Annotated in this window: 50 protein-coding genes and 1 tRNA gene (2 of these 51 cut by a window edge); 23 read left to right on the top strand and 28 right to left on the bottom strand. The window is 36.7% G+C overall.

Going from position 1 to position 57,671, the window contains the following annotated elements; translation table 11 throughout:
* From BXY58_RS14920 to BXY58_RS14895, 6 genes are all read right to left on the bottom strand, one after another.
* Positions 1 to 773, bottom strand: the 5' portion of a protein-coding gene (locus BXY58_RS14920; RefSeq protein ID WP_120214667.1) for a bile acid:sodium symporter. Its footprint begins 214 nt before the window's first position; 773 of the gene's 987 nt are visible here — the first part of the coding sequence; its start codon is at positions 771 to 773; its stop codon lies off the left edge, out of view.
* 230 nt (positions 774 to 1,003) lie between these two features.
* Positions 1,004 to 3,160 carry a glycoside hydrolase family 97 protein gene (locus BXY58_RS14915; protein ID WP_120214666.1) on the bottom strand — a complete coding sequence of 719 codons (2,157 nt, stop codon included), beginning with the start codon at positions 3,158 to 3,160 and terminating at the stop codon, positions 1,004 to 1,006.
* Positions 3,161 to 3,344: 184 nt separating this feature from the next.
* Positions 3,345 to 4,748, bottom strand: a complete 1,404-nt coding sequence (locus BXY58_RS14910; protein WP_120214665.1) for a SusE domain-containing protein — start codon at positions 4,746 to 4,748, stop codon at positions 3,345 to 3,347.
* Positions 4,749 to 4,773: 25 nt separating this feature from the next.
* Positions 4,774 to 5,871: a SusE domain-containing protein gene (locus BXY58_RS14905; RefSeq protein WP_120214664.1), complete on the bottom strand. Its 1,098-nt coding sequence runs from the start codon at positions 5,869 to 5,871 to the stop codon at positions 4,774 to 4,776.
* 17 nt (positions 5,872 to 5,888) lie between these two features.
* Complete coding sequence (locus BXY58_RS14900; RefSeq protein WP_120214663.1) at positions 5,889 to 7,448, bottom strand: RagB/SusD family nutrient uptake outer membrane protein; 1,560 nt, start codon at positions 7,446 to 7,448, stop codon at positions 5,889 to 5,891.
* Positions 7,449 to 7,452: 4 nt separating this feature from the next.
* Positions 7,453 to 10,368, bottom strand: a complete 2,916-nt coding sequence (locus BXY58_RS14895; RefSeq protein WP_147366856.1) for a SusC/RagA family TonB-linked outer membrane protein — start codon at positions 10,366 to 10,368, stop codon at positions 7,453 to 7,455.
* A gap of 668 nt (positions 10,369 to 11,036) precedes the next feature.
* On the opposite strand from BXY58_RS14895, the gene metG reads away from it, so the two are divergent.
* Together metG and BXY58_RS14885 are read left to right on the top strand one after the other, a co-directional pair.
* Positions 11,037 to 13,073, top strand: coding sequence for a methionine--tRNA ligase (gene metG, locus BXY58_RS14890; protein ID WP_120214661.1), 2,037 nt, complete (start codon positions 11,037 to 11,039; stop codon positions 13,071 to 13,073).
* A gap of 102 nt (positions 13,074 to 13,175) precedes the next feature.
* A complete protein-coding gene (locus BXY58_RS14885) occupies positions 13,176 to 14,039 on the top strand; it encodes a DUF4349 domain-containing protein (protein WP_120214660.1) in 864 nt (287 codons plus the stop codon).
* Positions 14,040 to 14,276: 237 nt separating this feature from the next.
* Here the strand turns inward: BXY58_RS14885 and BXY58_RS14880 are convergent, their stop codons facing one another.
* The 8 genes from BXY58_RS14880 to BXY58_RS14845 form a co-directional block, all read right to left on the bottom strand.
* The gene (locus BXY58_RS14880) at positions 14,277 to 15,866 is read right to left on the bottom strand and encodes an MFS transporter (protein ID WP_120214659.1); all 1,590 of its coding nucleotides are present in this window, start codon (positions 15,864 to 15,866) and stop codon (positions 14,277 to 14,279) included.
* A 72-nt stretch (positions 15,867 to 15,938) separates the two neighbouring features.
* Positions 15,939 to 17,045 carry an HlyD family secretion protein gene (locus tag BXY58_RS14875; protein WP_120214658.1) on the bottom strand — a complete coding sequence of 369 codons (1,107 nt, stop codon included), beginning with the start codon at positions 17,043 to 17,045 and terminating at the stop codon, positions 15,939 to 15,941.
* A 146-nt stretch (positions 17,046 to 17,191) separates the two neighbouring features.
* The gene (locus tag BXY58_RS14870) at positions 17,192 to 18,502 is read right to left on the bottom strand and encodes a TolC family protein (RefSeq protein ID WP_120214657.1); all 1,311 of its coding nucleotides are present in this window, start codon (positions 18,500 to 18,502) and stop codon (positions 17,192 to 17,194) included.
* Positions 18,503 to 18,594: 92 nt separating this feature from the next.
* The gene (locus BXY58_RS14865) at positions 18,595 to 19,437 is read right to left on the bottom strand and encodes a helix-turn-helix domain-containing protein (protein WP_120214656.1); all 843 of its coding nucleotides are present in this window, start codon (positions 19,435 to 19,437) and stop codon (positions 18,595 to 18,597) included.
* A gap of 154 nt (positions 19,438 to 19,591) precedes the next feature.
* Positions 19,592 to 20,284: an AIM24 family protein gene (locus BXY58_RS14860; RefSeq protein ID WP_120214725.1), complete on the bottom strand. Its 693-nt coding sequence runs from the start codon at positions 20,282 to 20,284 to the stop codon at positions 19,592 to 19,594.
* Positions 20,285 to 20,412: 128 nt separating this feature from the next.
* Entirely contained in the window at positions 20,413 to 21,816 is a 1,404-nt protein-coding gene (locus BXY58_RS14855; protein WP_120214655.1) for an efflux transporter outer membrane subunit, read from the bottom strand.
* A gap of 20 nt (positions 21,817 to 21,836) precedes the next feature.
* Positions 21,837 to 24,983: an efflux RND transporter permease subunit gene (locus BXY58_RS14850; RefSeq protein WP_120214654.1), complete on the bottom strand. Its 3,147-nt coding sequence runs from the start codon at positions 24,981 to 24,983 to the stop codon at positions 21,837 to 21,839.
* A 97-nt stretch (positions 24,984 to 25,080) separates the two neighbouring features.
* Positions 25,081 to 26,229 (bottom strand): efflux RND transporter periplasmic adaptor subunit, encoded by a 1,149-nt coding sequence (locus BXY58_RS14845; RefSeq protein WP_120214653.1) that lies wholly within the window; start codon positions 26,227 to 26,229, stop codon positions 25,081 to 25,083.
* 366 nt (positions 26,230 to 26,595) lie between these two features.
* Between BXY58_RS14845 and BXY58_RS14840 the strand changes: the two genes are divergently transcribed.
* Positions 26,596 to 27,147 carry a hypothetical protein gene (locus BXY58_RS14840; RefSeq protein WP_120214652.1) on the top strand — a complete coding sequence of 184 codons (552 nt, stop codon included), beginning with the start codon at positions 26,596 to 26,598 and terminating at the stop codon, positions 27,145 to 27,147.
* A 3-nt stretch (positions 27,148 to 27,150) separates the two neighbouring features.
* Here BXY58_RS14840 and BXY58_RS14835 read toward each other — a convergent pair whose 3' ends face one another.
* The 8 genes from BXY58_RS14835 to gpmI all read right to left on the bottom strand — a co-directional run bounded on the left by BXY58_RS14835 (position 27,151) and on the right by gpmI (position 35,745).
* A complete protein-coding gene (locus tag BXY58_RS14835) occupies positions 27,151 to 27,915 on the bottom strand; it encodes a class I SAM-dependent methyltransferase (RefSeq protein WP_120214651.1) in 765 nt (254 codons plus the stop codon).
* A gap of 13 nt (positions 27,916 to 27,928) precedes the next feature.
* Positions 27,929 to 28,555, bottom strand: coding sequence for a hypothetical protein (locus tag BXY58_RS14830; protein WP_147366855.1), 627 nt, complete (start codon positions 28,553 to 28,555; stop codon positions 27,929 to 27,931).
* A gap of 10 nt (positions 28,556 to 28,565) precedes the next feature.
* Complete coding sequence (map, locus tag BXY58_RS14825) at positions 28,566 to 29,375, bottom strand: type I methionyl aminopeptidase (RefSeq protein WP_120214649.1); 810 nt, start codon at positions 29,373 to 29,375, stop codon at positions 28,566 to 28,568.
* Between the two features lie 89 nt (positions 29,376 to 29,464).
* On the bottom strand, positions 29,465 to 29,896 hold the full coding sequence (locus BXY58_RS14820) for a BT0820 family HAD-type phosphatase (RefSeq protein WP_120214724.1): 432 nt from the start codon (positions 29,894 to 29,896) through the stop codon (positions 29,465 to 29,467).
* A 105-nt stretch (positions 29,897 to 30,001) separates the two neighbouring features.
* The gene (locus BXY58_RS14815; RefSeq protein ID WP_120214648.1) at positions 30,002 to 30,979 is read right to left on the bottom strand and encodes an acyl-ACP desaturase; all 978 of its coding nucleotides are present in this window, start codon (positions 30,977 to 30,979) and stop codon (positions 30,002 to 30,004) included.
* 159 nt (positions 30,980 to 31,138) lie between these two features.
* A complete protein-coding gene (locus BXY58_RS14810) occupies positions 31,139 to 32,518 on the bottom strand; it encodes a T9SS type A sorting domain-containing protein (protein ID WP_120214647.1) in 1,380 nt (459 codons plus the stop codon).
* Positions 32,519 to 32,664: 146 nt separating this feature from the next.
* Entirely contained in the window at positions 32,665 to 34,131 is a 1,467-nt protein-coding gene (locus tag BXY58_RS14805; RefSeq protein ID WP_120214646.1) for a helix-turn-helix domain-containing protein, read from the bottom strand.
* Between the two features lie 87 nt (positions 34,132 to 34,218).
* Entirely contained in the window at positions 34,219 to 35,745 is a 1,527-nt protein-coding gene (gene gpmI, locus BXY58_RS14800) for a 2,3-bisphosphoglycerate-independent phosphoglycerate mutase (protein ID WP_120214645.1), read from the bottom strand.
* A 122-nt stretch (positions 35,746 to 35,867) separates the two neighbouring features.
* On the opposite strand from gpmI, the gene BXY58_RS14795 reads away from it, so the two are divergent.
* Together BXY58_RS14795 and BXY58_RS14790 are read left to right on the top strand one after the other, a co-directional pair.
* Positions 35,868 to 36,191 carry a translation initiation factor gene (locus BXY58_RS14795; protein ID WP_120214644.1) on the top strand — a complete coding sequence of 108 codons (324 nt, stop codon included), beginning with the start codon at positions 35,868 to 35,870 and terminating at the stop codon, positions 36,189 to 36,191.
* 119 nt (positions 36,192 to 36,310) lie between these two features.
* Entirely contained in the window at positions 36,311 to 37,165 is an 855-nt protein-coding gene (locus tag BXY58_RS14790) for a nucleoside phosphorylase (RefSeq protein ID WP_120214643.1), read from the top strand.
* Positions 37,166 to 37,257: 92 nt separating this feature from the next.
* Here the strand turns inward: BXY58_RS14790 and BXY58_RS14785 are convergent, their stop codons facing one another.
* On the bottom strand, positions 37,258 to 37,815 hold the full coding sequence (locus tag BXY58_RS14785) for a DNA-3-methyladenine glycosylase I (RefSeq protein ID WP_120214723.1): 558 nt from the start codon (positions 37,813 to 37,815) through the stop codon (positions 37,258 to 37,260).
* Between the two features lie 144 nt (positions 37,816 to 37,959).
* On the opposite strand from BXY58_RS14785, the gene BXY58_RS14780 reads away from it, so the two are divergent.
* From BXY58_RS14780 to argS, 5 genes are all read left to right on the top strand, one after another.
* On the top strand, positions 37,960 to 38,298 hold the full coding sequence (locus BXY58_RS14780) for a hypothetical protein (RefSeq protein ID WP_120214642.1): 339 nt from the start codon (positions 37,960 to 37,962) through the stop codon (positions 38,296 to 38,298).
* A gap of 93 nt (positions 38,299 to 38,391) precedes the next feature.
* Positions 38,392 to 39,555: a M28 family peptidase gene (locus BXY58_RS14775; RefSeq protein ID WP_120214641.1), complete on the top strand. Its 1,164-nt coding sequence runs from the start codon at positions 38,392 to 38,394 to the stop codon at positions 39,553 to 39,555.
* A 263-nt stretch (positions 39,556 to 39,818) separates the two neighbouring features.
* Positions 39,819 to 41,003 carry a sigma-54-dependent transcriptional regulator gene (locus BXY58_RS14770; protein WP_120214640.1) on the top strand — a complete coding sequence of 395 codons (1,185 nt, stop codon included), beginning with the start codon at positions 39,819 to 39,821 and terminating at the stop codon, positions 41,001 to 41,003.
* A 118-nt stretch (positions 41,004 to 41,121) separates the two neighbouring features.
* Positions 41,122 to 42,501 (top strand): MATE family efflux transporter, encoded by a 1,380-nt coding sequence (locus BXY58_RS14765; RefSeq protein ID WP_120214639.1) that lies wholly within the window; start codon positions 41,122 to 41,124, stop codon positions 42,499 to 42,501.
* A gap of 181 nt (positions 42,502 to 42,682) precedes the next feature.
* The gene (gene argS / locus BXY58_RS14760; RefSeq protein WP_120214638.1) at positions 42,683 to 44,446 is read left to right on the top strand and encodes an arginine--tRNA ligase; all 1,764 of its coding nucleotides are present in this window, start codon (positions 42,683 to 42,685) and stop codon (positions 44,444 to 44,446) included.
* Between the two features lie 55 nt (positions 44,447 to 44,501).
* Here the strand turns inward: argS and BXY58_RS14755 are convergent, their stop codons facing one another.
* Positions 44,502 to 45,317, bottom strand: a complete 816-nt coding sequence (locus tag BXY58_RS14755) for a hypothetical protein (protein ID WP_120214637.1) — start codon at positions 45,315 to 45,317, stop codon at positions 44,502 to 44,504.
* A gap of 387 nt (positions 45,318 to 45,704) precedes the next feature.
* Between BXY58_RS14755 and BXY58_RS16985 the strand changes: the two genes are divergently transcribed.
* From BXY58_RS16985 to BXY58_RS14710, 10 genes are all read left to right on the top strand, one after another.
* Positions 45,705 to 45,875: a hypothetical protein gene (locus BXY58_RS16985; protein ID WP_170144251.1), complete on the top strand. Its 171-nt coding sequence runs from the start codon at positions 45,705 to 45,707 to the stop codon at positions 45,873 to 45,875.
* A gap of 62 nt (positions 45,876 to 45,937) precedes the next feature.
* Positions 45,938 to 47,599, top strand: a complete 1,662-nt coding sequence (locus tag BXY58_RS14750; RefSeq protein WP_170144250.1) for a tetratricopeptide repeat-containing sensor histidine kinase — start codon at positions 45,938 to 45,940, stop codon at positions 47,597 to 47,599.
* Between the two features lie 10 nt (positions 47,600 to 47,609).
* Positions 47,610 to 48,275 (top strand): response regulator, encoded by a 666-nt coding sequence (locus BXY58_RS14745; RefSeq protein WP_120214635.1) that lies wholly within the window; start codon positions 47,610 to 47,612, stop codon positions 48,273 to 48,275.
* A gap of 134 nt (positions 48,276 to 48,409) precedes the next feature.
* Positions 48,410 to 48,742 carry a YegP family protein gene (locus tag BXY58_RS14740; RefSeq protein WP_120214634.1) on the top strand — a complete coding sequence of 111 codons (333 nt, stop codon included), beginning with the start codon at positions 48,410 to 48,412 and terminating at the stop codon, positions 48,740 to 48,742.
* 5 nt (positions 48,743 to 48,747) lie between these two features.
* The gene (locus BXY58_RS14735) at positions 48,748 to 49,818 is read left to right on the top strand and encodes a type I restriction endonuclease (protein WP_120214633.1); all 1,071 of its coding nucleotides are present in this window, start codon (positions 48,748 to 48,750) and stop codon (positions 49,816 to 49,818) included.
* A gap of 6 nt (positions 49,819 to 49,824) precedes the next feature.
* Positions 49,825 to 50,103: a hypothetical protein gene (locus BXY58_RS14730; RefSeq protein ID WP_120214632.1), complete on the top strand. Its 279-nt coding sequence runs from the start codon at positions 49,825 to 49,827 to the stop codon at positions 50,101 to 50,103.
* A 231-nt stretch (positions 50,104 to 50,334) separates the two neighbouring features.
* The gene (locus tag BXY58_RS14725; protein WP_120214631.1) at positions 50,335 to 50,775 is read left to right on the top strand and encodes a DUF6804 family protein; all 441 of its coding nucleotides are present in this window, start codon (positions 50,335 to 50,337) and stop codon (positions 50,773 to 50,775) included.
* Positions 50,768 to 51,178, top strand: a complete 411-nt coding sequence (locus tag BXY58_RS14720) for a tellurite resistance TerB family protein (protein ID WP_120214630.1) — start codon at positions 50,768 to 50,770, stop codon at positions 51,176 to 51,178. The genes BXY58_RS14725 and BXY58_RS14720 overlap by 8 nt, the downstream gene beginning before the upstream one ends.
* A gap of 3 nt (positions 51,179 to 51,181) precedes the next feature.
* On the top strand, positions 51,182 to 52,519 hold the full coding sequence (locus BXY58_RS14715; protein WP_120214629.1) for a coiled-coil domain-containing protein: 1,338 nt from the start codon (positions 51,182 to 51,184) through the stop codon (positions 52,517 to 52,519).
* A gap of 11 nt (positions 52,520 to 52,530) precedes the next feature.
* A complete protein-coding gene (locus BXY58_RS14710; RefSeq protein WP_120214628.1) occupies positions 52,531 to 53,418 on the top strand; it encodes a hypothetical protein in 888 nt (295 codons plus the stop codon).
* 124 nt (positions 53,419 to 53,542) lie between these two features.
* On the opposite strand, the gene BXY58_RS14705 is transcribed toward BXY58_RS14710, so the two are convergent.
* Positions 53,543 to 53,613, bottom strand: a tRNA-Gln gene (locus BXY58_RS14705).
* A 100-nt stretch (positions 53,614 to 53,713) separates the two neighbouring features.
* Between BXY58_RS14705 and BXY58_RS14700 the strand changes: the two genes are divergently transcribed.
* Both BXY58_RS14700 and arfB read left to right on the top strand, forming a co-directional pair.
* Positions 53,714 to 54,742: an acyl-CoA synthetase family protein gene (locus BXY58_RS14700; RefSeq protein WP_120214627.1), complete on the top strand. Its 1,029-nt coding sequence runs from the start codon at positions 53,714 to 53,716 to the stop codon at positions 54,740 to 54,742.
* The gene (gene arfB / locus BXY58_RS14695) at positions 54,742 to 55,134 is read left to right on the top strand and encodes an alternative ribosome rescue aminoacyl-tRNA hydrolase ArfB (protein ID WP_120214626.1); all 393 of its coding nucleotides are present in this window, start codon (positions 54,742 to 54,744) and stop codon (positions 55,132 to 55,134) included. Before BXY58_RS14700 ends, arfB begins: the two co-directional genes overlap by 1 nt.
* Here the strand turns inward: arfB and BXY58_RS14690 are convergent.
* Entirely contained in the window at positions 55,124 to 55,651 is a 528-nt protein-coding gene (locus tag BXY58_RS14690; RefSeq protein ID WP_120214625.1) for a DUF922 domain-containing protein, read from the bottom strand. The genes arfB and BXY58_RS14690 overlap by 11 nt on opposite strands.
* A gap of 78 nt (positions 55,652 to 55,729) precedes the next feature.
* Here BXY58_RS14690 and cdd point away from each other — a divergent pair, with 78 nt between their 5' ends.
* Complete coding sequence (gene cdd / locus BXY58_RS14685) at positions 55,730 to 56,209, top strand: cytidine deaminase (protein WP_120214624.1); 480 nt, start codon at positions 55,730 to 55,732, stop codon at positions 56,207 to 56,209.
* A gap of 221 nt (positions 56,210 to 56,430) precedes the next feature.
* Here the strand turns inward: cdd and recF are convergent, their stop codons facing one another.
* Together recF and BXY58_RS14675 are read right to left on the bottom strand one after the other, a co-directional pair.
* The gene (recF, locus tag BXY58_RS14680; RefSeq protein WP_120214623.1) at positions 56,431 to 57,513 is read right to left on the bottom strand and encodes a DNA replication/repair protein RecF; all 1,083 of its coding nucleotides are present in this window, start codon (positions 57,511 to 57,513) and stop codon (positions 56,431 to 56,433) included.
* Positions 57,510 to 57,671: the 3' portion of a type II toxin-antitoxin system RelE/ParE family toxin gene (locus tag BXY58_RS14675; RefSeq protein ID WP_120214622.1), read on the bottom strand. 147 nt of this gene lie beyond the right edge of the window; 162 of the gene's 309 nt are visible here — the last part of the coding sequence; its start codon lies off the right edge, out of view; the stop codon is at positions 57,510 to 57,512. Before BXY58_RS14675 ends, recF begins: the two co-directional genes overlap by 4 nt.

Raw genomic sequence — 57,671 nt, 5'->3', positions numbered from 1 at the left:
GCGATGAATTTCAGGATGTAATAAGTTGCAAAAAACAAAAATATTACACTGAAAGCTAAAGCAACAAATACTAAAGCTGGAACAGCAACGAAAATATTTTCTATAAATGCGTGTGAGAAACTTTCGTAAACAATCAACAAAATAATCAGTCGGTCAAATTCTGAAATAATATTGGAGTATTTGATCACCCATTTTTTGAAGATTGGATTGAGTAAAATTCCTAAAATAATTGGCAATAAAACTTTTAACAAAAGTTGCTGAATGATTTCGGATTGATTACTAGATTCTCCATTTGCTGTCAGGAAAAAACTCATCCATAATGGCGTCATTACAATCCCGATAATTCCGGAAATCGATGCATTGAAAATGGCTGATGTGACATTTCCTTTTGCAATGGAAACCATTACAACAGATGATGAAACCGTAGAAGGCAAACTCGCTAAAAAGAAAATCGAAAGCCAAATATTGTAATACGGTGTGTCTTTCAAGAATGGATAAAACATCAACGCCAACAAAGGAAAAATAATAAATGTTCCCGACTGAATCAGCAAATGCAGTTTCCAGTTGGAGACATCTTTTATGACTTCCTTGAGATTGAGTTTCAGTCCATACAACAGAAAAATTCCCGCAATGCCCCAATCTATAAAGCCGGTGAGATTGAAATACTGATTATAGGAATCCTGAAACGGGAAAACTTTAGCTAAAATAACCATCCCGACCAACAGGAAGAGAAATGTATTTTGCTTGTTGAAAAGTCTGGAAATCCAATTCATTTAGTAGGATTTTTGAGAAAAAAAATTAAGAAAAACTTTGTCAAAGGTTGAACTTTGACAAAGTTTATTTGGAGTTGAAAGCCATAGCCCCGATAGTAGCGGTTACCCCACAGCAAGCCTTGGGAAAAGCTTTGGCACGAGGAGTAATAGCGGATAGCGGGATTAAGCTCCTGAAAAACTCCCGATTTCCGAACAGGTTCGAAAATCTCTCCTTCAGTGAAGGGAATTTTTTATTTGATTGGTTTCAGGGAAATGGCGTAACCACCACTTCTTACAAGGTGCATCGGCAATTTCGTTTTGCTGTCTACGGTTTTTTTGTAGATTTTGTAACTCTGCGGATTGTTGATGTAATCGGCGTCTTTTCCGTCTTCGTAGATTGTCGCTTCATACTTGCGGCCTTTGTCCAGGAAGGAGAAATCTACGGTGTAGTCTCTGGCATTCTCATCGGTAATTCCGCCCACAAACCAGTTATCCGTTCCTTTCGCTTTTCTGGCGGTGTGGATGTAATCGCCTGGTTCTGCGGAAAGAATCTTGGTATCATCCCAATCAGCAGCGACGTCCTTGATGAACTGGAAAGCGTCCATATGTCTGGCATAGTTTTCCGGTAAATCTGCGGCCATCTGAAGTGGCTGGTACATCACGACATAAAGCGCCAACTGCTTGGCCAGCGTGGTTTTCACAAAACGTTTGTCACCCGGGAAATAGTAATCCAGTTTGGTCTGGAAAATCCCCGGCGTGTAATCCATCGGGCCGCCCATCCATCTGGTAAATGGCAAAATCGTCTGATGGTCCGGATTGTTTCCTGCAAAGGCTTCGAACTCGGTTCCTCTGGCAGCTTCCGCGGCAATCCAGTTAGGATAAGTTCTGCTTTCGCCGCTTGGACGCACCGACTCGTGCGAGTTGACCATAATTTTATATTCTGCTGCTTTCTCGATAATTCTTCGGTAATGGTTGATGGTCCACTGGCTGTAATGGTGTTCCCCTCGTGGAATGATATTCCCGACATAACCAGTCTTCACAGCATCATAACCATATTTATTCATCAATTGAAATGCTTTATCAGCCCATCTTTCGTAGTTGGATGCTGAGCCGGAAGTCTCGTGGTGCATAATCAGTTTGATACCTTTGGAATGCGCGTAATCGTTCAGCATTTTGATATCGAAATCCGGATACGGCGTGATGAAATCAAAAACAAATTCCTTGGAATGACCGAACCAGTCTTCCCAACCAATGTTCCAGCCTTCAATCAAAAGTCCCTGGAAACCGTTGGCTGCTGCGAAGTCGATATATTCTTTAACTTTAGTATTGTTAGCAGCGTGTTTTCCGTTCGGTGTCAACTTCGAAAAGTCTGTTTTACCGATATGAACATTGTCTGCTGTAGAATAAGCCCACTGGGATTTTCCGATAATCATTTCCCACCAAACGCCCATATATTTTGTAGGATGAATCCACGATGTGTCGGTATATTTCGTAGGTTCGTTCAGGTTGAACAACATTTTGGAATCCAAAACTTCCTCGGCTTTTGGAGATACGATGATGGTTCTCCAAGGCGTGACCTGAGGTGTCTGCATATAACCTTTGGCGCCCTGAGCGTCCGGTGTAAGGTGAGTTTTGAATTTGAAATTCGTGGCATCGAGTTCCAGATTCGCAGCAGGATAATCGATGACGGCAGCTTCTGCGATGTTGATGTAAAGTGGATTAGCGCCTTCTTTTTTCATCATCAGTGGCATCTGAACACCATTTTTCACCAAATTTTGAGATGCGTTTCCTTCGTAAGATGTTGGCCATTTAGCAGGAATCTCGGATAATTTCGAGGTCTGTGTTACATACTCTTCCGTATCATAATCTCCTGCTAACCACCACGCTTTCATATCGGTTGGAAGGTCGATTTCCGAATCTTCTTCTTTAATGATAAAGTAATTCAGGTTTTTCTGTTGAGGAAACTCATATCTGAAACCCAAACCGTCATTGAACAATCTGAATTTTACAATGATGCTTCTGTCGTTATCCTTTTGATTCAGGGTAACGGCGAGTTCGTTATAATTGTTGATGTAATTTTTCTTTTCGCCAAGAACCGGCTGCCAGGTCTCGTTTTTTGAATCTCTCTTCTCAGCAGTTTTCTCGAATCCGTAATCGAGGTTCTTGCCTTCGTTATTTTTATTTTCGATTTCTGAAGCGAACTGGATGTCGCCGTCTTTCAGCAATCTTAAGCCCAATTTGGAATCCTCTACTACGATGCCGCCGTTATATTTTAAATTGTAATAAGGAACGCCGCTTTTCAGTTGGAAATTCATTTCGAATTTGCCGTCCGGCGATTTCAGACTCTGGGCATTGAGCCCTGTAAACATCAATGAGAACAATGCTGCTCCAATGGTGATTTTTTTCATTTGAATAGATTTTAAGATCGATGGTTTCGTTTGTCCTTTGTCAAATCAACTTAGCAATAAGACATTAGCGATTCCATTTTTTAAGGTTTATATATTGGTTACAATATAAAAAAAGTATGTGTAAACTGCAATAAAAAAATAACCGATTTTAGCAATCGGTTATTTTAAGTAAGTGTAATCTAAATTACAATTTTATCATTGAGAATGCGCCGGTAGCATCATTAAAATAAATGTTATAAGTACCAGCTTTTACATTGATGTCCGGTCCTCCTTGTGTACCAATACCAAAATCTTCATCAGAACTTCCCCAATTCACATCCCAAGCATTGTTGGCTCTGAATTTCAATTTTCCGTTGGTAAGATTAACATTTGTTATATACCAAATATGAGGATCAAATGTGGATTGCGTCATTGCTGTGCTTGCATCCCAGGCATTAGGCGTGGCATCTCCAATAATTCCTATCGTAGGATAAGTCGTAGAAGGTGGTGTAATTGCTTCAAGAGTATACGTCATTGTTGCAATGTTTACTGCAAGCTTATAATAACCATCTGCTGCAACCGTGATATTACCTGAGCCTCCATCTGAACTCAAAGTTCCGGCTGATGAACCGGCTCCGTACTGAGCATCCCAGCTACCTTTTACTTTTATCAATTTGAACCCTCCAGCTTTGAAGAATCCAGTATATGTGTAAGATGCACTAACCGTTTTGTTACCCAACAATGGATACATATCTGCATTGGTAGCACTGTTATTCCAGCCTGCCGCAGTAGCATCACCTACCAAATAAAGATTAACAAATTCGACTTTGAATGGCGTGATCTTTATTGTAGAAATTGCTGACTGTAATTCAATTGAAGGCACAGAAAAGCTTGTTTTAGCTGTTACCCTTAAGTCAAATTCGCTTTCCTGATTAGCAATACCACCGGAGTTAAGTGCTGCCGTATTAAGGTCTTTACTTGTAATTGCTAATGATTTTGTATTGGTTACTTCACCTAGATTTAAAAACGTAGTAGTTCCCTTCTTTGCAATTTCAACTTTGTAAACAACGTCTGAACCATACGTAGCGTAATCACTCCAAGTAACAGTCGTAGCAATTGTTGATTGGTCGGCAGAATTTAGCATCACGGTGCTTCCGTTAGTTGGAGCAGTTATAACTGGTCCATTTACTGGATAAGCCTTTACATTAAAACTAATGGCATTAGACATTTCACCACCTTTTTCCACACGTATGTAAACCATTTGAGATACAAAAGGTGAAAAACCAGCCTGCAACAATTTAGTATTAAGTGTTCCAATAGTGGTTGTAAAAGTTGATTCAGAGGATTTACCTAATTCAACCTTATTGGCAAAATCTTCTGTAGATGAAAGCACTACAGAATATTCTCCAGCACCAATCGATTCCCAAACTAAAATGAAGGGATTGTTTTCCATAGTCTTGTAGAGAACATTTTCTGCACCCATAGAAGTGTCATTCAGCTTGAAGCTGGCTTCGGGCGTGGTCCAGTCTCGATCGGCTTCGTTATCACAAGCAATTAATACTGCTGTGATCAAAATTGAAACAAATAATAATTTGAATATATTTTTCATAATATTTTATACTGAAATTTAAAAATTATTTGATTGGAATCAAGCTGTAAGCACCTGTTGAATCGTTAAAATAAACATCATATTCCCACTCAGATGTCAGAGGGATATTATCTCCACCTTGGGTTGCGGTTCCAAAATATTCTGCTGTACTTCCCCAGTTTACATCCCAGTTTTTATTAGCTCTAAACTTGAAATCCCCAGCATTCAATTTCACCTTTTTCAAAGTCCACAAGTGTGGATCAAATGACGACTGAACCAATTCTGTATCTGTATCGTAATTTCCGTTTACTGTTCCTATGATTGAAATTGTATTATATGTTTTTGTAGGCGTAGGTACAGACTCCAAAGTATAAGTCAGTGCTGAAATGTTTATAGTTAATTTATAATAACCATCTGCGGAAATAGTAATATTACCAGAACCACCACTTGTATCCAATAATCCTGCTGAAGCTCCTAATCCATATTGTGCATCCCAAGATCCTTTTGTTTTGATAATCTTGAAACCATCGGCTTTGAAAAAACCTGTGAATGTATATATATTAGCATTAGCAGTTTTCAGTAACGGGTAAATCTTATCATTGGTTGCTAAATTATCCCAGCCACCTGCAGTAGCAGCACCAATGAGATATAAGTCTGTAAAGTTATAAATCGGACTTGCCAAGTATGGTTTTATAGATAAAGATGTGATATTCGAAACTTGCTGAAAATTATTAAGCCCTGTACTAGAATTTACTCGGAAAAACAATTTCTGTACAACATCTGGCACCAAACCTATTTTCTTTACCGCTTCATTAATTTGTTTGGAAGTAAAAGAAATATAGTTTTGTGGAGCTGTGGAAAGACCAAGTATTGTAGAATTTTCAAAATTTTCGGTTGCACTTATTTCCAATTGATAATTCATTTGCACCGGAACATTAAATGACGCAGGTTTCCAAGTGACAGTTAGCACCTGATTGTTTGGAAAATTAGCATCCAGCATAAGGCTCTGAGTTGATAGATCCATTACAACAGCAGGACTCTGCTCATCAATGGTAACAATCTCTCTATCCTCGCAAGACATTAGCCCGATAATTACAGCTATCGCAAGGAAGAATCTATTGTAAGATAACATTTTTTGTTTCATTTTTCAATTGTTAAAAATTAATATCCAGGGTTCTGTTTCAAATTAGGATTAGCCTGAAGCGCCGTAGATGGTATTGGAAAAAGATTATAAGTGGAAGGAATAGCTGTTCCGCTTTCAATACCTCCCTTCCAAGGCCATAGATATGATCCTCCTGTAAACTTTCCAAATCTTATCAGGTCAGACCTTCTGTGTCCTTCTAAGTTCAACTCTCTACCTCGCTCATTTAGAATAAAATCCAACGTCAGCTGATTAGAAGTAATCGCAGAAGCCCCAGCCCTTGTTCTTACCTTGTTAACAAACTCCAACGCATCTCCAGCCACAGGATTAGCACCTCTCAGCACACACTCTGCATACATCAAGTAAGCATCTGAAAGACGGAACATTGGAAAATCAGTAGGTGAAAAAGAAACGTTGATGCCTGAATCGTCAGTAGCTTTGTTGCTATACTTGATACTTGGATAACCATCAGTCCATTCCTTATAATCAGTCATTTCCCAGTTATGACCAGAAGTCCAAAAATCTTTTGCCCGCACATCAGAAGAAGTTTGTAGCCCTGCAGCATTACTTGCATATAAGCCATACCAAGCCTTCGTCGCTCTATGACCTGTCCATCCCTCTGCAGCAGCATAGTCAGAAAGATTCATCGTTGCTGTACTAAGACTTCCATTAATGATGTACGTTGTATTCCCATAACTTTGACTCACGTTAGAGTCTGCAATAAGCGGGAATATGATTTCTCTTGATGTGTTATTGTCTGCACGGAAATTTTTGTGAAAATTACTTTCCAACTGATAGCCACCCCCGAAAACTTTGTTCAAGTAGATTGCGCAGTCGTTATACCTTGGTGTTCCTGTGTAAACTTCTGCATTGATGTATAATTTAGCCAGAAGCATTCTTACAACAGACTTATTTGCTCTTCCATAACCGTTGGTGTCAGGCAATTTTCCTTCAATATCCAACAATTCAGATTCAACATAGTTGAAGAGTTCTGTTCTGGAAGATTCTGGTAAAGGTGTAGTTGAGCCGTAATTTTCTGTAGTTACTAATGCTCCTTTTCCAAAAAAGTCAATCTGGTAATAATATGCTAAGGCTCTCAAGAATCTCAACTCGCTTGTTACTTGTTCTTTATTAGCAACATTGACATTATCAGAATTTACGATTTTTATAAGGTTGGTTGTCTGCGGAACGATATAATAAATTCTGTCATAGACATATTTGAAGAATTTATTAGAATCTGACCATCCTGAAGAAGTTGTAAGAGGATCCAGACCTCCATCACCCCATCTATTCTTCATATCATCCGCTGTAAAGTCATTCAGGTTAAGTAATCCTCTGATGAATGGTGATTCTCCTGCATTGGCACCTTCTATGTCAGAGTCTCCCGGTCCTTTTGTGCTGGACAGTGCAAAATTAGAATACATCTTTGAAAGTAAACCTTCAATCGCATTAGGATCTTGCGCTAGAAGATTTTCTAAAGTCACTTCATATTTTGGGTCTGTTTCCAGATCATTAAGACACGAAACAGACATCAAAGAGACTGCTGAAATTATTGCTAGTTTAAATATATTTTTTTTCATTTTCTTAGAAATTTAGATTGAATCCAAATGTATAAATCCTTGGTCTCGGATATATATTGTTATCGAATGTAGATGGTGTCTCAGGATCTTGACCCGTGTATTTTGTCACGATGAAAGCATTGTTCACAGTTCCATAAATCCTTACACTATTAAAGCCTAAAAGTTTATTGAATCTATAACCTAATGTGATGTTATCACAACGTAAGAATGAGGCATCCTCATAAAAATAATCCGACAATTGCATCTGGTCATTTGGTCTGGTCACGAAATTAAAACTGGACATACCATCATAGAAATTGACAAGATTGTTGAGCGCCAAACCATCGGAAGTAGCTGCCTGCTCAATAAAACCTTGAGATAATTTTCTAGAATTATGAACCATCCCACCAATCTGTCCGTGGAAACTTGCAGATAAATCCCAATTCTTATAAGCTAGATTGGTCCCAAATCCAAATGTTGTTTTCGGAGCAATTTCTAAAATGTATCTGTCAGAATCATTAATGATTCCATCACCGTTTCTATCTACAAAAACATTTTGAAGCGGATTCCCATTTTGATCATAGACCTGTTGATAAACATATGCTGACGCAGGTTGATAGCCAACAAAATGTTGTCTGATAACAGCTCCTGTACCACTTGGAAGATTTTGGTCTTGCAATGCAGATACAAATCTTTGTCCCTCAAGGTTATCAATCTTGCTATCGTTGTAAGCTATATTTCCATTAAGATCCCAGGTAAAATCCATCGTTTTTACTGGTGTGATAGTCAAAGAAGCTTCAAATCCTTTTGACACCATTTCACCGGTATTTTTCACAAAAGTATTGGTAAGAAATTGACCTGCAGGATAAGTTACTCTTGCGAGCAAGTCTGTCATTCTTCTATTATAATACTCTACTGTTCCAGAAATCCTTCTATTTTTTGAGCTGAAGTCGATTCCTACATTATAAGTTTCTGCTTTCTCCCATGTCAATTCATTGTTAAATGGTGCAGCAGTGTAAGTATTAAGTCCACCTAAATATTGTCCAACTGATGAACCTACAATGAATAAAGGCCTAGAAGGATAATATCCTACAACATTCTGTATATTCTGCTGACCAGTAAGCCCCCATCCAGCTCTCAACTTTAATTCAGAGAAAAGATTTAGGTTTTTTATCCATTCCTCACTAGATGCTTTCCAGGCAAAGCCTACAGCTGGGAAATAGCCCCAAGTCTTATTCAATCCTTGGAACAGTGACGAAGCGTCCGCTCTGAATGTTACTGTAAAAAGATATTTATCTAATATATCAATATTTGATCTACCAAAAAACGATTGCAGATTATAACGATTATAATAAACAGATTCTATATCGGTAAAATACTCAAGCTCTTGTGTTCCGGGCTTTAGTCTTGTTCTGATTTTGCTTCCATCATTGACAAAGTCCTGGTAAGAATATCCACCTTGAATTAAGAAATTCGAAATGAAGGAATCTGTGCTAACCTTATTATAAACCAAATAAGCATCCAAAAGCTTATTCTTCATGGTTTGATCTTCGCCCGTTTCAAATCCATTATAGAAAAAATAATCATTTGGATAAGGTCTTAATGGTGAATAAGTATTGTATTGAGAAATAGAATTATAAGCAAAACTCTCTCTCAACTTAGTTACAGAGTAATCATAACCCAAATTCACAACAGCTCTCAAATCTGGAAGGAAATGGGTTTTGTAATCAAATTCAATATTGTTGAGATATCGGGATGTAGATTGAGGTTTACTTCTCTGAAAAAGATCTGCAACCGGATTGCTAGATCCTGCTTTAAGGTAACGCAAAACCTCACCAGTAGTAGCGTTGGTCTCCGGGCTTAGATATTGATAATAACCTCCAAATCTTGTAGACGCTGGCGAATCATCCACAGCATAAACTGGCTTAGTAGGATCCATGGCAATTGCTGCTCCTAAAACACTGCCTTCATCTATCGCATTTTGCTTAACCCATATACTTTTTGAATTGATATCAATTTTTAAGTGCTTGTCAAAAAATATTGGTGTGATTTTGATGGAAGCAGTATATCTGTCAAGATCATTCATTTTCACCACACCTTCTGCTCTATTATAGCCTAGGGAAGCTCTGATAGGTGTTCCGTCTGGCAATGATGCGGAAGCACTAAATACATGATCAGTCGAAAGCGAATTCCTCAAAACTTCTTTTTGCCAGTCAGTACTGTATATTTTTCCCATAACTGCCGGAGATGTTATATTTCCATTAGCATCTCTTACAGGCGCGGAGCCGCCTACACCCAATTTCCAGGCATCATTCGGAAGATTTTCTGTTACAAATCTTACAAATTCATCAGAACTCATAACATTCATATACTTATAAACCTCACCAAGAGAAACATTAGCATTGTAACTGAACTTAGGTTTTCCACTGGTCCCTTTTTTAGTTGTAATAATGATTACACCCGCAGATGCTCTTGAACCGTAAATAGCTGTAGCAGATGCATCTTTAAGAATGGAGAACGATTCAATATCGTTTGGATTTACAAGTAAGAGTGGGTTGCTGATTCCTGCCGGATTATCAATAGCAATCGGTACACCGTCAATGACAATAAGTGGTTGGTTACTTGCAGAAAGAGAACCACCTCCCCTAATAACAATATTAGGTGCAGCATTAGGATTACCTCCGGTATTAGTGATTCTGACACCCGCAGCCTTACCCATAATGAGTTGGTCTGCAGATACCATTGCACCTTTATTGAAATCCTTTTCAGTTACAGATGTTATCGACCCTGTCAAGTCGGATTTCTTCTGCTTACCATAACCAATCAACACAACTTGTTCGATCTCGGTTTCTTTTTTCACCGAATCGTTCTGCTGTGCATGTAACATTGATCCGAGCAATAGAAAAGCTGGAGCAATTTTTAATACATTATAGTTTCTCACAAAAAATAAATTTTTAAGGTTTATATTATTTTCAATTTGTTCCCAGATTACATATAATCTAGTTTTGCAATTTATAAAAAAAACAACATTGTGTTAAAATATTTTTAAAATCGGTTATTTTAGAACGTGTTTTGAAAACAAAAACATCAACAATAAAACACAACATATTGAATATCAATAAAATAATTCAATGTTAATTTTTTTAACAATTATATATTTTCTGCTTATTTTGTTCAGTTTTAACACTTTTTTCTTCTTCTAAATTAACCAATATTAATCCTATATTAATCAAAAATGAAACAAATCATAATTTTTAGAATATTCCAAATCCTTAAAAACATCAATAAATTCGTGACTTTGATAAAAATTAAAAATTTTACCAAAAGTCCATTTTAAATTAAATTTATAAACCTGTAACTGCAAAACATTAATTTTAAACAAAACTCGAGAACGGACTTCTGACGTATATAGAAATATGGAAAGAACTTACATTGGAAAAATGCTTATTTTAAATTATTAATGATTTCCCAAACGGAATCAAATAAAGCATTTGATATATCAAATTAGTTAAAATACAAATCTGATTTACGCTTTGCATAATAATAGATGCACTTATCTGAGTTTAAAAATGAAATCGTATTTTTGCAACTCAAAATTTCAATTAAAAAATGTCAAACAGAAAGATGATTACGGCGGCTTTGCCTTATGCAAACGGACCGGTTCATATAGGGCATTTGGCGGGAGTTTACATTCCAGCAGATGTTTATGCTAGATTCCAGAGAAGATTAGGAAAAGACGTTGCTTTTATTTGCGGTAGCGATGAGCACGGGATTCCTATTACCATAAGAGCTAAAAAAGAAGGTGTTACACCGCAGGATATCGTTGACAAATACCACGAAATCATCAAAAAATCGTTCTCAGATTTGGGAATTTCTTTTGATGAATATTCAAGAACGACATCGGCGAATCATCGTGAGACAAGTCAGGATTTCTTCAAAGTTCTTTATGAAAAAGGAAAATTTACGGAAGAAATGTCTGAGCAATATTTTGATGAACAGGCAGGAGAATTCTTAGCAGACCGATATATTGTTGGAACTTGCCCAAATTGTGGCAACGAAAACGCTTATGGTGATCAATGTGAAAAATGTGGTTCCACCCTTTCTCCATCCGAATTGATTAATCCAAAATCAATGTTGAGCGGGAATGTTCCGATTTTAAAAGAGACAAAAAACTGGTATTTACCATTAAACGAATATGAAGATTTCTTAAACGAATGGATTATCGAAGGTCATAAAGACGACTGGAAACCTAACGTTTACGGACAGGTAAAATCTTGGTTAAATGACGGTCTGAAGCCTCGTGCAATGACCAGAGATCTGAACTGGGGCGTTCCTGTTCCACTTCCGAATGCTGAAGGAAAAGTACTTTATGTTTGGTTTGATGCGCCAATTGGTTATATTTCATTTACCAAAGAATGGGCAGAGAAAAACGGAAAAGACTGGAAAGATTACTGGCAAAGTGAAGGAAGTGATTTAGTTCACTTTATTGGAAAAGATAACATTGTGTTCCATTGTATTATTTTCCCTGCGATGATGAAGGCTCACGGCGATTTTATCATGCCGAAAAACGTTCCTGCTTTCGAATTTTTGAATCTTGAAAATGATAAAATTTCAACCTCAAGAAACTGGGCAGTTTGGGCACACGAGTATGTAGAAGATTTCCCGGGACAGCAGGATGTTTTGAGATACGCTCTTCTTTCATCAGCTCCGGAAACTAAAGATAATAATTTTACTTGGAAGGATTTTCAGACGAAGAATAATTCTGAGTTAGTTGGAATTTTTGGAAACTTTATCAACAGGGTTGCGGTTTTGATTCATAAATATTATGACGGAATTGTTCCTCAAGGTGATGTAAATGTGCCTGAATTAGCTGAAATAAACAAAGCTGCAAAAGAAATCTCAGGATTCTTAGAAAATTATGAGTTCAGAAATTCTTTAACAGCCTTGATGAATTTAGCACGTTTTGGAAATCAATATCTTCAGACAGAAGAGCCTTGGAAAACGATTAAAGACAATCCTGAAAAGGCCGCACATTCTTTATTTGTAGGCGCTCAGATTGCTGTTGCTTTGGCTCAGCTGTGCGAACCGTTTATGCCTTTCAGTTCTGAGAAATTATTGACTCTATTTAATGTTCAAAAATCAGACTGGAATGATGTTGAAACTAAATCTGTTTTAATTGAAACAGGTCACAAAATCAACGAAGCTTCTCTTCTTTTCTCAAAAATCGAAGACGATGTTATCGAAGCTCAAATCCAGAAACTGGAAGATACCAAACAAAACAATAAAAAAACAAACCCTAACGCCAACCCTATGAAAGAACAAATCACATTTGATGATTTTGCTAAAATCGATTTGAGAACTGCAACAATTCTTGAAGCTGAAAAAGTAGAAAAAGCAGATAAATTATTGAAGTTCAAAGTGGATACAGGTGTTGATATCAGAACTGTGGTTTCTGGTGTTGCTGAGAGCTTTTCTCCGGAAGAATTGATTGGTAAACAAGTGATGATTCTATTGAATCTTGCACCAAGAAAAATCCGCGGAATTGAATCTCAAGGAATGTTCTTATTGACGACTAAACCAGACGGAAAATTATCTTTCGTAACACCGGATGACAGCAATGTGGAGAACGGGATTGAGATTGGATAGAAATTGAAATAACATTATTAATACAAAAATCTTTTAGAAATTATCTAGGAGATTTTTTTTGCGCATAATTTTTGATGTTGCTATGAGAAAACACCGCTTCATATGAAAAACTCTTTACTTTTTCTTCTTTTTGTTTCCATACTTTCTTGCAGCAAACAAGATAATAACCATGAGATCGTCTCTGTAGACGCTGCATTAGCCAATGTTATTAGTGAAAAAAATGACACGAAAGATCAATACGTTCCTGTACCACCAAATACCATTGAGGAAAAAGAAATCTATGCAAATTCTCTAGAAATAGCTTCAAAAATTATTAAAAGTGGCGATTTGGAAATCGAAGTGGGCGATATGAAGAAAGCTCAAAAAATTGTTACTGATAATCTTAAAAAGCTGAATGCGTACAAACAGGGCGAATACTTCAGTAATGGTGATAGTCAGGAAATGCTCAAAATGACTATTCGAGTACCTAATCAGAATTTTGATAATCTGTTGCAATCATTCAGTTCAGAATTGGGTAATGTGATTTCGAACAGGATTGTAACTGACGATGTTACCGAAGAATATACTGATGTTTCTATCAGACTGGAGAACAAATTTGTTTATCTGGAAAAATACCGAGACCTTCTGAAAAAAACGACCAATACAAAAGATATTCTGGAAATCCAGGAGAATATTCGTAGTCTGGAAGAAGAAATAGAATCTTCGAAAGGCAGACTCAGATTCATTGATGACAAAGTAAAATACAGTACGCTTGAATTAACATTAATTAAAAATAATCCTAGAAATGCTGTGACATCCAAAATTGGTTTTGGAAGTCAGTTTACAGATTCTTTGGCAGAAGGTTGGAACAACTTTGTCGGTTTCATATTAGGATTAATTTCTTATTGGCCGTTCCTACTGGCAATTCCAGTTCTTATCATCTTATTCAGAAAATGGAGAAACCGAAGAACAAAATCTAAAGAATAAAACATAAAACATTCAGAGTAATTTTGAGCGTTAATTTTCCCCATAGCCCGGATAGAAACGGCATCCTTTTGTGGAGCAAAGCGGAACAAAAGATACAGTGGATAGCCGGAAAAAGCTCCTAAAAAATGATGATTGATAATTGACAAATGGTGATTGATGAACGCTCGTGTATCGTTGTAAAAGCAAAGCCCCATTTTTACAATAAAAAAGGGCTTCGCAGTGAAAACAAGGTATTTTCTATATCGCAGAACCTACGCCGTCTTTCAGGCTTTCTGCTAATTTTTTTCTTTCTCTTAAGCGTCTTCGGGCAACGACGGATTTACCGCCGAAGAGTCTTACGAGCTTATTTAAAGTGAATTTAGGATATCCGAAATGATGGGTCATTACGAAAATTAAAATCCCAAAACCGGCAAGTACAATATATCCGAATAGTTTTTTGTTGGCTACAATCATCGCGTTGAGCTGAATGGTTTTCAGGCTGAGATTGGGTTGTGAATTGAGTGTCATTCCGTCCATATAGACTGCTAAATTTCCAAGGCTTTCAATCTGAAATTGGTATTGAGTCCACGAAAATAGGGCGGAGAAAAGTCCGACTGTGACGAAAGAACGCCAAAGCAAAAACAACCCGATTGCCGGCAACATATCGTTGATTTCGAGCTTATCTAAAGCGTAATACCAAACGGATATGTAGAGCGAACACATCCCGAATCCTTTTAAAAACATCGGCAGATACCAGCTTTCATAACTGAACTCGAGTACCATCGAAAAATACATTATGATGCAGTACGCCACCATCGACGAAAAACCTGCAAAGATGAAAAACTTGAGCTTTTTTTCTTTTTTAAACCAATACACGGCTAAAATTCCTGCGAGTAACATTCCCGGAATCATCATCATATTCAGTTTCGCATTTGTCAACTGGTCGTACCCTAAAACTCCGACTGAAAAGATGTTCTGAAGCGAAGTGGTTGCGAGAAACATCCCAAGACACAGCAAAAGGAATAAGCCAACCTGCACATTGTTTCGTGTGAAGATTTTAAATGATAAATACGGTCGTTTTAATGTCGCCTGACGAATGACCATCAGAGCAAAACTCACAAATGCAGCAATACTTGCATTGATAATATTCTGAGAATTGAGCCAATCCTGTTGCTTCCCAAATGAAAAAACATACGCCGAAAACATAAATGTCGAAATAAAAAGAAGAATACTCAGCCAGTCGATGTAATGCAAAGGCATTTTAAGCGCAAAATATTTATCGTGCATCAATACCCAGCAAATCAGTGCCACAATGAAACACAGAATCGCTACAAAAATGAGGAACTGTCGCCAATTGTAAATGATAGAAAATTCTACGGCGTAATAATTTGCAACTTGGGTTATCACGAGAATAAAAGTGTAAAAAACACCGTAAAATATTCCCCTTCCGCCCATCAGCATCATCAATGGGAGAAATACTTCAATTGTAATAAATGTTTTGAAGAACCCTAAAATCAATGATACAAAAACAATTACCATCGGATTGGAAGTTGTAGCATTGATGAAACTTAAAACACCCATCAATACGAGTAAAGCCACGACTTTATCTCGGACTTTGAAACGCATTTTAGCCCTCAAAACGATAGGCATTGCAGCGCCCATCCCTACTGTTGTGGCATAGTTTGCCCACATATAATATTCGCTCAGTGCTCCCGTATCGCCCACCATATAGCTTAAACTTCCCGTATACACTCCACTCACCGGCATTGCGATAAGCGTGATCAGGAACAGCATAAATAGCTGAAGCGGTTTCGGAACCCAATTGCTGAAAAGACCTTGGTTGTACATATATTTTGTTTGATGCGGGATGTTGGGTGCGGGATGTTATCTTTCAGCATCCATCACCCAGCTTCCAGCCTTTTATTTTATAGACACATTCATATTCATTCCCGCACTCAGTTTCGCAACATCTTCTTTTTTATTGGAATCTGTAAACTCGATTCTAACGGGAATTCTTTGCTGAACTTTAATGAAATTACCGGTTGAATTGTCTGTTGGAACGCTAGAATATCTTGAACCTGTTGCTGCTGAAACGGCAGTCACCACTCCTTCAAACTGTTTTCCGCCCAATGCATCGGCAGTCATCATTATCTTTTGTCCGATTTTGATATTCGGCATTTGACTTTCCAAGAAGTTGGCGGTTACCCATTTCTGATTATTCAAAACGATGGTTCCAACCTGCTGTCCCGGCTGAATCAACTGACCTTCAGAAATCAGTCTTCGTCCCATTACACCATCGTAAGGTGCCGTAATTACGGTGTAAGAAAGATTGATTTTCGCCATATCCAAAGCCGATTTTGTTCTTTTGATTTCTGCATCGTTGATTCCTAATTTAGATTTCACTTCAGTGGTTGAAAGATTTGCCGATTGCTTTTGATTAACCAACGTTTCATAGGCTGCTTTTTGGGCGTCATATTCGGTTTTCATCTGATCGTATTGCTGTCTTGTTACCGCTTCCGAAGCCAATAAGTTTTTGTATCGGTTTAAATTCTGTTCGGCATTCCAAAGTCTGGCTTTTGCTCCGGCGATATTAGATTCCATCACGCTTACGTTGTTGGAAACCGTGTTGACAGAAGAACTTGTTGCTGATCTTTGGGCCAATGCATTTTGATACGCCGCTTCTGCCTGACCAAGCTGTGTAAGAATTTCTCTGTCATCCAGAATGACCAAAGTATCGCCTTTTTTCACCTGCTGATGTTCTATAAATTTAATTTCTTTAATATAAGCCGAAACTCTTGTGTTAATCGGATTAATAAATTCCTCTACCTGAGCAGCTTCTGTATAAGTTTTGTCGCCGATGTGAAAGTACTGACGAACCAGCCAATACAATCCAAAACCAATCACCGCAAAAACGATGATGTTTGAAATGATGGCTCTGATTTTATTTTTCTTATTTTCTTTCTTCTTCGCTACGGCAGAATTAGCCGCCGGTTTTGTATCTTGAGTATTTTGTTCCTTGTTTTCCATTATCTTGATTTTCAGTTTTAATAAAATTGAATGTTGTTTTTAACGCAAAGTGCGCAAAGTTTTTTTAACTACTAAGTGTTTTTAAGTTCGCAAAGCCGTTTCACTTAGCAAAGACCACAACTTTTGAATTATTTAAATTTTAATAACTACAGCGTTCCGGTAGATTTCAGAAGATTATAATATTGATACAGCACATTGATTTCTGCATTGGCAAAATCTAATTCCGATTGCAGTTTTTGGTTTTGTGCATCCAGCATTTCTGCCTGTACAGCCAATTGATTCAGATATTTAGCTTCTGTAATCTTGTAGTTTTCATCGGCTAAATTTTTAGCATCATTCAGAATTTCTGCTTGTTGAATGGCTTCCTGATATTTTGTATAAGCCGCATTCACAGCCATATCCAGATTTTGCTGTACCAAAGTCATCGCATCATTCGCCTGATTTTTCTGGATTTCCCCAAGCTTCACTCTTTCTTTGGTTTTGTATAAATTATCAATATTGTAGCTCAAAGAAATTCCGCCCTGCCAACCGCCGGAGTACATATCCAAAACAGGATTTCTCGTCGTAATCGGTCTTTGTAAAGTGTAACCTCCAAAACCTGAAAGCGTCGGCATTTTATCGGTTTTAATGATTTCGATGTTTTTATCGGCAACTTCGATATTGGTTTTTGCCGATTTCATCTGAGGATTGCTGTCGTGAGCGAGATTCAGATAATAATCCATTCCGATTCCGGTTTCTTTGTTACCCAAATCTTCCACAGGAACAATCTGCGTTTCAAAATTTAAACCTAAAGCAATATTCAGATTATAATTAAGAATTTTTCTGTTATTGACTAAAGTTAAAATTCCCTGGTCGAGATTTTTGATGATCAATTCTCCACGAATGACTTCATTCCTTGTAATCATTCCTTGTTTGTAGAAATCGTTGATGTTTTTTAATCTTTCCTGAGCCAGTTTTTTGTTGTTTTGAAAAACCTTTTCCTGATTGATAATTTTATAAATGTCCAAATAATTTGAAATCACCAAAAACTTAACGTCTTGTTTATTTTTTTCTAAATCCAATTCAGAAAGCTGTTCACGAAGTCCGGCCAATTCAATTGACTTGTTAACCAATCCACCTTTGAAGATGAGTTGAGTCGCCTGAACCGCATACGAACTTCCGTAATGCGGCATCGGAATCGTTGTTGAATTAGAAAAATCTTTGTCGATAGCTATTGCGTTTCCCAAGTAAAACTGACTTGTAGAAGCGGTGATCGTTGGAAGTTTCTGAAGCTTCGTTATATCGGTCTGCTGTTTTGCGATGTCGATATTCTGAGCAGAAACTTTTAGTTGCTGATGGTTCTGAATTGCCAGTGCGGCAACTTCATCTGCGGTCATCTGTTTTATTTCTTGTGAAAAAAACAGCGCAGGAAAGAGACCTATCAAAACTGAGACTGCTGTTTTTATGTTCTTAACCATTTTACCTTGTTTTACAGATGCAAAGTTAGGTTGGTTAAAGATTCAAACAAATGTTTGATTTTTGGAAAAAGATGTTCAAATGTAGGATTCGATTATTGGAATTGCTGCCTATACTGGCTTGGACTCATCCTCAAATGCTTCTTAAAAAAGTGAGAAAACGAGTATTGGTCGCTAAAGCCAAGAACGGAGGAAATCTCTGAAACAGGCATATTAGAAGAGTTTAAATATACTTTTGCTTCATTAATTACAATAGAAGCAATAATCTGGCTTGCCGATCTTCCCGTAATTGACTTTACCACCGACGAAAGATGTCTGGTTGTAATGGATTGCCGCTCCGCATAGAACTCAACATTGCGGTTATTCAAATGATGATTTGACAAATCATTAAGGAATAAAAAAACAATCTCTTCCTGTCTCGACATCTGATTCATAGAGCTGTTGTCTTCATTGGCAATAATTCCTGCCATCTGATAGCAGAAAACCGAGAAAAGATGTTCCACAATCTCTTTTTTGTAGATCATTTCAGTGTCGGAATCGAGAATATATTTTAAAAAATTGACGCTTTTCCAAACCACTTCCAGGTCATCCGGAGAAAACGGAACTCCCACATTCATCTGCTGACGGAAATACCGGTAGGTAATTAACCTGTTAAATTTCAATGACAATGTAGAAATAAATTCGCGCTTATAAGAGACCATCCTTGACTGAAAATCATCGCTGAAAGAAATCAACTCATAAACGCTTTGCGGATCTGTGACAATAAAAGTATTGGCCGAAAGCTCCAGATCACTGAGGTGTTGCCTGAGTTTTATCGTTCCGCTTTTTATAAACAAAAACGCAGGATTCTCCGGACGAAAAGGTTTGTCCACCGTAATTCTCTGGTGAATCGTTTCCTGAGTAAAAATCTCAACCCCGAATTTTTCTAAAGCTGTCATTTGGTAAATTTAAGGAATCTAATTTCAAATAAAAACCTCAGAGAAATTTCTCTGAGGTTTTTATTTTATAGCCCCGATAGTAGCGGCATCCTTTTTCTTTTTTTGCTAAAAAAGAAAAAGATATAGCGGATAGCGGGATTAAGCTCCTAAAAATTTATTTGGTTACAACGTAAACTTCCTCGTAAGGTTGGATAAGCACCCAGCCGTTTCCGGAGAATTTCATTTGGAATTCTTCGCCACTTCCTCTGCCGATGAGGCTTTTCAGAGAAACGTTGGTTTTGAGCTCAGGCGTTAGGTTTCCTGACCAAGCTACGGTTGCATTGGGATCTGTGAAAACCGGATTTTCCGGCGTTACCAAAAGCGTCAGAGGATGTCCGTGGGTGGTGATTGCGATGTGACCTGTTCCGCCCAGTTTTACCTGGAAAAGTCCGCCTGCCATAACACCTGCGATGCTTTTCAGCATCTTGATGTCGCTTTTGATGCTTTGATCGTGTGCGAGAACGTCATTCCCATTGACACAGATTGACTCGTTATTCAGGTGCAGGATTCTTACTTTTTTGCCATTGTCAGCCACATACAATCTGCCCGAACCTTCGGCTTTCATAAGTTTTGTCCCTTCTCCAGAAATGGCTTTTTTAAGGAGATTTCCTAATCCACCGGACAACATCCCTTGTCTTTCGAAATTGATTTTCCCGACATAGCCAACCATACTTCCGGCTTTTGTCCAAACGGCCTGATTGTTTAAATTGATTTCCAGAAGTTCTGGTTTTTCCAGTTCGAAATAGTCTTTTTCCTGTGGATTTTCTTTGGTTTCATTAACGAAGGCTTCGATTGAAAATTTGCTCATAATTTTTATTTTTTGATAACCTAAACTAAGAATTTTTCCTGATTTGACTAGATTAATTGTCCAAGAATTTCCAAACAAAAAACCCAACAAAATTGCCGGGTTTACAAGTATAGAAAAAAATTCAGTGTTTAAAATTGTCCGCCTCCAAGTGCTCTGTAGAACTCGGTAACGGCTTGTAACTGTTGAAGTTTATCATTAACACCAGCTAATTTTGCGGCTAATAATGATTGTTCGGATGTTAACACATTCACGTAGTTTGTACTGGATGAATAAGTAAGCAATTCCTTATTAAATTCAACCGCTTTTTCCAGAGACTGAATCTGAAGCTGTCTTGTGGTTTCTTTTTCTTTTGCTTTCTGATAAGATAATAATGAGTTAGAAACTTCGGAACCTGCAGTCAGTAAAGTTTTTTCGAATGTATAATAAGCCTGCATTTTCCGGGCTTCCATTATTCTGACCTGCGCTTTTCTATTTCCCATCTGGAAGATATTCTGAGTTACTGTTCCTCCAAGCGTGTAGAACAGAGAATTGTTGAAGAAGTTTTCCAAAGTTCTGGATGACAATCCCAAAGTTCCTGTGATGTTAATCGTAGGATACACCTGTGCCATCGCCATATTTTTATTTTCGAATGCCTGACGGAAAGTTAACTCAGCCGCCTGAACATCCGGACGATTCTTTAATAATGAAGCTGGAACTCCGGTTTTCAAATCGGTATAAACGACCTGGGAATCTATAGAGTTTCTATCGATGGATTGTGGATTGTCATTCATCAGAATACTCAAAGAATTTTCGGTTTGCTGGATTTGCAATTCCAGATCCGGGACCGATAACTGAGCAGAATAAAGATTAGCTTTGCTTTGTTCCACATCCGCACCAGTAAGATAAGCGGCATCCATCAGCGCTTCCACAGTTTCCACATCTTTTTTTCTTAATTCAATCGTTTGTTTTGTAATCTCCAGTTGCTTATCGAGAGAAATCAATTGATAATAAAGATTGGCGGCCTGCGCAACCAATTGTGTCTGAACAGCACGTTTTGCGGCATCGGTCTGAAGAAATCCTGCGTATGCTGAGTTTTTAAGCGCTTTGATCCTTCCCCAAACATCGATTTCCCAACCTGTAGAAATTCCTAATCTGTAGACTAACAAATCGGGCATCACAAAATTGCCACCTTGTGCTGCTGCACTGTTTTTGGTTTCAGTTACAGAAGCTACACCGTCCAGACTTGGAAGATTCTGCAATTTGGATTGTTTGAAAACCGCACTCGCTTCCTGGATTCTGGCCACTGCTACTTTCAAATCCAGATTATTCTGAATGGTTTTGTTGATGATGTTCTGTAGCTTGGCATCTGTGAAAATTTGATTCCACGCTACGCTGGCTATAGAAGTACTGTCGTTACTGGTTTTTTGTCGAAAGAGATTATCCTGACGACTTTGCTCGATGTCCGGACTCTTATAAGTATCCGTGACTTTACACGAATAAAAGAGACCCGCGACACCTGCTAATATGATTAGATTTGTTATTCTTAATTTCATTTTTTCACAACTTGTTTTGGTTATTCGCTTAGTTCTCCTTCGTATTTATCAGACACTTTTTTGCTGCTCACTTTTTCCTGTAAGTACATAAATACCGCAAACAAAATCGGAATAAAAAAGACTCCGAAAATAGTTCCGAATAACATTCCACCAATGGCTCCAATACCAATTGACTGGTTACCTACAGCTCCTGCTCCGGTTGAAATCGCTAATGGAATCAAACCGAAAATGAAAGCAAATGATGTCATCAAAATCGGACGTAACCTTTGTTTAGCACCACTGATGGCAGCGTGCGCAATACTGTAACCTTTCTTCCTAGCATCAAGCGCAAATTCTACAATCAAAATCGCATTCTTCGCCAAGAGTCCAATCAACATAATGAGCGAAATCTGAGTATAAATATTATTAGAACCTCCAATCCACGCACTGAACATCATTACACCAGCCAAACCAACCGGCAATGACAACATTACCGCAAAGGGTAAAATGTAACTCTCATACTGCGCTGCCAAAAGGAAATAAACGAATACACAACATAAAATGAAGATGTAAACCGTTTGTCCTCCCGCTGTAACTTCTTCTCTCGTCAAACCAGAGAATTCGTAACCGTAACCTTGTGGTAAAGTTTCTTTAGCCACTCTTTCTACTGTTGCAATGGCGTCTCCGGAAGAGAAACCTGGATTTGGTGTTCCGTTCAGAGAAATTGCTGTAAATAAATTGAAACGTCCAATGGCTTGTGGTCCATATACTCTTTTTGCAGTGATAAATCTACTCAAAGGCGCCATTTCGCCGTTAGAATTTCTAATCTGAATCATATTAAAGCTTTCCAGATTTTCCCTGTCCTGAAAAGGTGCCTGATAAATCACACGGTATTGTTTCCCGAATAAATTAACATTGGAAGAATAAACCCCTCCATAATAGCCTTGCATTGTTCCCAAAATATCTGAGACCGAGAATCCAGCAGCCTTTGCAGCAGGAATATCAATATCAATCATATATTGAGGATAGTTTGGGTTAAATGAGGTGAATGTTCTTTGGATGTCCGGTTGTTGATTCATTTTATCGATGAAATCATTGGTAACCTTGGTCAAATCTGCGATACTTCCGCCTTTCTGATCCTGAATCTGCATTTCGAAACCGGCTGCATTACCAAACCCTTGCAACGTTGGCCTTCCAAAGAATGTCATTTTCGCATCTTTGATTCCGGCCGTTTCTTTGTACATTTTCGCAACGAAAGATTGTAGATCTTCCCCTTTTTTAGTTCTGTCTTTCCAATCCTTTAGTTTTACGATGAGCATCCCATTATTAGAACCACTTCCACTAATCATTCCTCTTCCAGAAACTTTGAAAATGTGAAGAACTTCCGGTTGCTTTTCAACAATCTTTTCAACTTTGGCGAGAACCTCTCTCGTTCTGTTTTCATTAGAACCGATTGGAAGCGAAATATCCATAAAAATCCCTCCCATGTCTTCACTTGGAACGAAGGATTTCGGAGTGGTATTCATCAACCAAACAAAAATTCCTGCAAACACAGCCAATCCTGCAAATGCCATCCATTTTTTCTTTAATAAAAATAAAATCCCTCGAGAATATCTCTTTACCATCGCATCGAAAATGATATTGAAGTTGGTAAAAAATCTTTGCAGGAAATTCTTTTTCTTTTCTTCATGAGAATGGGGTTTAAGGAAAATCGCACAAAGAGCAGGACTCAGCGTCAAGGCATTAACGGCAGATAATATAATCGAAATCGCTAATGTTAAACCAAATTGTTTATAGAAAACCCCAGCTGAACCAGAGATAAAACTTACAGGAATGAAAACCGCTGCCATTACCAAGGTAATACTGATAATTGCACTACTGATTTCGTCCATAGCATTCACAGAAGCTCTTAAAGGAGATTTTTCGCCCTGTTCTAATTTGGTATGAACTGCTTCCACAACCACAATCGCATCATCGACCACAATTCCCACTGCCAAAATCAATGCAAAAAGTGTCAACAAGTTGATGGTAAATCCAAAAATACTCAGGAAGAAAAATGTCCCGACAATTGCCACCGGAACCGAAATCGCCGGAATCAATGTAGAACGCCAATCTTGAAGGAACAAGAAAACAACAATAAATACAAGGATAAAAGCTTCGAATAAAGTGTGGATTACTTTCTCAATGGATGCATCCAAAAAGTCATTGGCATTAACCAAAGCCACATATTTTACACCTTTCGGAAAAGATTCCTGAGCTTTGTCCAGAACCGCAATCGATTGATTGATGACATCTTGCGCATTGGAACCTGCCGTTTGAGCGACCGCCATACCAATGGATGGATGGCCGTCTGTAACACTTGTTCCTGTGTAATCCTGTGCTCCCAATTCTACTCTGGCAACATCTTTTAGTTTTAAGATTTGTCCATTCGCAGTGGCTTTTATGATGATATTATCGAACTCCGGGATTTCTGTTAATCGACCTTTATATTTCAAGGTATAACGGAAACTCTCGTTACTTTCATCACCTAAACTTCCTGGCGCTGCTTCTATATTTTGTTCAGCCAGAACGGTATTGATATCTGAAGGAACAAGTCCATAAGACGCCATTTTATTTGGATCCAACCAAATTCTGATTGAGTAATCTTTTGTACCAAAAACCGTCACATCACCAACGCCGGTTACCCTTTTGATTTGAGGAACAATGTTGATGTTGGTGTAGTTTTGAAGGAAAGTCATATCGTAATTAGGATTCTCACTGTAGAGCGAGAAAATCAATACATTGGAACTCTGTCTCTTGGTGGTTGTAACTCCGGCTCTCGTAACTTCCGCAGGCAACAAAGGCGTCGCTCTGGAAACCCTGTTTTGTACGTTTACCGCAGCAATATCTGGATCTACGCCTTGCTTGAAATAAATTGTTACCGAACCAGAACCATCATTAGTCGCCGTAGAAGTCATATACGTCATCCCTTCTACCCCATTGATTTGTTCTTCCAACGGGACAATTACACTTTTAAGAATTACATCGGCATTGGCACCTTGGTAACTTGCACTTACAACTACCGTTGGCGGGGCAATATCCGGATATTGTGAAATCGGTAAAGTCACGATTCCCAGAACACCGAGAATTACGATGATAATGGAAATTACGGTAGACAATACCGGACGTTCTATAAATTTTTTAAACATATTTTTTAGACTAAAAGAAAAAAAATGAAAGATAAAAGACTCTCAAAATCGAAAGTTTCAAATTCTCACTTTTGACATTAATATAATAATTGGGAGACTATTTTCTATCGATGACGTTTTGCAAAGTCGTTTCTTTTGGGACCACCTGCGTATCATCTTTCAGAAGTCCGATGCCTTCTACAACCACTTTATCGCCTGCTTTCAAGCCAGATGTCACCGCGTAAGTCACTCCATCCGGAAGACTTTCCACTTTGATTTCTGTAGACTTCACTTTGTTGTCAGCTCCGATCAGGTAAACCAAAACCTTTCCTTGCATTTCATAAGTAGCAGCTTGTGGAATGATAATGACATTTTCCAGACTATTCGGCATTTGAACTGTTGCACTATATCCGCTTCTCAAAAGACCTTTGCTGTTTGGAAAAGTCGCTCTCATAGAAAACGAACCTGTGTTGGGGTCAACTAGTCCACTAATGGATTCGATTTTTCCTTTTTCATCGTACTTGCTTCCATCAGAAAGAATCAATTCTACCAAAGGAGAATTTTTGATTTTTTCCTGAATTGTAGAACCAGTCGAATGCTTGAAAAAATCCAACTGTTGCTTTTCATTAATGGAAAAATAAGCGAATATCTTTGAAACATTAGAAACTGTAGTCAAAGGTTGTGCAGTTGCTGTACTTATGTAACTTCCAGCCTTATAGGGCAAAGTTCCGACAACACCACTCACGGGGCTATACAATTTGGTATAACCCTGATTCACTTGCGCATTCGTCAGTTGAGCCTGAGTTTCTGCCAAAGCAGCTTTTGCAGATTTAAGCGCCAATTCTGCAGCTTGAAGTTCATAAGCAGAAATAATTTTTTTGTCAACCAAAGGTTTGGTTTTTGTGACTTGCATCTGGGCTGTTGCCACCTGCGCTCTAGCACTATTCACAGTAGCCTGCGCTGCCAAAACAGATTGCTCGTATTGTGGATTTCTGATGAGGAATAAAAGTTGACCTTTGCTCACCTGGCTACCTTCATCAACGTAGATTTTCTCAACAAATCCATCAATTTTTGGACGAATTTCTACGTTTTCGATCCCTTCCAATCGGGCAGGATATTGTGTCAGATTTTCAGCTGGTCCACTTTTCGCAACAATATACTCATATGGTTGTGGTGGCAATTCTTTTTTGTCATCTTTATTTTCTGACTTTGAACAAGATGTCAAAAGACCTAAAACAACAAAAAAGCTAATCGCGATATTCCTCATAAATACTAATTTTTAGAAGTGTTTTTCAAACAAACGTTCAAATTTATTGATTATCTACAAAACTTGTGTTATGTTATTAATAATAATATCTATCAAAGATAATCAACAAAAACTATTATTACTGATGTTCAATAACTTAAAAAATAATTTTAAAGAATATTTAACACAATTTTATCAAACATTTGTTTGAACATAAAGTTAAAAACTGCCAACTAAAAGAGATTTTTAAAAAGCTATTAATTACAATCTTCCTAGTGAAGCAAATCACTTTAACAGTAATAGAATTTAAAATAGAATTACTTAATATTTAAGAACTTTAATTTAAATTTGATTTTAGATATTTGAATTATAATGTCTGAATAATCTATGAAACCTCAACCACTTCCAATCTTCTTCAGCCTCAATTCATTATATCTTTCTTCTCTCTACTTTAGATTATTTTGGATTTCTGATGGTGAAGAAACGCCTGAGTTTCTAATTTACAAATACGCACTTTATTCCGTTTTCTTGGTTTATCCACTTTTTATCTTTTCAATTTTGATTTTTTCAAAAATGACAAAAGCGAATATGTTTCTCAAGTTTTTGATTTTCGGCTTGGTTGCATCTGGGCCTGTTTTGTATTTTTACACGTTTGATTTATTTGAACAAGAAGAGCTTTTGTGCGGTTATATGGTTGTTTTGATTCAATGCTTGATTCAGTCTCAGACAATTAAAGATGAAGAGATGACAGCGAGAGTTGTGGGTGTTTATGCGGGAAAATTACTGTTATGGTTTTTCCTTTTACTATTTTCGCTGTCTTATTTTCTTTTCGATGACAACGAAGTCAAGATGAATATGATGTTTGGCGGAATCTATTATCTAGCCGTAGCAATCTTAGATTATTATATCAACAAATCTAAATTTCTAACAGTGAAGTAATTATTATTTTCTAACAACAGGAAGAATCTCGTTTTTATTAAGGCCAAATTTTTTGATATCAGCCTCAGAGAATTTTTGAGAATAGAAATTGATTTCAGCTTCAAAACCGACACTTTTCAGACGGTCAAAATAATCCATTCCGTACCAACGAACGTGGTCGTATTGACCAAAATGTTTCTGACGCTCTTTCGGGTCTGTAATGGTAAAGTCTTCGTAAGTTTTTTCCAGAGAGTTTTTCATCGGAACCTGCACAATTCCCCAACCTCCGGGCTTCATTACGCGATAAAGTTCAGACATTGCTTTTCTGTCGTTTACAATATGTTCCAAAACGTGGTTGCAAATGATGACATCAAAACTGTTATCCTCAAAAGGCAAATCCAGAATATCCGCTTTTACATCCACAATCGGAGAAAACAGATCCGCAGAAGTGTAATCCAGGTTCTTCATCTTTTTGAATTTCCTGAGAAATTCCTGCTCTGGTGCAATATGAAGAACTTTCAGTTTATCCGTAAAAAAATTGGTTTCGTTTTGAAGGTAAAGCCACATTTGACGGTGTCTTTCTAACGATAACGTTCCAGGAGACAAAGCGTTGGCACGCTGCTTTCCGTAACCATAAGGTAAAAACTTTCTGTACGATTTACCATCAATTGGGTCGGTGAAATTATTTCCTTTAAAAAATAGAACAATTAATGGACGCAAGAAAATGCTCAGGCTGATAAGCATTGGTCTGGGAATCGCGTTCAGCAGAAGTTTAGCAATTTTTTTCAAATCTGGAAATGGTTTAGAATCCTAATCGTTTTAATTCGGCTTTTATTTTGGCTGCCGTATTGAATTTGGCCACAGAACGCTCACCAGCATCGTTAGTTCCATCAAATTCGAAATCAAAACCTTTAATCTGGATTGGTTTCAATTTTGAAATTTTATCCGTTGCTTTTGGAAAATCGTAAAAATAAACCTGATAAATTCTTCCACTGATGCCGTAATGCATACTTTGATCCCAAGAACACAGAACGCCTAATTCCTTGTCCGCATCACGGTCTGCATTCGCAAAAAAAACAGACTCTACATAAGCTGTTGCGCCTTCTTCTGCATAAGTGTCGATAAAAATTTTCTTATACCTATTATTTTCCGAAGGAATCAATAGATAACCATCGACGTAAGAATAGTTGAGACCATTGGGCTTACCTTTTTCGATCCCTTCTTCAGAATATTCGTAGAATGCGAAAATAGAATTAGCCAAATTATTCCATTGCTTAACTTCCAAGACTTCACCTTGGATTTCGGCACTCTGAACCGGTTTTATTCTTTTTACAAAATCTTCTTTGGACTCACCAATATTACGCTGAAAAGTCTGTGCTGAACAATAGCCAGCCAAAAATATTGAAAAAAGAACGTATAGCGATTTCACAATTCAAAAATTAAAAATCAACCTGGAAAGCTTTTTCTTCGTCAGATTGAATACCTAACGCCTCGTAAATATAATCGTAGGTAGAAAGCAAAACCGGCTTGCCATTATAAACACAAACATCGTGTTCAAAGTGAGCAGAAGGCTGATTGTCTAGTGTTGTAACCGTCCAACCATCATTATGGAACTTCACTTTTTCTGTTCCAAGGTTGATCATCGGTTCGATAGCCAAACAGATTCCGTCTTTCAGGACTTTTCCGCTGCCTGGTTTTCCGTAATTCGGAACTTGCGGATCTTCGTGCATCTGTCTTCCGACGCCGTGACCTACCAATTCTCTCACCACACCATAACCTTCTTTTTCACAATGCTTTTGAATAGCGTAGGAAATATCGCCAACACGTTTTCCTCTTACACATTGCTCGATACCTTTATACAAAGATTCTTTGGTAACTCTCAATAGCTTTTTAACCTCATCAGAAACTTCTCCAACCTCAAACGTGTAAGCGTGGTCGCCTACAAATCCATTCCAGAAAACGCCACAATCCACAGAAAGAATGGTTCCTTCCTTAATTGGTTCAGAGTTTGGAATCCCATGAACGACTTGCTCATTTGGAGAAATACAAAGTGAAGCAGGAAATCCTCCATAACCAAGAAATGCAGGTTCTGCGCCGTGATCTTTGATAAAATCGTAAGCTAATTTATCAAGATGAAGTGTTGTAACACCAGGCTTAATTTCCTTGGCCAACATCCCCAGAGTCTGGGATACCAATCTTGCACTTTGCTTCATCAATCGAAGCTCATCTATATTTTTGAGTTGAATCATTTATAATTGCATTGATGTATTATGTAAAAGTGTAATATGTTTTAATACGATACTTTGTACTTGTTACATTTTACTTTTTACAAAGAGACTTACCAAAAAAGCCCTCTTTTCTTTTCTTTTTTCATTTTGGAGTAAGCGTGTACTTCACCGCCCGCCACTTGGAACTCTATTCTTTCGTTGATGATTTGATAGATTTCTCCCCAACCCGGGAATCCGCCAAGATTTCTATCATCGATGAAAAGATCTGCATCAATCTTTCTTGACTGAGTTTCCGAATCAAAAACTTCACCTTCAAAACTGGAGTTAACCGCATAAAATTCGATGCCGTTTTTTCTGCAGAATTCTACAGCTTCCTCCAGCGTTTTACCGTGGCGGTAAGTCCAAAGAATCAATCGGTAACCTTCTCCCTGAAGCTTTTTCAAAGTTTCAAAAGCAAATGTTTTCGCCTTTCCAATCCCCGGATAAGCATCATCTACAATAGTTCCGTCAAAATCGATAGCTAATTTTTTATTACTTTTTATCATCTGGTTTTGAGTAAAAATGTCTGCAAATATACAAAATATTAAAACGTGTATTTCGGATATTTTGATATAAAAAATGCACCGATTGGTGCATTTAATAATTATTTAACTTTTAACCCATTTGAAACTATAAGGCAGTTGTGGCGTTGCAATTCTATCAGAGATCCTTTGCAGTCTGTCCGGCAATTTCATCAGATAATCCCTGGCCCGTTCTGCTTTATCATTCAGATTTTTCATACCTTCGATTTTCCACTCATCCAACAGGTCTTTCAGAATATTGATATAATCTTGCCCTGTATAGACCATTGCTCTTTGCGCAGCATCTGAAAAATGCTCCCAAAGTTCTCCTGCTTTTTGTCCGGATTCTCTCAAAAGATGTGCCGGCATTACAATTTTTCTTCTCATCATATCTTCGAAGGCAAGCATCATCCCACTGGCATCCATCTCAAAAATTCTGGAAGAGAAATCTTTGTACGCTTTGGCATGTCTGGCTTCATCTGCCGCAATCACACCGCACATCTGAGCTAATTTTTTATTTCCGGATTGCTTTGCTAAAGTCCCAACCCTTCTGTGAGAAATATTGGTTGCTGTTTCCTGAAAGCTTGTGTAGACAAAATTCTTGTAAGGATCTGAACTGGTTCCGATGTCAAAACCATCATTAATCAAATGATGCGTAGTGATTTCCATCTCGCGCATATTGACACGTCCGCATAAGTAAAGATATTTCCCTAGAAGATCGCCATGTCTGTTTTCTTCTGCCGTCCACGCTCTGACCCATTGTGTCCAGCCTACCCGGTTTTCCTGGTCCACACCATCCAATCCCATCAGCCAGGATTCGTAAGTTGGCAAAGCTTCTTCAGTAATACAATCTCCAATAAGGGTTACAAAAAGATCATAAGGCATTTCTCTGGCAAAGGTCTGAAGTTCCTCGATTTCGTATTTGAAATTTTCGCTCGAACTATCCGGAAGAAAATCCGATGGCTGCCATATTTTATCTATCGGCGTAAGATATGAACTGATGAACTCATCCATATTTTGCTCCAACGTTTTCATTACCTCTAGCTGTAATTCTTTCTCGTGCATCAAAAAAAATTATTTAAGACCGTAAAGGTACAACAAAATAATATTATTCATTGCATAATTGGTTGATTTTGTACCAAGTATAGCCAAATCAAAAAAAACCTATTCAGCAGATTTTAAACCGCTTGAATAGGATTTGAAACTTTAAAAAAATTGAATATTTTACTTTTTAATAACTTTAATAGTTTGCGTGCTACCGTTTTTCAAAATGACTTTACCAATGTAATTTCCGGACTGTAAATCTGAAACATCTACTCTATTATTTTTGATTTCAGAATCTTTTACCATTTGTCCTGCAACATTGTAAATAGTGATTCTGCTTGCTTCATTTTTAGAAACAAAATTCAACTCATCTTTGACAGGATTCGGATAAAAACTGAAGTTATTTTTATCAGCATCAGCAACCGCCAAATAAGGATTTGTAAACCCGGAAACTTCGAAAACATAGTTGTATCCGGGATTCGATTCCCATGTTTCTCCACCGTCAAATGACGCAACAGAATCCAAGCTATCCCCCGAATTAGGCGTCACTTCCCAACGTTGATAATCTGTGAATGGGAACGGCGCTGAAATAATCTCGATAAAATATCTTCCCGGCAATAAGTCAACAGGCTGATTCCAATCAAATTCTACATCCGCAGCCACAACATCCAAAGGAAAGCCCGGCACAGGATGATAGCCATAGAAATTCTCCGTTGTCGGACCTACATTTTCAAAAGTATGAAGAATCTCGCCAGGCAAATCATTCTCAGATTTACGGATATTGATCGTCGCATTTTTGATATTTCCTAATTGCAAAGTAGAAATCTTGAATTTAGTAAAAGTGAATTTCTGGCCATCCGGAACGACAAAATCATCGGCTAACGATGTCCAGACCATGTGAACGCCACCTTCATGGGAATCTCCAGAATTACCCGCTGTAAAAAGTGTTCCTGTCGGCTGCTCTTCGCTGGTATCGTTGCAGTTTCCGATAAGCTCAAAAACGTGATCGTAGTAAGAAAATCCGCCAAACCAAGGATCATTGTCAAACTTTGTAAAATCAAAACGTCCCAATTTTCTTGTCGTTTCTTTATTAATTTCCCAAAATACGGATGTGCCGTCAGCCAAAGCAGCTTTTAACTGGATATAATATTTTCCTTTTGGCAAATCAAAAGAAGCAGGAAAATCGACACTGATCTTATAAACATCAACATCTTCCACAGTTGAATTGTAAGCTAAAACTTGAGACGTAGGAACCAGATTTGTGAATGTCTGAATCGCATCACCCGGCAATCCCTGATTTTCTTTCAGGATATAAACATTGACATAGCTCACTGCCGAAGCACTTTTCATAACATTAAACGTCAATTGCTTCGCTGTCAAAATTTTTCCTAGCGCAACATCAAAATCGCTAGCAGCACTGTAATCGAAGTTGCCGCCTGTTGTGATATTCTCGCCGTTAGATGTCTGCTCTGAGCTAACACTGTAATTGCAATCTGCGCCTGTCTGACCAAATCCCAAAATTCCGGATAGAGCCAAAACCAAAAGTAAGTTTCTTTTCATTTTAATCTTCAAAATATTATTTGATGCTAAACTATACTAGAATTTTGTCAAATCCAACGCCAACACTTTCGAAATCCTTGATTTTTAAAATAAAAACTGTAAATCAAAAATCTGACTATCAACAACTTAAAATTAAAAACCTCTTATTACGAGGATTGATTTTTAGAAGCTTCGCGAATGAATACAGAAGGTGAAATACCAGTAATATTTCGGAAAACGGTAGCAAAAGCACTGTGTGAAGCAAAGCCGGATTCTTCCGCCAAGTAGCTTATTTTGTAATTCTGATACTCTTTATGATTATAAATTTTCTGGCAGATGTAAGCAATTCTCAGCTCGTTGATGTAAGTATTGAAATTCTTGCCTTTATATTTATTAATCACTTCGGAAAGATAGCTCGTGTTGGTTTTCAACTGAAGCGCAAGGCTTGCAATAGTTAATTTCGGATTGGTAAATTTTTGTGATTCTTCAAACTTTTGGAGTTTCTCCAGCAAATCCTGTTCGACAGAATTAGGCATCTGAATGGTCGATTCTTTTTGGATTTCCACAGTGGATTCCGGAAGATTGTCTTCGACTAAATTTTTATCAGATTCCAATTTTTCGATGATGTTTTCGAAAGCCTTTCTTTCCTTTTTCCGGCGATACAACAAAAAGATAATAGTACAGGCTAATATCCAAACACAGACTACCGAAATGATGACAACACTTTTCTTAGAACTGTCCGCATCGGAAATCGCTTCCTTATAATCTTTCTGCTCAGCATTAATAGCGGAAGAAATGGCCTTCATTTCACTTTCTTTGATCGCCCGGCTCAGCGTAATATATTGTTCGTTGTATAACGAATATTGCTTCTGGTCATTCAGCGCTTTGTAATCCTGAGAAAGATTGTAATAAATGTCGGAAAGCAAACGCGTATCAAGATCATTCCTATGCTTAAGCACCACCTTCAAAGTATCAATGGCGCGTTGATAATCTTTCCTTTCCGCGTAAACCTGTGACAAAGCGTTATAAATGAAATAATCAATTTCCCTATTGTAATTATTTTTAATTGCTAAAGCTTTGTTCAGATAGATTTCGGCTGAATCATTTTTGAGATAATAGTAAGAATTACCGATATTATAAAGCGAACGCCTGTGATGATAAACGGTTTGGGCATCAGGATTTTTCACCAGTTCAATTTCTTTGAGCGATTTTTTATAAAATTCGCTGGCTTTTTGATAATTTTCTTCATCAAACTCGATATTCCCGATTTCCAGATAAGACAAGGTTTTAAGCAGTTTTTTCTTATCGCTTTCGGGTAACTTGTTGATTTGTTTTATGGCATTATCGAGGTAGAATTTTGCTTTATCATTCAGATTCAATTGGACATATTGATGAGCGATTGAACCGTTCATCCTGGCAATCAAGGCATAATCATCGGTTTTCTCTGCATATTCTTTGGCTTTGAAAAGTAATTCCGTCGATTTTTTAAGATCATTCTTTTTAAAGTACGATATCGCTAAAGAAGCCAGCTCTTCACTTTTCTTAGTATTGTAATCAGTATCATCAGGCAAAATATTTTGCCCAAAAACAAGATTTACAATCAAAATACAACAGAAAAGCAGTCTGCCCGTCATAATTATTATGAATTAATAAACGAATTTACACCAAAAATTAAAAAAGCCGGTAAAAAAACCGACTTTCAATTTTATTTATATCAGGCTTTAGTTAGCCAAAACATTTCCTGTCATTTCTTCGGGAATATCAACACCCATTACTTTCAGAATGGTTGGTGCGACATCGCCCAATTTTCCCGGTGTCAGATTCCAGGTGTGGTCTTTATCCATCACAATGAAAGGAACAAGGTTTGTGGAATGCTGCGTGTTTGGGCTTCCGTCCGGATTGATCATTACATCAGAGTTACCGTGATCTGCCAAAATGAAAACCGCATAACCGTGCTCATAAGCCGTCGTTGCAACTTTCTGGATGCATTCGTCCACCACTTCTGCTGCTTTCACCGCCGCCGAAAAAACACCGGTGTGACCCACCATATCTGTGTTGGCAAAGTTAAGACAGATGAAATCCGCAGATTCTTTCTCCAGTTCCGGGACAATGGTATTCGTGATGTCGTAAGCCGACATTTCCGGTTTCAGATCGTAGGTCGGAACATCTTTCGGGCTTGGACAAAGCAAACGTCTTTCCTGAACGAATTCTGCTTCGCGACCACCTGAGAAAAAGAATGTAACGTGCGGATATTTTTCCGTTTCAGCAATTCTGATTTGAGATTTACCAGACGCTTCCAAAACTTCGCCCATTGTTTTCTGAAGAACATTTTCATCAAAAACAACTCTTACATTCTGGAATGTCTTATCGTAGTTTGTCAAAGTCACATAATATAGATCCAGCTTCTTCATTCCATATTCCGGGAAATCCTGCTGAGAAAGTACTTCTGTAATCTCGCGACCTCTGTCTGTACGGAAATTGAAACAAATGACGACATCGTGGTCTTCGATCTTCGCAATAGGGAAATGATTCTGAACTCCGACAATAGGCTTAATGAATTCATCCGTCACATCTTCGTTGTAAGACTCCTGAATCGCCTGAACAAAATCCTTGGTTTCTTTCCCAACGCCATTTACCAGAAGATCGTAGGCCAGCTTTACACGTTCCCAACGTTTGTCTCTGTCCATCGCATAATAACGGCCGATAACAGAAGCCAGTTTTCCTGTAGTGGACTTCATATGATTTAATAAATCTTCTATAAAACCTTTCCCTGATTTTGGATCACAGTCACGGCCATCTGTAAAAGCGTGAACATAAACTTTGTCCGTAAATCCAAATTCGTGAGCCGCCGTCAGCAATCCTTTCAGATGGTTGATATGGGAATGGACACCCCCATCAGAAACCAACCCAATGAAATGTACTTTTTTGTTATTCGCTTTAGCATATTCGAAGGCTTGTTGGATCACAGGTTCTTTTCCAAGACTTCCGTTTTCCACAGCCATATTCAGTTTTACAAGATTTTGGTAAACTACACGACCAGCGCCCAAATTCATATGTCCTACTTCCGAGTTCCCCATTTGTCCGGCCGGCAATCCAACCGCTAATCCGCTCGCTTCAAGTGTTGTATTTGGAAAAGTTTTCAAGGCATAATCCATAAAAGGTGTTTTGGCCTGAGCAATGGCTGAAACAGCAGGATTTGGCCCGATTCCCCAGCCATCTAATATTGCAAGAATTGCTTTTTTTGACATTGTTGATTTTGTTTTGTTATTACAAATTTACGAAATGGAAAAGCATTGGTAGAATTTCTCAACTTATTTTTTGCAGATTGATAAATATGATTAACTTTAAGACCCTTTTTTAAAAAATTAAAATGGACTTAAGAGACCAACTGAAAAACCTTTTCCCTGACCACGAAGAGCAGGATTTTGAAATGCCGAAAGAAGTGTTCAAACAGAAAGAACCTTTGGTGTGCAAATTCGAAAAGAAAGGCCGGAACGGAAAACCGGTAACTTTGATAGAAGGTTGGGAAGGCGATGATGAAGGATTGAAAGAGATTTCGAAAAAAATCAAAACAACACTTGGAATTGGTGGCTCGGAAAAAGACGGCATCATCATCATCCAAGGCGACAACCGTGACAAAATAATGAACATCCTGAAAGACCTTGGTTACAAAACCAAACGTGTAGGAGGATAAACAAAATGATGAATTATAGATTATAAATTTTAAATGATAAATGTTTGCACTTAACCAAACACTCAGAAATTGTAATCTTTAATTTAAAATCTAAAATTTAAAATTATAATATAAATAATATGATTAACAAACTAGCAGCTTCTGAATTGGTTCTAAATGACGACGGAAGTGTTTACCACCTTAACCTTCTTCCGGAAGACCTTGCAGACAAAGTACTTCTTGTAGGCGATCCTGACAGAGTTCCGAAAGTTTCTAAATTCTTCGACACTATCGAAATTAAAAAGAACAAAAGAGAATTCTATACGCATACAGGAACTTTGCGTGGCGAGAGAATCACGGTAATGTCAACGGGAATCGGGACAGAAAACATTGATATCGTGATGAACGAATTGGATGCTTTGGTCAACATCGATTTGAAAGAGAAAGAATTCAAAAAAGAGCATAAGTCGCTGGAGCTTTTCCGTATGGGAACTTGCGGAAGTGTGAACCCTGATATCGAAGTTAATAATATGCTGGTAACGGAAAACGTAGTGGGTCTGGACGGACTTATGCATTTTTATCAGGATTATAATTTTGAAAATGAATTCAGTAAGAATTTCCTGGAAAAATTCCCTTACGAGAGAATCAAGCCAATGTTATATTTCTCCAATTATGCCGAAGATATTGCAGATTATTATGCGGATGCTAAATATAAAGGCAACACAGCGACTTTCCCTGGATTCTATGCACCACAAGGCCGCCAGTTGAGATTGAAAGCTTTGGATGACCAATTCCTTGAAACATTGAATGACCTCGGTGTTTCCAACTTTGAAATGGAAACTTCGGCAATTTATGCGTTATCAAAACTACTAGGTCATAAAGCAATCACTGTGAACTGCGTTATCGCCAACAGAAGACGTGGCGAATTTGCAAGCGACCATCACGCTTCTGAGAAAATGATGATAGAATGGGTACTTGACAGAATTATTAAGTAAGATAGTTTGTGAGTTGGAGTGTCAGAGAGTTTATGAAATGAAAATCAATCTTTCTCTGACACTAAAACTCTCCCAGTCTCAAAGCCTCAAACTTAATTTCTCACAAAACAACGTTCTATGTGGTCATCTACAATTCCTGTTGCCTGAAGATGAGAATATATAACCGTTGAACCCAGAAATTTAAACCCTCTTTTCTTTAAATCCTTGCTGATTGCATCAGACAATTCTGTCGTTGCGGGTGCTTCTGTGTGAACCTTCCATGTATTTACGATTCGGTTTCCACCTGTGAATGTTGAGATGTAATCATAAAAATTTCCAAATTCTTTCTGAAGTTCCATAAATTTTTGAGCATTGGAAATGGCCGCATTAATCTTCAATCGATTTCGAACGATTCCTGAGTCTTGCATTAATTCTTCGATTTTATCTTCTCCGTATTTCGCAATCTTCTTATAATTGAAGTTATCAAATGCTTTCCTGAATGTTTCTCTTTTTCTCAGAATCGTAATCCAGCTCAATCCAGCTTGGAAACTCTCAAGAATCAAAAACTCAAACATTGTAGCATCATCCGTCACCAATCTTCCCCATTCTTCATCGTGATATTTTTGGTATAACTCGTCGGTTCCGCACCACGCACATCTGATTTTTTCCATTACTTTTAATTTTGATGTCAATTTAGTAAACATTATAAATTCGAAACAAAAGATTAACGTTCATTAAGACTTTGCGGCATTCTAATTGAATAATTGATTAGCATCAAATCAAATTTTTCAATATTAACCCAAAAACAAAATATTATGAGTACGCACGACGAAAAATACAATGATGCAGAAAGAGCTGTTAACAAAACTGAAAATTCTTTAGAAAATGCAGCCGACACAGCTAAAAGCAAAGTGAATGAATATGCAGACAGAGCGCGGAATTATATTGATGAACAAAAAAGAAAGAATGAAGAGCCGACGAGAGAAGGTTTCTTCGATAATCTAAAATCAAATCTTTCCGATGCGTGGGAAGATACCAAGGATTTTGCCGATAAAGCGTGGGAAACCACCAAAGACACTGCTTCTGATGCATGGGAAAAAACCAAAGATGCTGCAGAAGATGTGAAAGCAGAAGTAAGAAAAGCAACCAATTAGTTTTTAAGTTAGTAATAGTTTTTCACAACGAAAGGAGAAGATTTTTATAAGTCTTCTCCTTTTTATTTTATATTTGTCAATTATTATTACGTAATGAAAAAACGTCTTCTATTTGGTTTGTTTTTACTTGGATTTTTAGCAAATTCTCAAACATTCAATCAGGCTTACGCCGATATCAGTAATCAGGTTTCCCAAACCAATATCAATACTTATCTGCAGGAATTTGAAAGCTTGGGTGTGAAAACCACAGGTTCTGCAGCCAACAATAATGCATATACCTGGCTCAGAAACAAATATATTTCTTTTGGTTACACCGATGCTGAAATCACAAAAGACACTTTCACTTACAACGGACAATCAACATCTAATATCATCGTTACAAAACAAGGAACCAAGTATCCCAACACTTACGTTATTGTCTGCGGCCATTATGATACAATTACCGGAACCGGAACCAATGACAACGGAAGTGGTGTTTCTGTAATCCTGGAAGTTGCCAGACTTCTAAAAAATGTTCCAACGGATTATTCTATCAAGTTCATCAATTTTTCCGGTGAGGAGCAAGGTTTGCTAGGTTCCGCTCATTATGTTTCAAGTGTTGTGAATGCTACAAGTCCGAAAATGAGCATCCGGTTGGTTCTTAACATCGATGAAGTTGGCGGAGTGAAAGGAAAAACCAATGATACCATCACCTGCGAGAGAGACGAATCTAACAGTCCTAGTTCCAACAATTCGGCTTCCAATACTTTTACACAACAATTGATGAATTGTGTGACTTTGTATTCGCCGCTGAAAACCAATCTGAGTTACGCTTATGCTTCAGATTATATGCCTTTCCAGGCTAACGGAGAAATCATCACCGGCTTATTTGAGTATAATGAAACGCCTTACGCCCATACCGCTAATGATAAATACGTCAATCTGGATCCTGTTTATATCTACAACATAGCAAAAGCTACAACAGGAGCAGTTCAGCATTTTGCGGTTGCAGGTCAGACTTTGGATGTGTGCACGCCCAAAGAAATCGCAATGAGCTTCAGATTCTATCCGAATCCGGCGAAGGATTATCTGCAATTGGAATTTCTAAACAGCAAAACCCAACGTTTCAGCTTTACCATTACAGATTTGGAAGGTAAAATCCTCAGCAAAACAGACAATCAGACCAGGATTAACATTTCTACAATTCCGAAAGGGATTTATTTAGGAACATTCAAAGTGGAAGATCAGCAGATTACCAAGAAATTGATTGTAGATTAATTATCATTCAGCAATTATAAATATTGGGGCAATCCCCTCGCCCAGGCATTTGCCACAGCTCGGGTCGCGCTATCCACTATTATCTTTTGTCTTGTTTTGCAAAACAAGACAAAAGGATAACCGTTTCTATCGCTATTGCGGCCAGACCTGAACCATGAGCGTCAAAATTCGGCAGAGAATTTGCTATGAAGTTTTCGAAATTTGAAAATATTCATTCGTAATTAATTCGTTTTACGAAATCTAAAATCACTATATTTGCCCCTATGCAGAAAATCTTAATAGTAGAAGACGAAAAAGCAATATCCGGAGTTCTACACAGTATTTTATCAGACGAGCTTCCTGACTACCAATTCGAAATTGCCGAAGACGGTCTGGAAGGATTCAAATTCATAGAAAAAGACGATTTTTCTCTGGTGATTTCTGATATCAAAATGCCAAAAATTTCCGGGACCGAACTTCTGAAACAAAGCCTCCAGCTAAAGCCGGAGACAACATTTGTGATGATTTCCGGTCACGCAGATATTGACACTGCCGTCAGCTGTCTGAAAGAAGGAGCTTACGATTTCATTTCAAAACCTATTGACATCAACAGGTTGATAACCAGTGTAAAAAACGCATTAGACAAAGGCAATCTGCAAAAGGCTAACTCTAATTTGAAGCAGGAAAATTCTCAGCTGAAGAAAAAGGTCAACAAAAAATACCAAATGGTCGGAGAATCTGCAGCACTTAAAAGAATCCAGGAAATCATCGATAAAGTGGCGCCTTCTGACGCAAGAGTGATGATCACCGGACCAAACGGTGCTGGTAAAGAATTGGTAGCTCACGCCATTCATTCGCAAAGCGAGCGTTCCAGAGGACCAATGGTTGAGGTGAACTGCGCTGCAATCCCTTCAGAACTGATTGAAAGCGAACTATTTGGACACGTAAAAGGTTCTTTCACTGGTGCCATCAAAGATAAATCCGGAAAATTTGAACAAGCGAACGGCGGAACTATTTTCCTTGATGAGATTGGAGATATGAGTTTGGTAGCTCAGGCAAAGGTATTAAGAGCTTTACAGGAAAGCAAGGTTTCTCCTGTTGGAAGTGATAAGGAAATCAAAGTGGATGTACGGGTCATTGCGGCAACCAACAAGAATTTGACCAAGGAAATCGAAGCCGGAAAATTCAGGGAAGATTTGTTCCACAGACTTTCTGTTATAGAAATCAATGTTCCGTCTTTGAATGACAGGAAAGAAGACATCCCTTTGCTGGTAGAATATTTCACCCAGATTATTGCTAATGAAAATGGAACTTCGCCAAAGAAATTTGATGAAAAATCGATTAAGGCTTTGCAGCAATTTGACTGGACAGGAAACATCAGAGAACTTAGAAATGTGGTAGAAAGATTAATCATCTTAGGTGCAGATCCTGTGACTGCTGACGACGTGGCGAGTTTTGTAAAGAAATGAGATTAAATAAATAAAAATATTTGACCGTCTCGTTCTTTTCAACGAGACGGTTTTTTTTGAATAAAAATGAAAAGTTTGCGATTATGACTTTTCTTTTAATAAAATTATATGAAATAAAATGAACTTTTTAAACAAACAATATACGCAGGAAGGACTGAAGTTAGCACTTCCTGTGATGCTGACACAAGTTGGGCAAGTTTCTGTAAACCTGTTCGATAACATTATCGTTGGTAAACTTTTGGGCGCTCAGGCTTTGGCATCGGTGTCTTTGGGAAATGCATTATTCTTTTCCATTTTCGTATTGGCGTTAGGATTTTCTTTCGCAATTCCGCCTTTGGTTTCGGAAGCCAATTCACAGCAAAAACACGATGTGATTAATTCCGTTTTCAGACACGGATTTGTAATTAATCTGGGAATCGGAACATTACTGATGATTATTTTGTTATGCGGACTTCCATTGATTTATCATATGGATCAGCCGAAAGAAATTATCCCAAACACTATTAGTTTCCTTAGCATAATGGCATTTACGATGATTCCGTTTATGATGTTCCAGACTTTGAGAGAAGTTTCGGAAGGTTTGTCATTTACAATTGGCGTTACCAAAGCAACCATCATCGCCAACGTCATTAACATCGTTTTGAATTACGTCTTTATCAAAGGGCTTTTCGGATTACCAGCAATGGGCGTTCAGGGTTCTGCATTAGCAACACTTTTGGCAAGAATCTTTATGGTGGTTTTCCTATATTATGTTTTGGTAAAAGAGCCAAAAACAAGACGTTACATCAAAGAGTTCTCTTTGAAAATAAGTCTTTTTACAAAGGAGATGTTCAACAAAATGTTCAAACTTGGCTTACCAACCGCTTTGCAAATGTTTTTTGAAGTGACTGCTTTTGCGGCTGCTGCTTTCATCTGTGGATTGATAAGCTCTACCGATATTGCTTCGCATCAGATTGCGTTGTCGATGGCTTCATTTACTTTCAATCTTTGTATTGGATTCAGTGTGGCTTCTACGGTAATGATTGGAAATAAAATGGGTGTTAAAGACTTTGAAGGATTGAGAAAAATCGGGATTAATAATTTCAAATTAACCTTGATTTATATGGGATTCTGTGGGTTGATGTTTATTCTTTTCAGAAATGTTCTGCCCCACTTTTTTACAAAAGAAAGTGATGTTTTGGTAATCAACTTAGCTTCTAAATTAATGATTATTGCCGCATTATTCCAATTATCAGACGGAATCCAGGTAACAGCTTTAGGTTGTTTGAGAGGAATCCAGGATGTGAAAATCCCGAGTGTGATTACATTTTTAGCCTATTGGATTTTCACGATTCCAGTTGGCTATTTTCTTTGTGTAACTCTGAAAATGGGTGCTTTCGGGATGTGGATCGCTTTGGGAATCGGATTGACGATTTCTGCGATTCTTCTGGTGATTCGATTTTTAAGGTTGAGCAAGAGGAAAGCTTTAGCTAATAGTGGGGAATTAATTGCTAAATGATTCTTCATTGATCCCTCGCAGATTTAGCAAATTTTGCAGATTCTTTTATTAAATATCTGCTTTATCTGCCTAATCTGCGAGACTACTCTAACCAAAGTCAATTCATTAAGCTGATTATAATTCTTGACTTTGCGTGAAAAACCTATTTTAAATTGTTAAATTTGCAACACAAAATTCCGAAATGAATATTAAACAAAATATACAGTCAAAAATAACCGAAATCATCGCTCAGCTCTACGGAATCGAAGGCGTAACGCTGGAAGTCCAGAAAAATAAAACTGAGTTTGAAGGTGATTTCACTATCGTCATTTTTCCTTTGGTGAAACAGGCGAAAAAAAGTCCGGATGTTATCGGAAACGAATTGGGCGAAGAAGTGAAAAATCAAATTGATTTTGTTGAGAACTTCAATGTGGTAAAAGGTTTTCTTAACCTAAAAATCAAAGACCAATTGTTCGCCGAGCAATTATCCGAAATCAGCAACGATTTTGATAACGTAACGCCGAAAAATCAAACGGTAATGGTGGAATATTCTTCGCCTAACACCAACAAGCCGCTCCATTTGGGACACATCAGAAATAATCTTCTCGGTTTTTCTGTTGCCGAAATTCTGAAAGCGGACGGCTATAATGTTATCAAATCTCAAATCATCAACGACCGTGGGATTCATATCTGCAAATCTATGTTGGCTTGGGAGAAATTCGGGAACGGAGAAACGCCGGAATCTACTGGCTTGAAAGGCGATAAATTGGTCGGAAACTATTACGTAGAATTTGATAAATTGTATAAATCAGAAATCAAGGCAATGGTTGCTGACGGCATCGACGAAGAAACAGCGAAAAAACAAGCGCCATCTATCATCGAAGCTCAGGAAATGCTTTTGAAATGGGAACAAAACGACCCAGAAGTTCGCAAACTTTGGGAAATGATGAACGGATGGGTTTATGCAGGATTTAATCAAACTTACTCCAGATTGGGTGTTAATTTTGACCAGGTTCAGTACGAGAGCAATACCTACATTCTTGGGAAAGACTTGATTCAGAAAGGTTTACAAGACGAGATTCTCTATAAAAAAGAGGACGGTTCTGTTTGGTGTGATTTGACCGACGAAGGTCTTGACCAAAAACTGTTATTGCGTTCTGATGGAACTTCGGTTTATATGACTCAGGATTTGGGAACTGCTGTGGAGCGTTTCAAAGATAATGATATTCAAAAACTGATTTATACTGTTGGAAATGAGCAGGATTATCACTTTCAAGTACTTTTCAAAATCCTAAAAAAATTGGGTTATGAATGGGCTGACCAACTCTTCCATTTGTCTTACGGAATGGTAGAATTGCCAGAAGGAAAAATGAAATCCCGTGAGGGAACTGTGGTTGATGCCGATGATTTGGTTCAGGAAATGTATCAGACTGCGAAGGAAAAATCTCAGGAATTGGGCAAGTTGGAGAATTTGAGTGATGAAGAGAAAGAGCGTTCTTACGAAACTGTTGGATTGGGTGCTTTGAAATATTTCATCCTGAAAGTAGATCCGAAGAAAAAAATGCTTTTCAATCCTGCAGAAAGTATTGATTTTAATGGAAATACAGGACCTTTTATTCAATATACTTATGCGAGAATTCAGTCGCTTTTGGCTAAGGCTGATTATTCTGCCAAAGAAGATTTGGGGACATATCTTCCGAATGAAAACGAGAAGGATTTGATTATACTTTTGTCCGAATCCAAAGATGTTGTGAGCAAAGCTGCGGAATCTCTAAGTCCGGCTCTGGTTGCAAATTATGTTTATGAATTAGTAAAAGCTTACAACTCTTTCTACCAAAACAATCCAATCTTGAATCAGGATGATGAGCAGGCAAAACAATTCCGTCTTCAGTTGTCTGACCTGGCTGGAAAAACAATTAAGAAATCGTTATCTATGTTAGGAATTAATGTAGTGAATAGAATGTAAAATTCGCTTTTAAATAAATTGGAACTCTGCTTTTGGGCGGAGTTTTTTTTTGTTTCTACTCTTCCCTAACTGTATATTTTTCAAGAATATAATAAGTAAGCGGACGCAGATCACTTCCGTTTTCCGGATTGATTCCATTATCTGTAAAAAACTCTACTTCGTTCTGATACTTAGAATACCAAATATTTTTAATAGAACTAATTGTATCAGGCTGAGTTATCTTTTTGAAATTAGCCACTTTTTTAGGATCAATTGCAATTAAATTATTTTTAGTCTGATTACAATCTTCCGGAACATATTCTTTTCCGTTCCAATACATACACTGCTTCGTTGCAGATAATAACCCTAATCTATTTCCATTAGTTACTATTTCAGGTTTCTTTTCATCTGCTTTATACATTTTATTTCCAACAAACAAACCGCCACAAAGAATTGCCCCAATGATTCCTAAGTTGCTATGTTTAGTCAAAAATTCCGGAATATTAAAAATAGGATTATTAGTTACTGTAATAAATATTTTAGAAAATTTCTCTGAAATCGATTCTTCATCATCGTTAATACTAACCTTTACTGTTGTTGAGTCGCCAGTCGTTTTTGTTAATGTAAAGTTCTTACAAAAATCATCGTAATCTTTATATCCCACGTATTTACTTAATTGGTCCAATGTAATACCATCAATATCATAGTCGATATTTTTTTCTACTAGGTCTGTATAATACCTTACAAAAGTCCTTTCATTTTTTGCAAATCCAAATTTCTCTTCGAACAGAGAATTTATATACGATGCTCTTGGGCTTTTCCCATTTTTAGAAAGCTCTTTTTCTGCTTGCTCAAAAGCTGTTTTAACTAAAGTTTTCTTCTTTTCATACATATATTTTAATTGAAGAATTAATTACGTGTCCAAATTAGACAAATCCCTGTCTGAAAAATTACGGTTTTCCATAAAGATGATACAATCCGTGTCCAAATCGTGTCCAGCTTCTGTCTAGGAAAAAAGACCCTATTTGATTGAAATTTGTAATCAGAAATCAGTGATAAACAAAACCTTACAAAAACAAAGTTACAAAACTGGTTTCAAAAAACAACCTGATAAGACGGAGGACAATCTCTGGCTTGGGAAGCAGAAATTTCTCTTCCGTTTTTGAAGGTCACTTCCCAAAAATTTAAGAAGCGCTTCTTTTTTCAACAATGTGTAAACCTACTCGTGATCTGTTTCGCGAGGAAGAACACCAATGCAAATTTTTAAATTTTTAAAACAATGTTAAACTTACTTTTAATATTATTGGGATTAATTTCAAATCCTTCAGATTATAATACTTCTAACTGCGGAAATGATGGTAATACACCAACAATCGCAAATCCGAATCCTGCACCACCAACAGGAGGTGATACCGGACATCCAATCCCTCCGAAAATTATTGGTGGATAATAAATTAATAGCGAAAGAAAGTTCTTTCGCTATTTTTTTTAAATTTGATAAAAACTAACATCTTGAAATTTTTTTATTTATTATTAATCATTTGTATTATAAGTTGCTCCGAGAAATCGACTATTGAAAAAAAAAACTTTACTAATCATTTTTATGATATAGCTTTTGAGCTTAGAGACAACGGGCAAATTGATAGTTCTTTTTCATACTTTTATAAAGCAAAAGATATTTTTCTTCAAGAAAATGACAGCTTTGGAGTTGGAAAATGCCTGACCAATCTGGCTATTATCCAGGAAAACAAAGGTGATTATTTCGGTAGTCAAGAAACCAGTTTGTCTGCTTTGCATTATTTCAATAATAAAGATAGTTTACAATATAAATATTTATCTATAAACTATAACTCTCTAGGCATTGCTGCTGCCAAATTAAAAAACTATCGCGAAGCAATTAGATTTTATACACAAGCACTAAATTTTAGTTCAGATTTACAAGATAAAGCTCTTTATCAAAATAATCTTGGAAATAGTTACACGAACAATAAAAACTATAATCAAGCAATAAATATATACAATGATGCATTAAAGATTGACAATATTAATGGTATCATCTATTCAAAAACTTTAACAAATCTTGCATTTACAAAATGGCTCCAGAATAAAAATTACAATCCCATTCCAGAATTTCAAAAAGCTCTAAATATAAGACTCAAGGAAAATGATAATTGGGGGCTCAATTCCAGTTATGCACATATTGCCGATTATTATCTGAGATCTAATCCAGACTCTGCAAAAATCTATGCAAAAAAAATGTTAGATGTAGCCAGGCAAATCAAAAGCCCAGATGATCAGATAGAAGCTTTGCAAAAATTAATTACTCTAGAAAATTCTCAAAATTCAAAACATTATTTTCAAGTTTATCAAAACCTTAGTGACAGTCTTCAAACCGCAAGAAATAAAGCTAAGAATCAATTTGCTCTCATCCGATATGAAACTGAAAAAAATAAAGCAGATTTTCTGAAAGCCAAGGCTGAAAGCACTGAAAGGCAGAATAAAATCATTGTTAGAAATATTATTGTAATCTCACTATTTGGATTGCTTATTTTCGCCTATTTTTATTACAGAAGAAGGCAAAAAATACTCCGGCAGGAAAAACTATTAGAAGTAAAAAATACTGAACTGAAATATTCCAAAAAAGTCCACGACAAAGTCGCCAACAGAATTTATCAATTGATGTCACAAGTTGAAAATACAGAAATAATTGATAAAGATTCTCTGCTGTTCGGATTGGAAAATGCTTATGAAACTTCCAGAGATATCTCTTACGACAATAAAGAAGTCAACGAAAATCAGAATTTCTCTGAGCAACTTCATAAAATGCTGGATTCATATTCTTCTGGTTCAGTAAAATTAATTTCCAATGGAAATACTGAAAAATTATGGGAAAGTGTTAATTTTCAGAATAAAACAGAAGTTTACCTCATCCTTCAGGAATTGATGACCAATATGAAAAAGCACAGCCAGGCAAATATCGTTTCCATTAAATTTTCTAAAGACAATTCGAGAATAAATATCTCATATACAGACAACGGAATAGGAATTAAGAATCTTTCTCCAAAAAATGGATTGCAAAATATGGAAAACCGTATTAATGCTATCAACGGAACAATTATTTTTGACACAGAAACCAATAATCTATTGAAAATCAACATTTCATTTCCAGTCTAAAATAATACCTATGTTTACAAAAATTCTTATTGCCGAAGATTACGAAAGTTCTAATATATCTGTCCAAAAAGCATTAGAAGACTTAAAAATTGCCAATCCAAAATATGTAAATTATTGCGATGATGCATTTAGCAGAATCAAAATGAGTTTACAAGAAAACAATCCCTTCGAACTATTGATTACAGACCTTTCCTTTGATGAGGATCATAGAGAACAGGATCTTAAAAATGGTCAACAGCTTATTTCTGCAGCAAGAGAACTTCAACCAAATCTGAAAATTATTGTTTTCTCCGTTGAAAAAAAGGAAGTTATTATTGAGAAACTTTTCAAGGAACAGCAAATCAACGGTTATGTAAAAAAAGGTAGAGAAGACGTCAAAGATTTGAAAAAAGCAATAAGAGCAGTTTACAATGGGGAAAAATATATTTCTTATGATTTGAAAACGAACAGCTCTGAAAGAAATTCTTTCGAATTTTCTGAATATGACACTTTGCTTGTCTCTTTATTAGCCAATGGAATTCTCCTTAAAAACATACCTGATTATTTGAAAGAAAACAACATCAAACCTGCAAGCATGAGCGCCGTTGAAAAAAGATTAAAAGAAATTAAAGAATCTTTAGAAATCAATAGCAATGAACAACTTATCGCTTTTTGTAAAGACTTCGGGATTATCTAATCTGTTACAATAATTACATTTAATTAAAAACTTTCAAATTGATTTTGAAAGTTTTTTTGTTTTTACGGAAATCCGTAAAAAAAGAATTTGAGACAGGGCTACTTTTGGATTGTTAAACAAGTAAAAAAATAACAATGGGAAAATTCATAATTACAAAAAGGAAAGACGGAGAATATCAATTTAATCTGAAAGCTGGAAACGGAGAAATCATTTTGACAAGTGAAGGTTATCTTACAAAATCAGGATGTAAAAACGGAATAGAATCCGTAAAAATTAATTCACAAATCGATTCAAGATTTGAAAGAAGAACTTCAACAAACGATAAAGATTACTTTGTTCTAAAAGCCGGGAACGGAGAAATAATAGGCAAAAGCCAATTATACTCCACAAAACAAGGAATGGAAAACGGAATTGCTTCTGTAAAACAAAATGCGCCAACTGCAGAAACTATTGACGAAACAATTTAATAACTATGGAACTCAAATTAAAACTAGAGCAACTTCATCAACGTGTTAATGGGCTCAAAGACCAAATACAAACCGAAGAAGCAACAAAAACAGCTTTCGTAATGCCATTTATCCAGATTCTTGGTTATGATATTTTCAATCCGACGGAGGTAATTCCAGAATTCATTGCTGATATTGGAACAAAGAAAGGCGAAAAAGTTGATTTTGTCATCAAAAAGGATAACGAACCCATTCTAATTATAGAGTGTAAAAGTTGGAAAGAGAATGCAGATGCTCATAATTCGCAACTTCATCGCTACTATCACGTTTCCAAAGCCAGATTTGGAGTTTTGACTAACGGAATTACTTATAATTTTTACACCGATTTGGAAAAACCAAATATTATGGATGAGAAGCCGTTTTTCACAATCAATCTTGATGATTTGAAAGATAGTTCCATCAAAGTTCTTGAGAGTTTTACGAAATCCGGTTACAACCTTGAATCGATTTTGGATTCTGCAGAAGCTCTGAAATATATCAAAGCCATCAGAAAAGAATTCGAAAAAGAAATTGAAAACCCTTCTGACGAAATAGTAAAGTTATTGGTTAATCGATTTTTCGAAAGACCACTAACAGCGAATAGAATGGTTGCTTTTAAAGAATATACCAAAAGAGCTTTAAGCCTATCAATTTCGGAATCTATCAGTTCCCGTTTAAAATCTGCTTTGGTTATTAATGATAATATCGAGACAGAAAAAACAACTGTTTCTACGACAAACATTGATCAGAATAATGAGACTTCAAAAGTTATCACTACAGAAGAAGAATTAGAAGCTTTTCAAATTGTAAAAGCCATTTTACGTGAGAAGATCTCTGCTGAAAGAATTGCTTACAGAGACACACAATCTTATTTCGGGATTCTGTTGGATGACAATAATAGAAAGCCAATTTGCAGATTTCATTTCGGAGCTAATAGAAAATTAATTGAGTTATTCCATAACGGGAAAGATTCTGGAGAGAAAATGAATCTTGGTTCTCTAGACGAGATTTATAATCACAGAAGCGAACTTCATCAAACCATTGAAAATTATAATTAAACGGCTATGAAAAAACTACTTTTTACTTTATTGACATTAGGATTATTAATCCCAACAACTTACGAAGCTTCAGCAAAAAATTATTCAAATACAGAATTTTTTGCTAAAAGACAGAAGAAGAAAAAATCTTCTAAAAAGAAAAAATCATCAAAATCGTACTCAAAGAAAAATGGCTGTACATACAACGGTTATCCGTTAGAAGTCGGACCAAGAGGTGGCTGTTATTATTGGGCAGGAAATAGCAAAGAATATGTGGACAGAAGCTACTGTTCAGGATGTAATTAGGTTTTTAACACTTTAGAATTTGACTATGAAAAAAATAATTTTACTTTTTATAATCTGTTTATCATTTAATTCCTGTTCTAGAAGCGGAGATTCAGATGGAGATTCAAACAGAAGATGTACTTATAATGGACACACATTATATGTAGGAGAAAAAGGTGGCTGTTATTATTTATCCTCTGGCGGAAATAAGGAATATGTAGACAAGAGTTATTGCTCTGGATGTAATTAACGATGGAAGCAAATAATTCTAAAAATTTCAAACGATTAGAAATTATCTACAAAACATTTTTCTCTTTTTACGCACTTTGCTGTTTCTTCGCTATTCTTCCTTTACCATTATCATATTACACATTTCTTAGAATCATCGTTTTCATTGCATCAGGAATTGTGGTTTATTATTTCGGGAGACAGAAAGAATATCATTGGGTAATTGTTTTCGGAATCATCTTGATTTTATTCAATCCGATTTTTCCCATTCATCTTTATCTCAAAAGTCTCTGGATTCCGATTGACATTGTAACGGGGATTTTATTCTTGTTGCTGGTCGTCATCAGATTAAAAAAGAAAGAACCGCTTCAGGAAATCATCCCGGAAAAACCGACTACAGCTAAAACATTCAGCAGGGACAGAATCATTAGAACTTCATCAAAAAACAATAATAACAATGAATGAAATTATAGAACCAACCGAAAACCTTAAAGCCCATTTTTTAAGGCTTTATCAAATGGCACTTTGTGATGACAATTTTAGTCCACTTGAACTGAAAGCGCTTTACAAATCGGCCGAAGAACGCGGAATCTCACAGAAAAATCTGGACGAGATCCTTCTCAATCCCATTAATTCTAAACTAAGTATTCCGGAAAGCATCGAGGAAAAAATTGATTACCTATATGATTTGACTGTAATGATTTGGGCGGACGGTGTAGTTTCGCCGAATGAGAGAACGGCTTTGGAAAAATACGTCCTGATGTTCGGATTTATGGAAGAAAATGTATTACAAATCGTGGATTATCTCATAGATTCTGTAAAAGAAGGAAAAAGTAAAACTGACATTTTTAACGATTTAAAAAACTAAATTATGACCAGTAATATCAAAAACATTTTCAGGCTGAAACCTGTTGCAGTTGAGAAAGAAGAATCTCCTCTTAAAATTGTAGAAACCAACAACAATGGAGAAGTAACGGAGGAAAGCAGAAAGAGAACCTACCACGAATCTGGTTATAGAGATAGCTCTCGCAACAATGGAAACCACACCGCTTTATCGATTTGTCTGGACGCGATCTATTCCAAATTTCAGAATGAGGAAAAAGAATTGGCTGACAAACAAAACAAATTGAAAGAACCCTACATCAACGAGCAGAAAAATAAAGAAACCGAAATCAAAGGTTTAACAGTTTCTCTTGACAATAAGGAAGAACAAATCAAAGAAATTCAGCAGAACATCGAGACTGTTCAGAATAAAATTGAAACATTGAAATTCGAAATTAATGACATTCCGAAAAACCCGGAACTGTATCAAATCAATGCCAGTAAAGGTGCTTCTACGAAGTTTTGGATCGGCTTGCTACTTTTGATTCCAATCAGCCTTTATTTGTTTACATTTTATATCTCGACCTCGTTTTCGGCGTTCTTTAAAACATTTGACCCGAATGTAAGCATAATGCAAAGTGTTTTGGACGCGCAGGCATTCAACAAAGCTTGGGATGAAGGCCCGTTAGAAGGCGCTTTTGTGACTTTGATTCCGTTTGTTTTCCTCGGTTTAGGTTATTTGATTCATATGTTTGGCGAGAACAAAAACTGGCTGAATTACGTGAAGATGTTCCTGCTTTTTGTGGTAACATTCGTGTTCGATGCCATTCTTGCTTATGAAATCGAATCGAAAATCTACGAACTCAACAAAACTTTTGACTCACCGCCTTTTGATTTGTCGATTGCTTTTACCAAGAATCAGTTTTGGGGAATTATTTTCGCCGGATTTGTGGTCTATATTATTTGGGGATTGGTTTTCGATTTCATTATGAAAGAACATAAGGAAAAAGATAAAATCAAACACGAGCAAATCAAAAAACAGAAGGACATCCTTGTTCATCAGGACCGTATCACAGGTTTTGAAAAACAAATGGAAGACATCAAAAACGGTATTGCAAGCATCAAGGAATTAATCATCAAAGCCAGAGGAAGAATCGAGGAACTCCAAAATATTATTGATGGCGTTATCATTCCAACCAAGGAGTATAAATCTTATGCATCAGAATATGTGCAAGGCTGGATAACCTTCGTCAATGAAAAGCTGGCTGTTTCTCATCCTGTAAAACAGGAAATGATTGAAGAATGCAAAAATCAATATAATTATAATCTGAATAAAGTCGGAGCCAATTCCGACAGTCAAAATTCAGTTTACGTTTCTGTCCTTTAAAACTAACATCTATGAAATATATATACTATCTGCTAATTCTGTCATTGTCTTTAATTCAATGCAAAAAAAGCGAACCAAAAACCGGAGTAACTGCAAACAATGATTCCATTGCCAACAACAAAAACCTAAATATCAGTATTTTGATCGACCTATCTGATAGAATTGATCCTGAAAAATATCCGAATCCTTCAATGGCATATTATCAACGCGATTTGGAATACATCAAAGCGATTAAAAACGGATTTATCGACCACGTCAAGAGCAAAAAAGTAATGCAGCTGAATGACCAGATGCAGATATTCTTCAATCCCGAACCTTCCGATTCCAAAATCAATGACTTTGCCAAACAGCTGAAAGTTTCCTTTGACAAGAATACTTCCAAAGAAACGATTAATCTGGTTGACGAAAAATATTCAACCTTACCAGAAAAAATCTACCAATCGGCGATTCAGGACAAGCAATATGTCGGTTCCGATATCTGGGGATTTTTCAAAAATAAGGTCAATGATTATTGCATCAAAGACAAACATAGAAACATTCTTTTTATTTTAACAGATGGTTATATGTTTCACAAAGATTCTAAATTCACAGAAAATGGAAAAACATCCTACCTTACACCGGAACTCGTAAAATCACTAAAACTGAATATGTCCGATTTTAAATCTAAAATGGATGAAAAAGGTTTGGGTTTTATCAAGGCCAATGGCAACTTTAACAATCTGGAAGTCGTGGTTCTCGGCATCAATCCGGAAAAGGGAAATCCATTCGAAGGTGATATTATCAAAACCTATTGGGACAATTGGCTGAAAGAAATGAATGTAGCTAAATATCAGGTTAAAGATGCTGATTTACCTACTAATCTGGAACCCATCATAAAAAATGTGATTCTGAATAAATAAAAATAATATTCAGCTAATAAAATGAGTTTTCAACATTTTTGAAAGCTCATTTTTTTCACTTTAATAATAAATATTAACAAAAAAAATAACCAACTGAAATTCAGTTGGTTATTTAGTTACGATGTAGACCCACAGGGATTCGAACCCCGACAGGCGGTACCAAAAACCGAAGTGCTACCGTTACACCATGGGTCTGTCGTTTATTGTGGTGCAAATGTACAGCTTTTTTTTTAAGTTCCAAATTTTCTTCGAAAAAAAATGCATAATTTTATAAAATAATTTTTCACACATCTCAATGTTAATCGACCTTTTCAAAGCTTCACCAATCCACCAAACCTCATCTAACGAATTTGAAACCAAAGTTTTAGACTTCATAAATGAGTGGTTTTCGGAGTCAAAAACGGTGAAAATTATGAGTTCTGGTTCTACCGGAATTCCGAAAATTTTTGACATAGAAAAATCAAAAATGTTGAACTCGGCGGAGATGACTTGTGATTTTTTGGATTTAAAAGAAGGAAATTCAGCTCTACTTTGTCTTCCTATTGAATATATCTCGGGAAAAATGATGGTTGTAAGAAGTATTTCGAGAAAATTAAAACTGAAAATTGCTCCAATTTCACTTAATCCTTTAGAAAATACCAATGAAGACACTGATTTTTGCGCAATGACACCTTTACAAGTTGAAAATTCCTTAGAGAAAATTCATTTAATAAAAAATCTAATTATTGGTGGCGCTGCAGTTTCAGAAACTTTAAAAAGTAAAATCTCTCAAACCCTTAAATCCTCAAACTCTCAAACCAAAATATTCGAGACCTACGGAATGAGCGAAACTCTTTCTCACATCGCTTTGAAACAGGTTTTCCCAAATCAGCAAGATTGGTTTAAGGTTTTTGATGGTGTTGATATTTCTTTGGATGAAAGAGGTTGCCTGAAAATATTTGCTCCAAAACTTAATTCTGAAGTTTTACAGACCAATGATCTGGTTGAAATTAATGATAAAAAGCAGTTCAAATTTTTAGGAAGGATTGATAATATAATTAATTCCGGAGGTGCGAAGATTTTTCCTGAAGAATTAGAAAAACTCGTTAAGAAAGTAATTCCAAATGAAGTTGTATTTCTTGGAATTGAGGATGAAAAATTAGGACAGAAGTTAGTTTTAATCATTGAAGGCGAAGAATCACAATCTATCAACCATCAATTATCAACTATTAACTACAAAAAATCTTTTCATAAACCAAAAGAGATTATTTTTGTAGAGCAAATCCCAAGAACGCCGAACGGAAAAGTAAATCGTCTTGAATTGAAAAAATTGATTACTAACTAATGAAAGATTTTTCTACCGAAATCAGTTACAAAACTTCCCGCTCTTCCGGAGCTGGCGGACAAAACGTGAACAAGGTGGAAACGGCTGTTACGGGAATTTGGAACGTGATGGAAAGTCAGTTTTTTTCTTTTGATGAAAAGTTGAGAATCTCGGAAAAATTGAAAAACAGAATCAATTCTGAAGGTTTGTTGCAAATGACCTCATCTGAGAGCAGAACACAACTTCAGAATAAAAAAATTGTGACCGATAAAATGTTAGAACTGGTTGAAAAATCACTTTTTGTTCCAAAAAAACGTGTTGCTACAAAACCTTCGAAAGGTCAAATACAGAAACGTATCGACAACAAAAAGAAATTGTCTGAGAAGAAGGAAAACCGGAAATTCAGGTTTTAAAGTCTGACAATTTTTCTATTTCCTGATTGATTTCCTCAGTATATTCCAATTGTTTATCACGAATTCTTCCGTGATTAGTTACCGTTTCATAATCCTGCTGATAATCCTTGTAATCATCATAAATATTAGTGTAAAACTTTTGAAGCGTTTTAGCATCTATCGTTTTGTTGCTGATTAATTTTCTAAATCTTCTCGCAAACAATTCAGCAATATCAAAATGACTTTGCTCGTGCATCAGAACCAAATCAGTTTTGTGGTCATTATGTGCCCAGGATTTTGAAGGCACAAAAAAGGATTCAATCTTAACTTCTTTGGAAGTGAATTTTTTGGTTGGACTGTTCAACAAATAGGAAATTCCGCAAAAGGTTGTTGCGGCGGCTTTGGAAGTATTCGGTTGCGTTTTCGATTGGAAATCTTCCCAAACCAACTTCCGGCTTTCATTCCAAAAAATCTTGTCTTGAGCCTTGGTCAATCCAATGATAAACAGAAAAATAAGTGCTAAAAATGGTCGTAACATATCTCTTAGATGTTTTTTTTCAATTAATGTTAATTTATTTCCACAAAAAATGTATTTTTACCTCCCTCATTTTAAAAAATGGAAAAAGAGATAAAAATCAACTTTGAAGTTATCCCGAGTTACGATGAACTCAACGATATAGAAAAAACACTTTTTGATAAAGCTAAAACCATCCGAGAACAAGCTTATGCGCCCTACTCCCATTTTTTTGTTGGTTGTGCGCTTCTACTAGAAAATGGCGAAATAATCACAGGAAGTAACCAGGAAAACGCCGCATATCCTTCCGGTTTGTGTGCTGAGAGAACGACTATTTTTTGGACTTCGGCAAATTATCCAGATGTGAAAATCAAAAAAATATTTGTGATTGGCGGACCAGAAGATGCTTTGAGTTCAGTTCCAATTCCACCTTGTGGCGGCTGCAGACAATCTATCCTGGAATATGAGGCTAAGCAAAAAGAAAAAATCGAAATCTATTTTGCCGCACCCAACGGAGAAATCATCAAAACAAAATCTATCCGAGACTTGTTGCCATTCTCATTTGACGGAAGCTTTTTGTAACTTTTAGGAGCAACAAGCTGGTGGCTTCGGTAGAACATTTCAACCTGCTGTCCACTATATCTTTTTTGTCATTGCGAACAACGTGAAGCAATCTGTTGAACTTTTCAACAATCGCAATAACAAAAAAGGATGCCGTTCCCATCAGGGCTAGGTTCAGGCTTTGTATTTCTTTTCAACAATATAAAAAATGGAAAAACCCATTCAGAATCCTGAATGGGCTTTTATGATATTTCAAAAATTCTACTTTCTTCGTTAATGCGTTTTACAACGTTTTCTGTTCGTTCTTTGTGCGTATCAGTAATGAAAATTTGACCGAAACTTTCTTTGTTAACTAATTCGATTAATTGAGAAACTCTGGTATCATCTAGCTTGTCAAAAATATCGTCCAGAAGAAGGATTGGAGACTTTCCGGTCAGTTCTTTGATTCTGTTGATTTGAGCTAATTTTAATGAAATTAAAAATGATTTCTGCTGACCTTGTGAACCTATTTTTTTGATTGAATTACCATTCATTTCAAATAACAAATCATCTTTATGAGTTCCTTTGGAAGTATAGGTCAAAGCTCTGTCTTTATCGATAGTTTGAGATAAGAGATTGTGAAAATCGTCATTCAAAAGATGAGATTCATAAATAACATTTACGAGTTCTTTTCCGCCTGAAATGATTTCGTAAAAATGCTGAACAATTGGATTCAGTTTTTCAATAAATTCTTTTCTCTTCTCGAAAATCCTTGTTCCGAAGCTTGAAATCGGGTCATCATAAATCACCAGAGAATCTTTGTCAAACGTCCTGTTCTTCGCAAAATATTTCAACAAAGCATTTCTCTGCTGAACGGTTTTCTGATACTGAATCAAATCAAAAAGATAAGAAGAATCGGTCTGAGAAATCATCGCATCCAAAAACTTTCTACGACTTTCTCCCGAATCGGAAATCAAATTGGAATCGTAAGGCGAAATCATCACACTTGGCAAATAACCAATGTGGTCAGCTAATCTGTCGTAGCTTTTATCATTCTTTTTAATGACTTTTTTAGACTCTTTTGGCTGAAGAATTTTGATGATATCTTCTTTCTCATCATTCTGGATTTCGGATTCAATAACAAAAAAATCTTCATTAGATTTCACATTGTTGAGGTCAGAATTTCCCAAAAAACTTTTACCGACAGAAAGATAATGAAGGGCATCCAGAACATTAGTCTTCCCTACTCCATTATTTCCTACAAAACAATTGATTTGAGGCGAAAATTCGAATGATTGTTCCGAGTGGCTTTTGAAATTGATGAGTGAAAGTTTGTTGATAATCATAATCCCAAAAGTTTTTTCAGTTTACTCGGATTTTGACGATTATCCCACACAGAAATAATGTAGAGTAAATCTTTTTCTAATCTATAGACCAATCCGTAATTTTCAAAATGCAAAATTCGATATGGTTCGAAATTGGTTTCAATACCACTTAAAGGATT

Source organism: Epilithonimonas arachidiradicis (assembly GCF_003610695.1).
Lineage (GTDB): Bacteria > Bacteroidota > Bacteroidia > Flavobacteriales > Weeksellaceae > Epilithonimonas > Epilithonimonas arachidiradicis.
Note: the sequence above shows the minus strand (reverse complement) of the source record. Positions and strands in the feature narration are given on the sequence as shown.

Excerpts from the sequence above, each read along its gene's own strand:
- BXY58_RS14875 (WP_120214658.1), bottom strand. The coding sequence starts at position 17,045 with ATGGAAAACAAGGAACAAAATACTCAAGATACAAAACCGGCGGCTAAT.
- BXY58_RS14740 (WP_120214634.1), top strand. The coding sequence starts at position 48,410 with ATGGGAAAATTCATAATTACAAAAAGGAAAGACGGAGAATATCAATTT.
- BXY58_RS14700 (WP_120214627.1), top strand. The coding sequence starts at position 53,714 with ATGTTAATCGACCTTTTCAAAGCTTCACCAATCCACCAAACCTCATCT.
- BXY58_RS14900 (WP_120214663.1), bottom strand. The coding sequence starts at position 7,448 with ATGAAAAAAAATATATTTAAACTAGCAATAATTTCAGCAGTCTCTTTG.
- recF (WP_120214623.1), bottom strand. The coding sequence starts at position 57,513 with ATGATTATCAACAAACTTTCACTCATCAATTTCAAAAGCCACTCGGAA.
- BXY58_RS14905 (WP_120214664.1), bottom strand. The coding sequence starts at position 5,871 with ATGAAACAAAAAATGTTATCTTACAATAGATTCTTCCTTGCGATAGCT.
- BXY58_RS14855 (WP_120214655.1), bottom strand. The coding sequence starts at position 21,816 with ATGAAATTAAGAATAACAAATCTAATCATATTAGCAGGTGTCGCGGGT.
- BXY58_RS14720 (WP_120214630.1), top strand. The coding sequence starts at position 50,768 with ATGAATGAAATTATAGAACCAACCGAAAACCTTAAAGCCCATTTTTTA.
- BXY58_RS14915 (WP_120214666.1), bottom strand. The coding sequence starts at position 3,160 with ATGAAAAAAATCACCATTGGAGCAGCATTGTTCTCATTGATGTTTACA.
- metG (WP_120214661.1), top strand. The coding sequence starts at position 11,037 with ATGTCAAACAGAAAGATGATTACGGCGGCTTTGCCTTATGCAAACGGA.
- BXY58_RS14725 (WP_120214631.1), top strand. The coding sequence starts at position 50,335 with ATGGAAGCAAATAATTCTAAAAATTTCAAACGATTAGAAATTATCTAC.
- BXY58_RS14865 (WP_120214656.1), bottom strand. The coding sequence starts at position 19,437 with ATGACAGCTTTAGAAAAATTCGGGGTTGAGATTTTTACTCAGGAAACG.
- BXY58_RS14730 (WP_120214632.1), top strand. The coding sequence starts at position 49,825 with ATGAAAAAACTACTTTTTACTTTATTGACATTAGGATTATTAATCCCA.
- BXY58_RS14755 (WP_120214637.1), bottom strand. The coding sequence starts at position 45,317 with ATGTATGAAAAGAAGAAAACTTTAGTTAAAACAGCTTTTGAGCAAGCA.
- BXY58_RS14770 (WP_120214640.1), top strand. The coding sequence starts at position 39,819 with ATGCAGAAAATCTTAATAGTAGAAGACGAAAAAGCAATATCCGGAGTT.
- BXY58_RS14845 (WP_120214653.1), bottom strand. The coding sequence starts at position 26,229 with ATGAGGAATATCGCGATTAGCTTTTTTGTTGTTTTAGGTCTTTTGACA.
- BXY58_RS14795 (WP_120214644.1), top strand. The coding sequence starts at position 35,868 with ATGGACTTAAGAGACCAACTGAAAAACCTTTTCCCTGACCACGAAGAG.
- BXY58_RS14780 (WP_120214642.1), top strand. The coding sequence starts at position 37,960 with ATGAGTACGCACGACGAAAAATACAATGATGCAGAAAGAGCTGTTAAC.
- BXY58_RS14860 (WP_120214725.1), bottom strand. The coding sequence starts at position 20,284 with ATGAGCAAATTTTCAATCGAAGCCTTCGTTAATGAAACCAAAGAAAAT.
- BXY58_RS14815 (WP_120214648.1), bottom strand. The coding sequence starts at position 30,979 with ATGCACGAGAAAGAATTACAGCTAGAGGTAATGAAAACGTTGGAGCAA.
- BXY58_RS14790 (WP_120214643.1), top strand. The coding sequence starts at position 36,311 with ATGATTAACAAACTAGCAGCTTCTGAATTGGTTCTAAATGACGACGGA.
- BXY58_RS14690 (WP_120214625.1), bottom strand. The coding sequence starts at position 55,651 with ATGTTACGACCATTTTTAGCACTTATTTTTCTGTTTATCATTGGATTG.
- BXY58_RS14805 (WP_120214646.1), bottom strand. The coding sequence starts at position 34,131 with ATGACGGGCAGACTGCTTTTCTGTTGTATTTTGATTGTAAATCTTGTT.
- argS (WP_120214638.1), top strand. The coding sequence starts at position 42,683 with ATGAATATTAAACAAAATATACAGTCAAAAATAACCGAAATCATCGCT.
- BXY58_RS14810 (WP_120214647.1), bottom strand. The coding sequence starts at position 32,518 with ATGAAAAGAAACTTACTTTTGGTTTTGGCTCTATCCGGAATTTTGGGA.
- BXY58_RS14775 (WP_120214641.1), top strand. The coding sequence starts at position 38,392 with ATGAAAAAACGTCTTCTATTTGGTTTGTTTTTACTTGGATTTTTAGCA.
- BXY58_RS14850 (WP_120214654.1), bottom strand. The coding sequence starts at position 24,983 with ATGTTTAAAAAATTTATAGAACGTCCGGTATTGTCTACCGTAATTTCC.
- map (WP_120214649.1), bottom strand. The coding sequence starts at position 29,375 with ATGATTCAACTCAAAAATATAGATGAGCTTCGATTGATGAAGCAAAGT.
- BXY58_RS14715 (WP_120214629.1), top strand. The coding sequence starts at position 51,182 with ATGACCAGTAATATCAAAAACATTTTCAGGCTGAAACCTGTTGCAGTT.
- BXY58_RS14765 (WP_120214639.1), top strand. The coding sequence starts at position 41,122 with ATGAACTTTTTAAACAAACAATATACGCAGGAAGGACTGAAGTTAGCA.
- BXY58_RS14910 (WP_120214665.1), bottom strand. The coding sequence starts at position 4,748 with ATGAAAAATATATTCAAATTATTATTTGTTTCAATTTTGATCACAGCA.
- BXY58_RS14880 (WP_120214659.1), bottom strand. The coding sequence starts at position 15,866 with ATGTACAACCAAGGTCTTTTCAGCAATTGGGTTCCGAAACCGCTTCAG.
- cdd (WP_120214624.1), top strand. The coding sequence starts at position 55,730 with ATGGAAAAAGAGATAAAAATCAACTTTGAAGTTATCCCGAGTTACGAT.
- BXY58_RS16985 (WP_170144251.1), top strand. The coding sequence starts at position 45,705 with ATGTTAAACTTACTTTTAATATTATTGGGATTAATTTCAAATCCTTCA.
- BXY58_RS14885 (WP_120214660.1), top strand. The coding sequence starts at position 13,176 with ATGAAAAACTCTTTACTTTTTCTTCTTTTTGTTTCCATACTTTCTTGC.
- BXY58_RS14785 (WP_120214723.1), bottom strand. The coding sequence starts at position 37,815 with ATGGAAAAAATCAGATGTGCGTGGTGCGGAACCGACGAGTTATACCAA.
- BXY58_RS14840 (WP_120214652.1), top strand. The coding sequence starts at position 26,596 with ATGAAACCTCAACCACTTCCAATCTTCTTCAGCCTCAATTCATTATAT.
- gpmI (WP_120214645.1), bottom strand. The coding sequence starts at position 35,745 with ATGTCAAAAAAAGCAATTCTTGCAATATTAGATGGCTGGGGAATCGGG.
- BXY58_RS14745 (WP_120214635.1), top strand. The coding sequence starts at position 47,610 with ATGTTTACAAAAATTCTTATTGCCGAAGATTACGAAAGTTCTAATATA.
- BXY58_RS14710 (WP_120214628.1), top strand. The coding sequence starts at position 52,531 with ATGAAATATATATACTATCTGCTAATTCTGTCATTGTCTTTAATTCAA.
- BXY58_RS14735 (WP_120214633.1), top strand. The coding sequence starts at position 48,748 with ATGGAACTCAAATTAAAACTAGAGCAACTTCATCAACGTGTTAATGGG.
- BXY58_RS14870 (WP_120214657.1), bottom strand. The coding sequence starts at position 18,502 with ATGGTTAAGAACATAAAAACAGCAGTCTCAGTTTTGATAGGTCTCTTT.
- arfB (WP_120214626.1), top strand. The coding sequence starts at position 54,742 with ATGAAAGATTTTTCTACCGAAATCAGTTACAAAACTTCCCGCTCTTCC.